At 71.0% G+C, this 54,223-nt stretch carries 57 protein-coding genes and 1 tRNA gene (2 of these 58 running past the window's edge); 34 read left to right on the top strand and 24 right to left on the bottom strand.

Translation table 11 applies throughout. The annotated features are described in order from the left end of the window. Positions 1–473, bottom strand: the start of a protein-coding gene (locus tag ACIPXC_RS12980) for a DHA2 family efflux MFS transporter permease subunit (protein WP_401616324.1). Its footprint begins 1,597 nt before the window's first position; 473 of the gene's 2,070 nt are visible here — the first part of the coding sequence; its start codon is at positions 471–473; its stop codon lies off the left edge, out of view. Between the two features lie 191 nt (positions 474–664). Between ACIPXC_RS12980 and ACIPXC_RS12975 the strand changes: the two genes are divergently transcribed. Next, positions 665–1,585: a peptidoglycan-binding protein gene (locus ACIPXC_RS12975; protein WP_401616322.1), complete on the top strand. Its 921-nt coding sequence runs from the start codon at positions 665–667 to the stop codon at positions 1,583–1,585. Positions 1,586–1,871: 286 nt separating this feature from the next. Beyond that, positions 1,872–2,579 carry an HAD-IA family hydrolase gene (locus ACIPXC_RS12970; protein ID WP_401616321.1) on the top strand — a complete coding sequence of 236 codons (708 nt, stop codon included), beginning with the start codon at positions 1,872–1,874 and terminating at the stop codon, positions 2,577–2,579. 132 nt (positions 2,580–2,711) lie between these two features. On the opposite strand, the gene ACIPXC_RS12965 is transcribed toward ACIPXC_RS12970, so the two are convergent. Both ACIPXC_RS12965 and ACIPXC_RS12960 read right to left on the bottom strand, forming a co-directional pair. After that, complete coding sequence (locus tag ACIPXC_RS12965; RefSeq protein WP_401616448.1) at positions 2,712–3,233, bottom strand: DinB family protein; 522 nt, start codon at positions 3,231–3,233, stop codon at positions 2,712–2,714. 199 nt (positions 3,234–3,432) lie between these two features. Then, positions 3,433–4,014, bottom strand: coding sequence for a TMEM165/GDT1 family protein (locus ACIPXC_RS12960; protein ID WP_030027439.1), 582 nt, complete (start codon positions 4,012–4,014; stop codon positions 3,433–3,435). A gap of 549 nt (positions 4,015–4,563) precedes the next feature. Between ACIPXC_RS12960 and ACIPXC_RS12955 the strand changes: the two genes are divergently transcribed. The 4 genes from ACIPXC_RS12955 (at position 4,564) to ACIPXC_RS12940 (ending at position 8,717) form a co-directional block, all read left to right on the top strand. Beyond that, complete coding sequence (locus ACIPXC_RS12955; protein ID WP_401616446.1) at positions 4,564–5,208, top strand: HNH endonuclease family protein; 645 nt, start codon at positions 4,564–4,566, stop codon at positions 5,206–5,208. Between the two features lie 152 nt (positions 5,209–5,360). Next, on the top strand, positions 5,361–7,019 hold the full coding sequence (locus tag ACIPXC_RS12950) for an alkaline phosphatase D family protein (protein ID WP_401616319.1): 1,659 nt from the start codon (positions 5,361–5,363) through the stop codon (positions 7,017–7,019). 199 nt (positions 7,020–7,218) lie between these two features. Beyond that, complete coding sequence (locus ACIPXC_RS12945) at positions 7,219–7,878, top strand: DedA family protein (protein ID WP_401616317.1); 660 nt, start codon at positions 7,219–7,221, stop codon at positions 7,876–7,878. Between the two features lie 284 nt (positions 7,879–8,162). Next, entirely contained in the window at positions 8,163–8,717 is a 555-nt protein-coding gene (locus tag ACIPXC_RS12940; protein ID WP_401616315.1) for a hypothetical protein, read from the top strand. 16 nt (positions 8,718–8,733) lie between these two features. Here ACIPXC_RS12940 and ACIPXC_RS12935 read toward each other — a convergent pair whose 3' ends face one another. Next, positions 8,734–8,958 (bottom strand): DUF2277 domain-containing protein, encoded by a 225-nt coding sequence (locus tag ACIPXC_RS12935; RefSeq protein ID WP_046775049.1) that lies wholly within the window; start codon positions 8,956–8,958, stop codon positions 8,734–8,736. A gap of 16 nt (positions 8,959–8,974) precedes the next feature. Beyond that, entirely contained in the window at positions 8,975–9,649 is a 675-nt protein-coding gene (locus tag ACIPXC_RS12930; RefSeq protein WP_401616313.1) for a hypothetical protein, read from the bottom strand. Between the two features lie 129 nt (positions 9,650–9,778). Between ACIPXC_RS12930 and ACIPXC_RS12925 the strand changes: the two genes are divergently transcribed. Next, a complete protein-coding gene (locus ACIPXC_RS12925) occupies positions 9,779–9,853 on the top strand; it encodes a 50S ribosomal protein bL37 (protein WP_099895366.1) in 75 nt (24 codons plus the stop codon). Positions 9,854–9,968: 115 nt separating this feature from the next. On the opposite strand, the gene ACIPXC_RS12920 is transcribed toward ACIPXC_RS12925, so the two are convergent. Then, a complete protein-coding gene (locus ACIPXC_RS12920) occupies positions 9,969–10,334 on the bottom strand; it encodes a hypothetical protein (RefSeq protein WP_401616311.1) in 366 nt (121 codons plus the stop codon). A gap of 483 nt (positions 10,335–10,817) precedes the next feature. On the opposite strand from ACIPXC_RS12920, the gene ACIPXC_RS12915 reads away from it, so the two are divergent. Both ACIPXC_RS12915 and ACIPXC_RS12910 read left to right on the top strand, forming a co-directional pair. Then, positions 10,818–12,068, top strand: coding sequence for a glycosyltransferase family 2 protein (locus tag ACIPXC_RS12915; protein ID WP_401616309.1), 1,251 nt, complete (start codon positions 10,818–10,820; stop codon positions 12,066–12,068). Between the two features lie 76 nt (positions 12,069–12,144). Continuing rightward, positions 12,145–13,197, top strand: a complete 1,053-nt coding sequence (locus ACIPXC_RS12910) for a glycoside hydrolase family 26 protein (RefSeq protein WP_401616307.1) — start codon at positions 12,145–12,147, stop codon at positions 13,195–13,197. A 180-nt stretch (positions 13,198–13,377) separates the two neighbouring features. Here ACIPXC_RS12910 and ACIPXC_RS12905 read toward each other — a convergent pair whose 3' ends face one another. Next, entirely contained in the window at positions 13,378–14,262 is an 885-nt protein-coding gene (locus tag ACIPXC_RS12905) for a glycoside hydrolase family 26 protein (RefSeq protein WP_401616305.1), read from the bottom strand. Between the two features lie 1,466 nt (positions 14,263–15,728). On the opposite strand from ACIPXC_RS12905, the gene ACIPXC_RS12900 reads away from it, so the two are divergent. Continuing rightward, on the top strand, positions 15,729–16,334 hold the full coding sequence (locus ACIPXC_RS12900; RefSeq protein ID WP_401616303.1) for a hypothetical protein: 606 nt from the start codon (positions 15,729–15,731) through the stop codon (positions 16,332–16,334). Between the two features lie 201 nt (positions 16,335–16,535). Then, the gene (locus ACIPXC_RS12895; protein WP_401616302.1) at positions 16,536–17,267 is read left to right on the top strand and encodes a hypothetical protein; all 732 of its coding nucleotides are present in this window, start codon (positions 16,536–16,538) and stop codon (positions 17,265–17,267) included. Between the two features lie 445 nt (positions 17,268–17,712). Here ACIPXC_RS12895 and ACIPXC_RS12890 read toward each other — a convergent pair whose 3' ends face one another. Both ACIPXC_RS12890 and ACIPXC_RS12885 read right to left on the bottom strand, forming a co-directional pair. Further along, complete coding sequence (locus ACIPXC_RS12890) at positions 17,713–18,282, bottom strand: AAA family ATPase (protein ID WP_401616300.1); 570 nt, start codon at positions 18,280–18,282, stop codon at positions 17,713–17,715. Further along, positions 18,279–19,037, bottom strand: a complete 759-nt coding sequence (locus ACIPXC_RS12885; protein WP_401616298.1) for a GntR family transcriptional regulator — start codon at positions 19,035–19,037, stop codon at positions 18,279–18,281. Before ACIPXC_RS12885 ends, ACIPXC_RS12890 begins: the two co-directional genes overlap by 4 nt. 467 nt (positions 19,038–19,504) lie before the next feature. On the opposite strand from ACIPXC_RS12885, the gene ACIPXC_RS12880 reads away from it, so the two are divergent. The 12 genes from ACIPXC_RS12880 to xerC all read left to right on the top strand — a co-directional run bounded on the left by ACIPXC_RS12880 (position 19,505) and on the right by xerC (position 28,815). Beyond that, a complete protein-coding gene (locus ACIPXC_RS12880) occupies positions 19,505–19,774 on the top strand; it encodes a DUF6284 family protein (RefSeq protein ID WP_381818210.1) in 270 nt (89 codons plus the stop codon). Next, positions 19,771–20,094 carry a DUF6303 family protein gene (locus tag ACIPXC_RS12875; RefSeq protein WP_401616297.1) on the top strand — a complete coding sequence of 108 codons (324 nt, stop codon included), beginning with the start codon at positions 19,771–19,773 and terminating at the stop codon, positions 20,092–20,094. The genes ACIPXC_RS12880 and ACIPXC_RS12875 overlap by 4 nt, the downstream gene beginning before the upstream one ends. After that, positions 20,091–20,945, top strand: coding sequence for a DUF2637 domain-containing protein (locus ACIPXC_RS12870; RefSeq protein ID WP_401616295.1), 855 nt, complete (start codon positions 20,091–20,093; stop codon positions 20,943–20,945). The genes ACIPXC_RS12875 and ACIPXC_RS12870 overlap by 4 nt, the downstream gene beginning before the upstream one ends. Then, positions 20,945–21,286, top strand: coding sequence for an RRQRL motif-containing zinc-binding protein (locus ACIPXC_RS12865; RefSeq protein WP_401616293.1), 342 nt, complete (start codon positions 20,945–20,947; stop codon positions 21,284–21,286). Before ACIPXC_RS12870 ends, ACIPXC_RS12865 begins: the two co-directional genes overlap by 1 nt. Continuing rightward, on the top strand, positions 21,276–21,440 hold the full coding sequence (locus ACIPXC_RS12860; RefSeq protein ID WP_401616291.1) for a hypothetical protein: 165 nt from the start codon (positions 21,276–21,278) through the stop codon (positions 21,438–21,440). The genes ACIPXC_RS12865 and ACIPXC_RS12860 overlap by 11 nt, the downstream gene beginning before the upstream one ends. Before the next feature lie 21 nt (positions 21,441–21,461). Continuing rightward, positions 21,462–21,842, top strand: a complete 381-nt coding sequence (locus tag ACIPXC_RS12855; RefSeq protein ID WP_401616289.1) for a DUF6251 family protein — start codon at positions 21,462–21,464, stop codon at positions 21,840–21,842. 85 nt (positions 21,843–21,927) lie between these two features. Next, positions 21,928–22,158: a DUF6257 family protein gene (locus ACIPXC_RS12850; RefSeq protein ID WP_401616288.1), complete on the top strand. Its 231-nt coding sequence runs from the start codon at positions 21,928–21,930 to the stop codon at positions 22,156–22,158. Between the two features lie 93 nt (positions 22,159–22,251). Beyond that, positions 22,252–24,378, top strand: a complete 2,127-nt coding sequence (locus ACIPXC_RS12845) for an ATP-binding protein (protein WP_401616286.1) — start codon at positions 22,252–22,254, stop codon at positions 24,376–24,378. A 295-nt stretch (positions 24,379–24,673) separates the two neighbouring features. Beyond that, a complete protein-coding gene (locus tag ACIPXC_RS12840) occupies positions 24,674–25,549 on the top strand; it encodes a bifunctional DNA primase/polymerase (protein ID WP_401616284.1) in 876 nt (291 codons plus the stop codon). 1 nt (position 25,550) lies between these two features. Next, positions 25,551–27,023 carry an ATP-binding protein gene (locus ACIPXC_RS12835; RefSeq protein WP_401616282.1) on the top strand — a complete coding sequence of 491 codons (1,473 nt, stop codon included), beginning with the start codon at positions 25,551–25,553 and terminating at the stop codon, positions 27,021–27,023. Between the two features lie 446 nt (positions 27,024–27,469). Next, a complete protein-coding gene (locus ACIPXC_RS12830; RefSeq protein ID WP_046775035.1) occupies positions 27,470–27,667 on the top strand; it encodes a helix-turn-helix domain-containing protein in 198 nt (65 codons plus the stop codon). After that, entirely contained in the window at positions 27,667–28,815 is a 1,149-nt protein-coding gene (gene xerC, locus ACIPXC_RS12825; RefSeq protein ID WP_401616280.1) for a tyrosine recombinase XerC, read from the top strand. The genes ACIPXC_RS12830 and xerC overlap by 1 nt, the downstream gene beginning before the upstream one ends. Positions 28,816–28,877: 62 nt before the next feature. Here the strand turns inward: xerC and ACIPXC_RS12820 are convergent. Continuing rightward, positions 28,878–28,952: transfer RNA gene (locus ACIPXC_RS12820), tRNA-Val, on the bottom strand. A 65-nt stretch (positions 28,953–29,017) separates the two neighbouring features. Here ACIPXC_RS12820 and ACIPXC_RS12815 point away from each other — a divergent pair. The 3 genes from ACIPXC_RS12815 to ACIPXC_RS12805 all read left to right on the top strand — a co-directional run bounded on the left by ACIPXC_RS12815 (position 29,018) and on the right by ACIPXC_RS12805 (position 31,579). Then, positions 29,018–30,301, top strand: coding sequence for a hypothetical protein (locus ACIPXC_RS12815; protein WP_401616278.1), 1,284 nt, complete (start codon positions 29,018–29,020; stop codon positions 30,299–30,301). Between the two features lie 283 nt (positions 30,302–30,584). Continuing rightward, positions 30,585–31,316 carry a DUF4383 domain-containing protein gene (locus ACIPXC_RS12810; protein ID WP_401616276.1) on the top strand — a complete coding sequence of 244 codons (732 nt, stop codon included), beginning with the start codon at positions 30,585–30,587 and terminating at the stop codon, positions 31,314–31,316. A 41-nt stretch (positions 31,317–31,357) separates the two neighbouring features. After that, complete coding sequence (locus tag ACIPXC_RS12805) at positions 31,358–31,579, top strand: zinc ribbon domain-containing protein (protein ID WP_183065208.1); 222 nt, start codon at positions 31,358–31,360, stop codon at positions 31,577–31,579. 108 nt (positions 31,580–31,687) lie between these two features. On the opposite strand, the gene ACIPXC_RS12800 is transcribed toward ACIPXC_RS12805, so the two are convergent. From ACIPXC_RS12800 to ACIPXC_RS12785, 4 genes are read right to left on the bottom strand one after another with little or no spacing between them, the layout of a single operon-like run. Then, entirely contained in the window at positions 31,688–32,347 is a 660-nt protein-coding gene (locus ACIPXC_RS12800) for an O-methyltransferase (protein ID WP_401616274.1), read from the bottom strand. Beyond that, positions 32,344–33,174 (bottom strand): HAD family hydrolase, encoded by an 831-nt coding sequence (locus ACIPXC_RS12795; RefSeq protein ID WP_401616272.1) that lies wholly within the window; start codon positions 33,172–33,174, stop codon positions 32,344–32,346. Before ACIPXC_RS12795 ends, ACIPXC_RS12800 begins: the two co-directional genes overlap by 4 nt. Continuing rightward, on the bottom strand, positions 33,171–35,768 hold the full coding sequence (locus ACIPXC_RS12790; protein ID WP_401616270.1) for a phosphoribosyltransferase: 2,598 nt from the start codon (positions 35,766–35,768) through the stop codon (positions 33,171–33,173). The genes ACIPXC_RS12795 and ACIPXC_RS12790 overlap by 4 nt, the downstream gene beginning before the upstream one ends. After that, a complete protein-coding gene (locus ACIPXC_RS12785) occupies positions 35,765–36,931 on the bottom strand; it encodes an HpcH/HpaI aldolase/citrate lyase family protein (RefSeq protein WP_401616268.1) in 1,167 nt (388 codons plus the stop codon). The genes ACIPXC_RS12790 and ACIPXC_RS12785 overlap by 4 nt, the downstream gene beginning before the upstream one ends. A 205-nt stretch (positions 36,932–37,136) precedes the next feature. Between ACIPXC_RS12785 and ACIPXC_RS12780 the strand changes: the two genes are divergently transcribed. Then, complete coding sequence (locus ACIPXC_RS12780; protein WP_401616267.1) at positions 37,137–37,904, top strand: TerD family protein; 768 nt, start codon at positions 37,137–37,139, stop codon at positions 37,902–37,904. A gap of 36 nt (positions 37,905–37,940) precedes the next feature. Here ACIPXC_RS12780 and ACIPXC_RS12775 read toward each other — a convergent pair whose 3' ends face one another. The 6 genes from ACIPXC_RS12775 to ACIPXC_RS12750 form a co-directional block, all read right to left on the bottom strand. After that, entirely contained in the window at positions 37,941–38,681 is a 741-nt protein-coding gene (locus ACIPXC_RS12775; protein WP_401616266.1) for a Tellurium resistance, read from the bottom strand. A 124-nt stretch (positions 38,682–38,805) separates the two neighbouring features. Continuing rightward, a complete protein-coding gene (locus tag ACIPXC_RS12770) occupies positions 38,806–39,918 on the bottom strand; it encodes a DUF475 domain-containing protein (RefSeq protein ID WP_401616264.1) in 1,113 nt (370 codons plus the stop codon). Between the two features lie 34 nt (positions 39,919–39,952). After that, a complete protein-coding gene (locus tag ACIPXC_RS12765; protein ID WP_401616262.1) occupies positions 39,953–40,528 on the bottom strand; it encodes a TerD family protein in 576 nt (191 codons plus the stop codon). A 145-nt stretch (positions 40,529–40,673) separates the two neighbouring features. Next, on the bottom strand, positions 40,674–41,249 hold the full coding sequence (locus ACIPXC_RS12760; RefSeq protein ID WP_030657021.1) for a TerD family protein: 576 nt from the start codon (positions 41,247–41,249) through the stop codon (positions 40,674–40,676). 140 nt (positions 41,250–41,389) lie between these two features. Continuing rightward, positions 41,390–41,848 carry a peroxiredoxin gene (locus ACIPXC_RS12755; RefSeq protein WP_401616260.1) on the bottom strand — a complete coding sequence of 153 codons (459 nt, stop codon included), beginning with the start codon at positions 41,846–41,848 and terminating at the stop codon, positions 41,390–41,392. A gap of 184 nt (positions 41,849–42,032) precedes the next feature. Next, positions 42,033–42,461, bottom strand: a complete 429-nt coding sequence (locus tag ACIPXC_RS12750; RefSeq protein ID WP_030841248.1) for a DUF3052 domain-containing protein — start codon at positions 42,459–42,461, stop codon at positions 42,033–42,035. 499 nt (positions 42,462–42,960) lie between these two features. Here ACIPXC_RS12750 and aceE point away from each other — a divergent pair, with 499 nt between their 5' ends. Both aceE and ACIPXC_RS12740 read left to right on the top strand, forming a co-directional pair. Then, on the top strand, positions 42,961–45,693 hold the full coding sequence (aceE, locus tag ACIPXC_RS12745) for a pyruvate dehydrogenase (acetyl-transferring), homodimeric type (RefSeq protein WP_401616258.1): 2,733 nt from the start codon (positions 42,961–42,963) through the stop codon (positions 45,691–45,693). Positions 45,694–45,857: 164 nt separating this feature from the next. Next, entirely contained in the window at positions 45,858–46,649 is a 792-nt protein-coding gene (locus ACIPXC_RS12740; RefSeq protein WP_401616256.1) for a potassium channel family protein, read from the top strand. On the opposite strand, the gene ACIPXC_RS12735 is transcribed toward ACIPXC_RS12740, so the two are convergent. Beyond that, positions 46,646–47,071 carry a peptidase inhibitor family I36 protein gene (locus ACIPXC_RS12735; protein WP_401616254.1) on the bottom strand — a complete coding sequence of 142 codons (426 nt, stop codon included), beginning with the start codon at positions 47,069–47,071 and terminating at the stop codon, positions 46,646–46,648. The two genes, ACIPXC_RS12740 and ACIPXC_RS12735, sit on opposite strands and share 4 nt — an antisense overlap. 381 nt (positions 47,072–47,452) lie before the next feature. On the opposite strand from ACIPXC_RS12735, the gene ACIPXC_RS12730 reads away from it, so the two are divergent. From ACIPXC_RS12730 to ACIPXC_RS12720, 3 genes are all read left to right on the top strand, one after another. Then, positions 47,453–48,127 (top strand): TetR/AcrR family transcriptional regulator, encoded by a 675-nt coding sequence (locus ACIPXC_RS12730; RefSeq protein WP_401616253.1) that lies wholly within the window; start codon positions 47,453–47,455, stop codon positions 48,125–48,127. A gap of 148 nt (positions 48,128–48,275) precedes the next feature. Further along, a complete protein-coding gene (locus ACIPXC_RS12725) occupies positions 48,276–49,505 on the top strand; it encodes an alpha/beta hydrolase (RefSeq protein ID WP_401616444.1) in 1,230 nt (409 codons plus the stop codon). A gap of 75 nt (positions 49,506–49,580) precedes the next feature. Further along, the gene (locus ACIPXC_RS12720) at positions 49,581–50,423 is read left to right on the top strand and encodes a DUF4429 domain-containing protein (RefSeq protein WP_401616251.1); all 843 of its coding nucleotides are present in this window, start codon (positions 49,581–49,583) and stop codon (positions 50,421–50,423) included. 101 nt (positions 50,424–50,524) lie between these two features. On the opposite strand, the gene ACIPXC_RS12715 is transcribed toward ACIPXC_RS12720, so the two are convergent. Beyond that, positions 50,525–51,547: an aldo/keto reductase gene (locus ACIPXC_RS12715; protein ID WP_401616250.1), complete on the bottom strand. Its 1,023-nt coding sequence runs from the start codon at positions 51,545–51,547 to the stop codon at positions 50,525–50,527. Beyond that, a complete protein-coding gene (locus ACIPXC_RS12710; protein ID WP_401616249.1) occupies positions 51,544–51,948 on the bottom strand; it encodes a MerR family transcriptional regulator in 405 nt (134 codons plus the stop codon). The genes ACIPXC_RS12715 and ACIPXC_RS12710 overlap by 4 nt, the downstream gene beginning before the upstream one ends. 78 nt (positions 51,949–52,026) lie before the next feature. Here ACIPXC_RS12710 and ACIPXC_RS12705 point away from each other — a divergent pair, with 78 nt between their 5' ends. Further along, positions 52,027–52,845: a serine hydrolase domain-containing protein gene (locus tag ACIPXC_RS12705; RefSeq protein WP_401616442.1), complete on the top strand. Its 819-nt coding sequence runs from the start codon at positions 52,027–52,029 to the stop codon at positions 52,843–52,845. On the opposite strand, the gene ACIPXC_RS12700 is transcribed toward ACIPXC_RS12705, so the two are convergent. Beyond that, positions 52,842–53,498, bottom strand: coding sequence for a pirin family protein (locus tag ACIPXC_RS12700; RefSeq protein ID WP_401616247.1), 657 nt, complete (start codon positions 53,496–53,498; stop codon positions 52,842–52,844). The genes ACIPXC_RS12705 and ACIPXC_RS12700 overlap by 4 nt on opposite strands. Before the next feature lie 92 nt (positions 53,499–53,590). Here ACIPXC_RS12700 and ACIPXC_RS12695 point away from each other — a divergent pair, with 92 nt between their 5' ends. Further along, positions 53,591–54,223 carry the 5' portion of a PucR family transcriptional regulator gene (locus ACIPXC_RS12695; protein WP_401616245.1) on the top strand. 585 nt of this gene lie beyond the right edge of the window, so only the first 633 of its 1,218 coding nucleotides appear in the window; the start codon lies at positions 53,591–53,593; its stop codon lies beyond the right edge, outside the window.

The following is a 54,223-nucleotide window of genomic DNA, read 5'->3' as shown; positions in this document are numbered from 1 at the left end:
CCCTGGTACCGGCCTCGTTCACGGGGCGGGACGATGTCGCCGACGATCGCCATCGACAGCACGATCAGCCCGCCGCCGCCCAGGCCCTGCAGGGCGCGGAAGCCGATGAGCTGGGGCATGTCCTGGGCCAGTCCGCACAGTGCCGACCCGATCAGGAAGAGGACGATGGCGTATTGGAAGAGCTTCTTGCGGCCGTACTGGTCTCCGAGCTTGCCCCACAGCGGGGTGGCGGCGGTGGCGGCGAGCATGTAGGCGGTGACGACCCAGGAGAGGTGGGCCATGCCGCCGAGGTCGCTGACGATGGTCGGCAGGGCGGTGGAGACGATGGTCTGGTCGAGTGCCGCGATCAGCAGACCCAGGAGCAGTGCGCCGATGGGGACGAGCACCTCGCGGGAGCGGTGCTCACCTGCGGGGCCGGGCTTCTGCGGGCCGGGAAGGGGGTCCACAGCACCTCTGGTCGCATCCTGAGCCATCGATTCCTCCTCCGGCCGGATCAACATTTCCATCCTGAGCGGTGTGTCCGGTTATGGCCTCTCGGGCGGTTGGGAGGGCTGCGACGGGTCTGCATAATCGCAGGCAATGGCCAGGGGAGGGAGTCCCAGTGAACGGTGAGCACTGTCCGAATTGCGACGCTGCCGGCGCCGCCTGCGGGTGCGCGCCGGGTGTGGGTTTCAACCCTCTGCGCATCCGTCCGTACGTGACGTTGTCCGATCCGGGCGAGCTTCCCGCGGAGGCCGTCCCGCCGTCGCCGCAGCCCGTGGCCGGCGCGGTCGCCCCGCCGCACGCGGCTGCCGCGGGCCCGCACGCGGCGGCGGAGGACGACACTCCGGCGTACGGGACACCCGTGGCGCCTGCGGCCGGGCCGTGGCAGGCCGGCCCGTGGCGGCCAGGTGCTCCTGCGGCCTCGTCGGACCCGACGGAGACGGTCCAGCTCCGTGCGGTCCCCTCGGCCGGCCCGGCACCGGACGGAGGAGAGGGTGGGGGTGGGGGCGGGGGCGGGGGCCCGGAGGAGTGGTCGAACCGGCCTTCCCGACGACGGCCGCTGGCCCTGCTGGTCGGCGCCGCGGCGGCCGTGGCCGTCAGTGGCACGGCCGTGGCGGTGTGGGTGCTTCCCGCTTCCTCGGACGGCGATACGGCCCTGGTGGAGGCGAAGGCCTCGGCGCCCGCGGTGAGCGCGGCTCCGGCCGCGCCGTCCGGCAGCCCGAGCCGGATCTCCGCCTCCCCCTCGGCCTCCGCGTCGCCGAGCGCTTCGAAGTCCTCGTCCCCGTCGCCGTCGCCGTCGCCGAGCGCGTCCCGGTCGGCTTCCTCCACACCGCCGTCGCCGAGCGCGTCGCCCAGCGCGAGCCGTTCCTCCAGCCCGCCGCCGCCCGCCCCGGCCCCGGTCCTGCGCTACGGGGATTCGGGTCCGGAGGTGGAGAAGCTCCAGCGGCTGCTGGCGGGGCAGGGGCTGTACGGGGGCAGGTTCCACGGAAAGTTCGACTGGCGGGTCGAGAGGGCGCTGTCGGAGTTCCAGTACGACCACGGGATCGACGACGAGGAGTGGGGCGTCTACGGGCCGGTGACCCGCAAGGCGCTGGAGGGGTAGGCCCAGGGGCAGGTCGGTGCAGCGCGGTGCGGCGCGGCGCGGCGCGGTGAAGCGGATCGGGGCGGGGCGCGACACCGCGAGGAGTCAGGTCGGACGCTGGGCGGAAACACAACTGGAGAGGCGGCGCGGCGCCCCGGGACCGGGCGCGACAGGGGTCACAGGCCCTTGAGTGGCGCAGACCGTCCCGCGTTTTGTATCGTGGAGGAACAAAGTGGTTCCGTCCGCACTCCCTGACCGGTGGACGGAACCACTTGTTCTCTTTTCTCGCCCGTCTGGAGCCCCGTCGATGCCGGCCAGCACCACCACGACCACCGCACCCGCAGTCCTCTCCGCCAAGGCCCTGCTTCTGGACATGGACGGCACGATCGTCAATTCCGACGCGGTGGTCGAGCGCTGCTGGCGCGACTGGGCGCTCTCCCACGGGCTGGATCCGGAGGAGGCCCTGAAGGTGGTCCACGGCCGCCAGGGCTACGCCACCATGGCGGTGCTGCTGCCGGACCGCCCCATGGAGATCAACCTCACCGAGAACGCCGAGATGCTGGCGCGCGAGACGGCCGACACCGACGGTGTGGTCCCGGTCGCGGGCGCCCCGGCCTTCATGGCCGCGATCGACGGTCTGCCGCACGCCCTGGTCACGTCCGCCGATGCCGCTCTGGCCACCGCCCGGATGACGGCCGCCGCGCTGCCGATGCCCGAGGTGCGGGTCACGGCCGAGTCCGTCGGTGCCAGCAAGCCTGACCCCGAGGGCTTCCTCAAGGGTGCCGCCGCACTGGGAGTGGACCCGGCCGACTGCATCGTCTTCGAGGACTCGGCTGCGGGTATCGCCGCGGGCCGGGCGGCCGGCATGCGCGTGATCGGCGTGGGCCCCCGCGCCGCCGCGCACGGCCCGACGGCGCACGTCCCGGACCTGACGTTTCTCGATGTCACGGTCGGCCCCGACGGCTCGATCCGCCTCGCGCTGCTGACGGAGCGCGGGGACACGCCCGCGCTGTAGCGCGAGGAGCGAAGACCGGGGCCCCGGCCCCGCCTAGCGCCCGCGCCCGCCTGCCCGCCCGTGCCCGCCGTGCGTGCGTGCCCGCCGTGCGTGCGTGCCCGCCGGCCGTGCGTGCCGCCTGCTCCCGGCCGCCTACTGCCCCACGCGCCCGTCGATGCGCTCCCGCAGGAAGTCCGCGTGGCCGTTGTGGCGGGCGTACTCCTCGATCATGTGGACGAGCACCTCACGGAGTTCCATCGGCTCACCGCCGCAGTCGCCCGTGACGTCCATCCCGGGAGCCTGCGCGACGAGCCGTTCCGCGAAGGCGACCTCGGCCCGCCAGGTCGTCCATGCGTCGGCGACCAGTTCCGGGTCGGCCACCGCGCCGGTGAACTCCCCGGCGGGCTCCTCCTCCGTCCGGTAGTGACGGCGTACGTCCTGTCCCGCCATGACCTGCCGGAACCAGTACTGCTCCACCCCCGCGAGGTGGCGTACGAGCCCCAGCAGGGAGAGGTCGGACGGCGCCACCGAGCGCCGCGCCAGAGCCTCCGCGCCGAGGCCCGCGCACTTGAGCTCCAGGGTGAGCCGCTGATCGCGGAGGTAGCCGGCGAGTACGTCCCGCTCGCCCCGGAAGCCGCCGTCGGTACGGGTGTCCTCATCGGGGTGGACGAACATGTTGGACCAGCCGAAACGGCGGTCCGGGGCAGGCGCGGCACCAGGGCCGGGACCGGTGCCGGCGCCGGGTCCGGGTCCGGTGGCCGTGGCGGAGGTCGAGTCGATCACGCGCAGAGCGTGCCACCGGGGCGCGCCGTGCGCAAAGGAGTTTCCGCCGGGCCACCCGACCGGGCCGGGACCGCGCAGGGCGTCCGGGCGGTCAGCCCGCGATCGCCTCGTACAGCGAGAAGACGGCCAGCGCCGCCATCACGGCCGCCGCGATCTTGGTGATCAGTCGCAGCGGTACGTACTTCATCAGGGTGCGACCGCCCAGGATGCCGATGCCCGCGACCGCCCACAGGGCCAGCACGGCGCCGATCCCGACGGAGACGGGGTCGTCGTACCGCGCTGCCAGGTTGGCGGTCATGATCTGGGTCAGGTCACCGAACTCCGCCACCAGGATCAGCATGAAGCCGGCCCCGGAGACCTTCCAGAAGGACTGGTCGGCGGGCGGCTTGATCTCCTCGTCCCCGTCGTCCTTCTTCAGCAGCAGCATGGCCGCGCCCAGGAGGAAGAGGACGCCGACCACGGCCTGGACGAGGCGGTGCGGGAGCAGGGTGAGCACACTGCCGGCCGCAATGGCGAGGGCGACGTGCACGGCGAAGGCGGCGGCGACGCCCGCGAAGACGTAGGAGGCGCGGTAGCGGGTGCCGAGCATCAGGCCGGCGAGGGCCGTCTTGTCGGGGAGTTCGGCGAGGAAGACGACGCCGAAGGCGATCGCCGTGATGCTGAAGCTGAACACGGAGGTGGACCTCAATCGGTCGGGCAGGACGCCGTCGGTACCGAGAGACCTGGGGTGTGTCAGGGGTCGCTTCGGCTCGGCGGCGCCCTGGCTTGCGCGTGCACGTACGGAACGCGCCCACGCCGGGACAGGACACTGCGGCCGAAGGTCTCGCTGGCCGGCCGCTGCTCGCTGCCTGCCTCCGGGCGCCGGCTGGGTGACCCAGCAGTATGTCGACGGTCCGGCGAAGAGCTACTCCCCTTCTGCTCCGAACAGGGTACGTGACGCCGACGGCCGGCCGGAATGGGTCTTCGGTCCCGGCCTGCCCGGCCTCACCCCTGGCCGTTCTTCCACCACGCCCGCCCGTCAGCCTGCCCGCCCGCCAACCAGCCGCGGAACGTCAAATTCCATTTAAATCAGGGGCCTTGAATGGCTTGATGTGACGTGCTCATGTCGCCACGCTGTCATCTGGCGCCCATCCCCTCGCAACCCGGCGGCGCCAGCATGGCCGAGCCCCGCCGGGGCGACACGGCCGAACCCCCCGCACCCAGGGAGCCCCTCATGGCACTCATACCCAACGTCTACGCGCGTCGAGTTGGCGTGCTCGCGTCAGCCGCTGCGCTGGCCGCGCTCACCTCCCTCCTCAACGCACCGGCCGCCCAGGCAGCCCCTCCCACCCCCATGAGCGCCTCGGCCGCCCGCGCCTACCTGGCGACGGTCACGCCGAAGACGGAAGGATCCACCAGCGGCTACAGCCGCGACCTCTTCCCGCACTGGAGCACCGTCTCCGGCAGTTGCAACACCCGCGAGACCGTGCTGAAGCGCGACGGCGTGAACGTCGTCCAGAACTCCTCCTGCGCCGCGGTGAGCGGCAGCTGGTACTCCGAGTACGACGGCGCCACCTGGACGGCCGCCTCCGACGTCGACATCGACCATGTCGTCCCGCTCGCCGAGGCCTGGCGGTCCGGTGCTTCCTCCTGGACCACGTCCAAGCGCCAGCAGTTCGCCAACGACCTCACCCGCCCCCAGCTCATCGCGGTCACCGACAACGTCAACCAGGCCAAGGGCGACCTCGACCCCGGCAAGTGGCTGCCGCCGCGGACGGCCTACCGCTGTACGTACGCCCGCATGTGGGTCAACGTGAAACAGTACTGGGGCCTGAGCATGGACTCGGGTGAGAAGACGGCCCTGGTCAACGTCCTGAACGGCTGCTGACCGACCGCTGACCGGCCGCTGACCGGCCGACCGCAGGCCGCCGGCCCGCCGCCGCCCGCGCCACCGGCCGGTCTTTCCCCCGTCAGGGGGAGGCGTCGCTCGCCCTCCCCGTCGTACCGTGATCGAAGGGGCTACGGAAGAGGGGGAGTTGCATGGCCGGATTGCGTCTGGGTCCGCTGCTGCGCCACGTCGACTGGGAGACGGGCGCCGCGGCCACCGTATGGGTCGAGGCGGACCGCCCGTGCACGGCCGAGGTGCGGTGCGCGGACGGGGCCGGCGGCAGCACGCGGACCTTCCAGATAGCCGGACACCACTACGCGCTGGTGACGGTGACCGGCCTGACCCCGGGCGCCACGACGGCGTATGAGGTGCTGCTCGACGGACGGCAGGTGTGGCCGCTGTTCGACAACGACTTCCCGCCGAGCACGATCACCACTCCCGCAGTGGCGGGCCCTGGCCGGCCCGGGCCCGGGCTGCGCGTCACGTTCGGCTCCTGTCGGCAGGCCGTGCCGCCCGCCGGCCGGCACGGGCCGCACGGCGCGGACGCGCTCGACACCCTCGCGGCGCGGCTCGCCGCCGACCCGGAGGCGGAGCGCCCGGACCTCCTGCTGCTGCTCGGCGACCAGGTGTACGCGGATGCCCTGTCGCAGGAGACCCGGCAGTGGCTGGCCGCCCGCCGGGATCTGCGGGAGCCGCCCGGCGCCCAGGTCGCGGACTACGAGGAGTACACCCGGCTCTACTACGAGTCGTGGCTCGACCCGGAGATCCGCTGGCTGCTGTCGACGGTGCCGAGCCTGCACATATTCGACGACCACGACGTCATCGACGACTGGAACACGAGCGCGGCGTGGCTCGCGGAGATGCGGGCGACCCCGTGGTGGCGGGAGCGCGTGCTCAGCGGCCTGATGTCGTACTGGGTGTACCAGCACCTGGGCAACCTCTCCCCCGCCGAGCTGGCGGCCGACGAGCTGCTCGCAGCGGTCCGCGGGGACAAGGACGGCACGGACGCGCTACGGGCCTTCGCCTCCGCGGCGGACGCCGATCCGGCCTCGGCGCGCTGGAGCTACCGGCGCGACTTCGGGCGGACGAGGCTGCTGATGGTGGACACGCGGGCAGCGCGGGTCCTGGCCGAGGACGGGCGGGCGATGCTCGATTCGGCGGAGCAGCAGTGGCTGCGGGAGAACGCGCTGGCCGGGCACGGGAACTACGACCACCTGCTGATCGGGTCCTCGCTGCCCTGGCTGATGCCGCCGCTGATCCACGACGCCGAGACGTGGAATGCGGCACTGTGCCGCGGTGAGCGCGGGCAGCGGTGGGCCCGGATCGGTGAGGATCTGCGGCGGCGCAGCGATCTGGAGCACTGGGCGGCGTTCCCGCCGTCGTTCGCGGCGCTGACGGATCTGATCGAGGAGGTGGGGACGGGCCCCCGGGCACCGTCCACGATCTGCGTGCTCTCCGGGGACGTACACCACGCATACGTGGCGGAGCCCCGAATACCGAGCACATCCCGCATATTCCAGCTGACGTGCTCACCGGTCCACAATTCCATCCATACCGTGGTGAAGTGGGGCTTCCGGCTGGGCTGGTCGCGGACGGGCCGGTGGCTGGGGCGTGGCTTCTCGCTGCACGGGCGGACGGGGCGGCCGCCGCTGAACTGGCGGCGTACGGGCGGTCCGTGGTTCGGGAACCAGTTGATGACGCTGGCGTTGTCCGGGCGGACGGCGCGGCTGCGGCTGGAGCAGTCGCGCAAGAAGCGTCAGGGGGCCCGGTTGGTGACGGTGTTGGACCGGGAGCTCACGGCGGCGCCATAGCTGCCTCCGGCAGGCTCGGTGAGTGCGGGCCGGGTGGGTGGCGGCGGGGTGGACACGGCGGTGGTGCACGATGCGCCCCGGGCACCCGGGGCGGGAGCACCGGGCGTACGCTGTATGGCTGTCAGCCGCCCCTGCCGCTCCCCCGCGACGTCGCGGCGCTTCATGCCGCAGCACGTCAACCGGACTGGGGAGTCCCGCTTTGTTTGAGACTCTGGGGTCGCTGACCGCGAGCCCATGGATCTACGCCCTGGTGGCGGTGTCCGTCGTGCTCGACGTCTTCCTCCCCGTGCTGCCGAGCGGGGTGCTGGTGATCACCGCCGCGGCGGCCGCGGCGGCCGCGGCCGCGGGTGCGGGTGCGGGTGCGGCGGGGCCGGTGCCGGTCCCTGGGCCGGAGCAGGTGCCGGACATCCTGCTGCTGCTCGTCATCGCGACGACCGCGTCGGTGCTGGGTGACATGGCCGCGTACCGGCTGGGTCGGCGCGGCGGGGCAAGGCTGGACCGGGCCATCGCCCGTTCGCGTCGGCTGACGCGCGCCCAGGAGCGCCTGGGCGCGGCCCTCGCGCGCGGTGGCGGGGCTCTGGTGGTGATCGCGCGCTTCGCCCCGGCGGGGCGCAGTGTGGTGTCCCTGGGTGCGGGCAAGACCCAGCGCAAGGTGGCGGAATTTCTGCCGTGGTCGGTCCTGGCGGGCATGGCGTGGGCCGGCTACAGCGTGGCCCTCGGGTACTTCGGCACCCAGTGGCTGGGTACCCAGTGGCTGGGCACGGCGGTGTCGATCGTCGCCCTGTTCGCCGCGGGCGCGCTGGCGGCCTTCCTCGTACGCCGCCCTCCCTCGGCTCCGGCCGCGTCCCCGGCCGCGTAGCGGGCGCAGGGGACGTAGGGGAGCAGGGGGCGTAGGGGCGTAGGGGCGTAGGGGCGTAGGGGAGCGTACGAGGGCGACGTCCGGTCGATCGGCCGGACGTACCCCGTGGCGAGCGCCGGATCCGGGGCGGGCTCCCCCGGGCGGAGCAGTGGCTCACCCGTTCACCCGGCCCCGATCGCCGCTTCCGGCCCTGGCTCCTAGCGTCCGGAGCACGGTGCGCAACCGAATCCGCGTCACATCCCTGGCCCGGTCGCGCCGTTTCGAGGAGCCGAGGAGTTGTCTCCATGCCCGCCACGTCACTCGCCCAGCCGCCGGCCACCGCGCCCCGTCCGCGGTCCGCCGCTCCGCGCCGTCCGCGGTCCGCCGCTCCGCGCCGTCTGCTGACCGCCGCGGCTGCCGCCCTCATCGTCACCGCCGCCGCGCCCGCCACGCTCGCGTACGCGGCCCCGTCCGCCAGCGTCTCCCCCACCGCGGTCGCCCCGGGCGGCCGGGTCTCCCTGAACGTCACGGGGTGCGGCACCAAGGCCGCCCGGGTCACCTCGACCGCGTTCAGCGAGGTACGGCTGACTCCCGGCAACCTTGAGGCCACCAACCTCTTCGGCAACGCCACGGTGTTCTCGAACGCCAACCCCGGCACGCACCGGGTCACCTTCGAGTGCGGAGGCCCCGGCGGCCAGAGCGTCTCCGTCTCCCTCCAGGTCACCACGGGTGCCGCGCGCGGCGGGACGGGCGGCAGCGTCGGCTCGATGAGCCCGGCCCAGATCGCCGTCGGCGGCACCCTCGCCGTGGGCGCCCTGGTCGGCGGGGTGTGGGTGCTGCGCCGACGCGCCGACGCATAGTCGCCCGGTCGGCGGCTCACGCCGGGGCGGCCTGCCCCCGTACGTGGACGCCGTCGAGCAGGGCCGCGGTGGCTTCGGCGACGGCGTCCACCGCCGCGTCGAACACCTCGCGGTTGTGCGCGGCGGGCACCCGGAACCCGGACACCTTCCGGACGTACTGCAGGGCCGCGGCCCTGATCTCCTCCTCGGTGGCCTTCTCGGGGATGGCGGGCGGACGCAGGGTCTTGATCGATCGGCACATGTCTCCACCATCCCGCTCACCGGGGCAGCTCGGCCCCGGAAAGCTTCATGATCAGGCCGGCCTGGAGGCGGGCCCTCAGTTCCGGGTCGTCGACCGTCTCCAGCAGCCCGATGGCCTGCTGGGTCGTCTCGGCGGCCCGGCGGTCGTCGCGCAGCGCGGCGGTCTGGTCGGCCATGTGCCGCAGGGCGATGTCGGCCCGCCGGTGGAAGAGCTGCCCGATCAGGGTCGTGACCAGGCCCGTCGCGCTGGTGACGATGCCGAGGTACAGCTCCCCGCCGGCTTCGGCCTTCCGGACGGCGAGCCCGATGCCGAGGAGCAGGATCGCCGCTCCGGCGCCCGCGAACCGCTGGCTCGTCCCGAAGCTGCTGCGCGCCTGCGTGAGCCCGTAGGCGTAGTACTCGACGAGGATCGGGGTGAAGTCGTCCCGGCGGTCGCCGAGTTGCGCGTGCGTGTCCGGGGTCCGGATGCCGCCGACGTCCTCGAACTTCCGGGGACCCGGCACGGCGAGGGTGGGCCCTGCCGTTGCGTCATCGGGCCCGGAGGTTCCGGTCAGGTGCGCGAGCAGCCGTTCCCGTTCCTCGTTGCGTTTCCGCTCGAAGCCCGCGCCCAGGGAGCGCTCCGTGACCACCAGCACCAGCACGGCCGCGAGCACCGCCGCGGCCACCGCACCCCACGCGAGCCAGTCGCCCATCCTCCGACGATCCCACGGCCTGGCGCGGCGGCCAAGACCTCGGGACTTCGCGGTGCTGATGCGGACACGGCGGGCCGGGCCTAGACTGGCGGCGTCATGAAGGTCACCGAGAGTAGGGAGACTGTCACCATGGCCAAGCGAGGCAACAAGAAGCGGGCCCGCAAGAAGAAGAAGGCCAACCACGGCAAGCGCCCCAACGCCTGAGCCGACCGAAAGACCCCCGCCCCACCGGGCCGGGGGTCTTCGCATGTCAGGGGAAAAGGCGACCGTCCCGTCACGCGATTCCCTGTCGCGTGACGTCACGCGACGTCACGCGATGTCATGCGGTGTCACGTGATCCAGTGGCATGACCCGCATCCGCGCTCCGGGGCCCGATGGCGGAAGAGCAATCCGCCCGTACGACCCTGCCCGCACGGCCCTGCCGGTGCGGCCCCCACGCGAAAAGACGTGACGGCCATGCCGCTCGCATACCGTCCCGGCCGGCCGGGGGCCGCACTGGCCGGGCCGGCGGACCCGCTGACCTCTGCCCGCCGGCAGCTCGGCGGTGCCCCGCTGATCGTGGTGCGGGACCGCAGGCGACCGCCGGCCAACCGGGCTCACAGAAGGGCGCCCGGCCGGCCTGCGGTGCGGGGACCTTCTCGGGGTCGGCATCGACCCCGAGCACCTCGTGTGCGATCTCGGCCATGCAGGCCGCGCGTGTGGCCCCGAGGTAGCAGGTGCCTATTACTGTGACGCGGAAAGGCATGCGGCCCCTCGGTCAGCCGCCCTGTCTGCGATTGTTTCGCCGTTCGGATCAAACACCCTGAACCCACAGAACATTCACGAATTCACCAGACGACCCGTAGCGCACCCGAGAAGGGTTGTAACGGATCGGGCATCTTTTCGACATCAGTCCCAGAACGATTGGGACTCGCAACCGAGGCCATTGGGCCGTATTGACCGGATTGAGGCAGTTCGGAGACTCGCCAACTCCCATAGTTTGACCGAGTCCTGAAAGCCCGTGCGACAGAGCCGTCGCAATCTCTTCACTCTTTCTACACAAACGGGACATATGCCGTCAGGTGCCCTGCGCCTGGCGGCCCGGTTCCGGGGATGGCACATGCTCGCGTTTCTGCTTGAGATCAGAGAATGGTGGAATCACGGGAGCGTCTACCCGTTCGCCGTTTTCATGACGATGATCTGGGCGCTCTGGGTGCTTCGCATCCTGCTGGCCCGCCGCTACAAGCCCTGGACCCGGACCCACCACGCCACCACTTCCGTCATCATCCCGGTGGTCGACGAGCCGGAGGACCTGTTCAGGTCCGTTCTCCGGCGCATCATCGACCAGCAGCCGACGGAGATCATCGTCGTGATCAACGGTCGACGGAATCCCGAGCTCGAACGGATCTGCGACGACGTCGGTGTGATGTGGCTCTGGACCGAGATCCCCGGCAAGCGCAATGCCCTGCGCGTCGGTCTGGAACACGCCACGGGTGAGATCGCGGTGCTCGTCGACTCGGACACCATCTGGACCAAGGACACCCTGACCGAGCTGATCAAGCCGTTCCGCCAGCGCAACGTCGGCGGCGTCACCACCCGCCAGCGCATCCTGGACCCCGGCCGTTCCGTCCTGACCCGCTGGGCGGACTGGCTGGAGAGCGTCCGGTGCCAGTACTCGCTGCCCGCCATGAGCGTCGTGGGCACCGTCGGCTGCCTGCCCGGCCGCACCATCGCGTTCCGCAAGCACATACTCGACACATGCATGGAAGACTTCCTGAGCGAGAAGTTCCTGGGAGTCTTCCTCGAAGTGAGCGACGACCGGACCCTGACGAACTACACGCTCAAGGCCGGCTACAAGTGCGTCTACCAGTCCACGTCTCTCGTGTACACGGACGCCCCCCTGGAACTGAAGAAGCTCGCGAAGCAGCAGTACCGCTGGGCGCGCGGCTCGCAGTACAACACGATGCGCATGTTCTGGTGGATGCTCCGGCACGCCAAGATCCTGTGGCTCTTCTACATGGCGGACATCCTCGTCCCGTTCGTCCTGCTCGGCACGTTCGCGTCGTGGGGCGTCTCGGCCTTCCAGCGGGACAAGCCCGGTATCTACAACGAGCTTCCGCTGCCCGAGGTTCCCTGGCACGCACTGCTCTTCATCCTGGCCCTCGCGGCCGTCATGTCCCTCCTCTCCATGGCGGTCAGGTTCGGCAGGCACTTCGCCTACCGCCCTCAGGACATGCTCTTCCTCCCGGTCTTCATGCTGATCAACACATTCCTCCTGCTGCCCGTACGACTGCTGGGGTTCTTCCGTATGGCACACAACGCGAGCTGGGGCACGCGCGCGGACAGCTTCGCCGGTGAGAGCGCCCGCAGCCCCCTGGTCGTCATCCCCTACCTCCTCGGCGGAGCCCTGCTGTTCGGATCGGTGATGATGAGTGTCTAGGGCCAGGGTCAACAGTCGGCGCCGCAGGCCCCTGCACTGGTGGAACCGCGGTACAGGCATCCGGCTTCGCCTGTGGATGGCCTTCAACCTGGTGCTGCTCTGCGCTCTCAGCTACGGCGTCTACCTGCTGGTGCAGTCCAACGCGGCCCCCGCCTTCGCGGGTTTCGGACAGCAGGAGAACAAGCCGGGCATCACCGAACGGCTCAAGCCGGGCTCAACCGACAAGCCGATACCGAACCGCGCGGACTTCCTCGCGCCGAAGGGAAAGCACTTCGGCGTCAGCACCTTCGAAGCGCCCTGGTCCACCTCGGAGATCGACAAGGTGGCCACCGCAGCCGGCACCCGCCCCACCATGGTCGAGTACTTCGTCAAGTGGACGGAGGACTTCAAGCCGGAGGCGGTCGACGCCTCCTACCGGCAGGGCATGCTGCCCGTACTCTCCTGGGAACCCTGGGCGGGCCCGAAGGCAGGGCTGGACCAGCCCGCGTACTCCCTCGCGTCCATCGCGGCGGGAGAGCACGATGCGTACATCAGCCGTTTCGCCAAGGCTGTCGGTGATCACAAGTGGCCCGTCGCCCTGCGCTTCGCCCATGAGATGAACGGCAACTGGTATCCCTGGTCCGAGCAGCGCAGCGGCAACAAGCCGGGCGAATACGTCAAGGCGTGGCAGCACATCCACGAACTCTTCAGGGCCGCCGGAGCGGACAACGTCATCTGGGTGTGGAGTCCGAACATCCTGCGCCCTGTACCGAAGGTGAGCCTTCAGGCCCTGTACCCCGGTAAGGAGTACGTCGACTGGGTCGGTCTGGTGGGCTACGCGGCAGAAGAGAAGAATGCCGCCCAGGTGTTCGACCCCACCCTGGAAGCCCTGCGGAAGTTCGCCGCCCACCCGGTGCTCATCACCGAAACCGGAGCCCGTCCGGGCCCCCTCAAGGCCCCCTGGACCGCGGACTTCTTCACCTGGCTCAACAAGGTGCCGGACGTCATCGGGTTCATCTGGTTCGAGCGCAGTGAAAACGAAGGCGGCGGCGCCGACTGGCGGTTCTCCACCGACCCGGCGACGACCCAGTCCTTCAGGACGGGACTCGGCGGAGTCGACCTCGTGTCGACCGCCGGACAGTCCGGCTGACTCCTTCTCCACCAGCCCGAGGACACCGGCTGCCACGCGGTGAGGGCGGCGCTACGGTACCGGCGACGGCGGGAGGCGTCTTCGGGCCGTCGTTTCCCCCGCCCGCGAGAGAGACGGCCTCGGACCCGATGTCCCGTCCGGCCGAGCGGCTCCGTACGCTCCGGCGAACCGACCTGCCGCTCAGCCCGACAGAATCGGCTCGCCACCCGGAGCGTCCGCGAGCTCCAGGTCGGCGAGCCCCCCGCGGAAGGCCTTCTGCGTCTCGGCGGTCTCCGCGAACCGCCAGTCCTGCTTGCCCCCCTGCTCGACACTCCGTTCGAACCACACGAAGCCGATCACATCGGGGCGCCCCCGCAGCCAGGTGAAGAAGTCCGCGATCCACAGGGCCTTGTCGTCGCCGGGCCGGGCGCCGGTCTCCGCGATCAGGACAGGCCTGCGGGTGAACGCCCGCATCTCCTTGAGAGCCGGTTCGAAGACGTCCGCGGCCCGCATCTCGTGCTTGCGGTAGCCGCTGAGGCCGATGATGTCGACGTACTCGTCGCCGGGGTACAACGGCTGCAGACGGACCTTCTCCACCGTGCGCAGAATGTTCGGGCTCCACTGCCAGACCACGTTGCGCACGCCGACCTCGGTGAAGAGGTCGTGGACGTGGCGCCACGCCTCCACGTACTCGCCGGCGCTGTTCCCGTTGCGCCGCTCCGCCCACGGGAACCACGTGCCGTTCATCTCGTGCGCGAACCGCAGGATCACCGGCCGGCCGTGCGCCTTCATGTCTTGGGCGAAGCGCCTGATGTAGGCGTCGTGCCGGCCGCTGGAAATCTCCGCCAGCGCGTACTGCGGCTGCTCGGTCCCGGCCTCAACCGAGCTCCAGGGCTCCCACGTCAGCAGCGGAACAGCGCCCTGCTGGTACGTCGCGTCGACGGCGTCCCGGCGGTAGTCCTCGGTCCACTTCGCGAAGTACTCCAGCAGGTTCGGTCGCCCACCCGCCCGCTGCGCCACCAGGTCCGTCTCCTGGGGCGACCACGGCGTCTCGAGCGCGCTGACGCCGAAGTACTTGCCCCGCACCGGGATCAGCCGCTGGGCAACCGGAGAGACGGCCGGCGCCGCCGGGCCGGGAGAGGCCGTGCTCCGCTCCGAAGGACTTCCGGACGACGCAGCTGAGCTCCCTGCCGACCGATCGGGAGTTCCCTCGCTGGAACAGCCCGTCAGTACCGCCGACATGGCCAGCAGCACCGCCGGAAACACCCGGCGGCTCGATCGGACGGCCTCGGGGCCGACGAGGGCGGCTTTGACACAGGTGGACACACGGGAAACCTACCTGGTGGGCGCGGAGCTTCGACCGGCGAGGCCGCCGGCCGCCCTGGCAGCACCGGATGTCGGGTTCCCCCGCGGAGTCGTGCCATCGTTCTGCGCAGTGCGTTCCCCGTGGCCGCCCCCTCGCTCCGGCAGCGCAGTGAGGACCTCGGCCGTACGGGTTCCGTCCCCGATGAAGACACAACGGGCTCCCGGGGAGTCCCCGGGAGCCCGTCATCAAAAATGCCTGGTCAGACACGGTGGGCGCGGACGGTTTCGAACCGCCGACATCTGCTTTGTAAGCTCGCCAGGCTAGGAAGTTGACGTCGGACGGCCTGCCTGCCCGCTCTCCAACCATCGCGTCAAGAGCAGCCGCGACCCATCGGCGTGCGCAGCCGTTGCCGTCAGCGGTTGCCGTCAGAACGCAACTGCTGGCAGATGACTCCGGAGGCCCCGTACACCAAGGGCGTCCCAACAGGCCAAGCCCTCAAAGTATGGTCGGCCACAGTTCACCGTCCGCGAATAGGCCGCAGTCCAGGAAACCTGCCCTCAGCCCGGGTCGACGTGCGGGCACAGCTCATGCTTCCGATACCCACCTGGCACGCCGCGGCCGACAGCGATCCAGAACGCCTCCGCGTCTCTCAGGTGGCCGCCAAGGGTGTGCCAGGACACGTCGCCAGACTCGTCCCGCAGCGCGGTGAGACCCGCTGATGCCAAGCCGCAACCCTGGTATTCCGGCACGGTATAGGGCTCCTCTACCCAAGCCAGCCGGCACTGGGAGCAGACCCGGTAGTCGACGCTGAACACGCATTCGCCATCCCAGTTCGCTGCCCGCTCCCGCCACCCGCTCCGCAGGGGCGAGGGGACGTCCTGCCACGGGGTGTCCAGCTCTACTCGGTGCGGCTCCTCCCATCGTCCCAGTAGCCTACGGCCCACCCTTTGAAGCAGCCCACGCGGCGGTTCCTGCTCGAAAGTAGGACCCACTTCGTGTGCCTGCCCAGCCAAGAGCCGCGCCGCATCCTTGTTCGCCTCGGTCGTCATAGATCGAGCGTTCCCCACCCTGTCGGCAAGGACTCTGACCAATTGGAGGGCTCCGCGACCACCAGAGAATGGGGCGCCGCTCATCGTGCTCATGCGCGGTCTGTGCCCCCATGCCCCCTTGCAGTTCTCGCCCGGTGCTCGCACCGTGGTCAGGACGTGGCTCGGCGTTCTGACGACGCAGGGGGAGGGCGACACGGGTGAGCTCAGCGACACCTTGGGCGAAGGAAACGTTCGGAGCCTCGGCAGAAAAGCTGGCCGTGGCGATCCCGGCCAGCCTCGTCGAGGCTCACAATCGAGCCCGACACGGACATGAAGGTGTCCACACTCAGACCCTAGAGGCGTACGGCCACGGCCTGCACGCAGCACAGTACGAAGCACTGGAAGCCAGACTGACTCCCTTCGACGGAGCGGTAGCTCGACGACTTCAAGGCCGAACGGTGGTGATCGTTGGCAACAACGTCATCTACCCGATCCGGTACGCGAAGAAGGACGTGCCTGTCACGGCGGCACGGCTTCGAAAGGCCGGCGGCTTCAGGGCCGACCTCATACGGCGCCATGGCCCGGAGCCGATGCAACAGGCCCTCGACCTCGGCCTCGAAGAGCTGGAAGAGGAGCACGTGCACCCGGATTTGGCTCTACTCGAGCCAGAGCTGCGGCTGATCATCGTGGCGTACGCCTGCTCGATGGAACGGGGCGTCATGCGGGTGGAGTGGGGCTCAGCAGAGCTCCGCCGCGAGGACCGCTACCTCATCTGGCACCACCACGAGCCCCTCCTCCCGCCGGACATCACGCGAGCGGCTTAGTCACCGTGATCAGTTCAACCACAACTGACACTCCGCCGACCTGACCTGCGGCTGAGCCGCCGTGAGTTGTCAACGTTGGTCACGAGTGAGCGCCCTCCCACGGCCCCAAGACAGCCCGGGAGGGTGGCGACGCTCCAGCCATAGTGACTCCTTCCCAAACTCTTTGAGTCATGGTGATGCCGAGAGCTTTAGGGTGTCGCCATGACGAACGAGCCGGTGGGCCAGAGAGCTGCCAATATATCTGCGCGGACGGCTTCCGCAAGTGCAGGGGCAATTGTCGGAGCGGTCGTAGGAGGTCCTGTAGGAGCAGCGCTAGGGGCTGGGATCCAGGAGGCGCTCAACGAGGTGGCTCCCAGGCTCATCAAGACGTTGATTCGGCGTCGGGAAGAGCGTGCTGCACAGGTCATAGCTGTGGGCGCCATATCCGCAGGACAGGGGATCGATCGTTTCTCCGAGACGATCGAGGGCAGCCCCGAACTGCTGGCTCTTCTCTCCGAAACCGTCCAAGCCGCAATGGAGACTCCTCTGGAGGCCAAAATTCACGCTCTGGGCCTTTGTTTGGCTCGCGGAGTCGAGGACGACACGAGGGTCGACGCGGAACGTCTTCGAGTTCGCGGCCTTGCGAGGGTTGAGACTCAGGAAGCCAAGCTCATGGCGTTGATCAATCAACCGCAGCCTGATGCACGGGCAACTTGGCTTGGCTGGAGCAGAGGCGAGATCCTGGAGCGCCTTCCCGGATATGCCGATGTGCTGGATGCTTCGATGGCGCTCCTGGTCGCTGAGGGAATCGCTGCCGACGCTGGTGTTGGAGGATACGGAGGAGGCGGGACTGGGCAGGAACAATGGATCCTCACCAGCTTTGGTCGGGACTGCCTGCGGTTGCTTGAAGCGCTTGCAGTTGGTGATACGCGCCCCGGCACCGAACAGCCTTAGACCGTCACTCTCTGATCCTACGGATCGGCTGCACAGCTTTTGCCGGGCCAACTGGGTCGGGTATCGGATCGAGCGAACATTCGCGGAGCCACCCGATCCCAGGCTCAGCTTGCCCAGCCCACCCTCTTGGCGGCCTTACGCCCCGGATTAGCAGTACGGCCCGGTCAGAACGATGCCTCCGGCGGGTGCGCTCCGGCTCCGGGATTGCCTGGGGCCGTCGAGTGGGTGCGGGTTGATGGGGGGTGAGTGGCTACCGTCCCGCCTCTGGTGTGCTCGATCAGCCGCGCGCCGGCGGAGCCGGGCCAGAGCGGGCGCCGAAGGCGTGGAGCGTCAGGCCCAGCACTGGAGCCGATAGCGCGCACGGTGAGCGGAGCGAGCCGCCTTGACGGAGTAGACCACACCACCCTCCGCGGATGGTTGGGTCGCACTTGAGGCCCCACCCGCCTCAGCGGCAGCTCTTTAGAGCACCGATCACGGTTGCGGGATCCCCGTCGTACCGCACATGCGGCTCGTCGGTCTCGGGAGGGAAGAACCGGGTGCGATAGCGCTGGAGGTCGCTCTCCGAGAAGTAGATCGAGTTCGGGTCGTTCTCGTGGAACTGGTTCCGCCTGCTGATCCGGTCCCACAGCTCGTCATGGTCTACCGCGAGGTAGACGATGAGAGGGGTGGCCCCCGCGTTGGTGGCGATCGAACGCCACTTCGCTCGCTCCTCCGGCGTCCAGAAGCCGTGATCGACCACCACGTCGTGACCGGCTTTCAGGTGCTCTGTCAGCTCGACGGCCACGTCTTCGAGGACGGGGCGCTCAAGAGTCGGAAAGACGCCTCGCGGAAAGTCCACCCCGTAGACGCCGTGCCGGCGGAACATTTCCTCGTCTGGGCACAGGCGCACAAAGCCGCGGTCGGTGAGGGCGCGGGACAGGGTGGTCTTGCCAGAGCCGGGAAGCCCCACCATGAGGACGCAGATCGGCCGGCAGGGCAGCGTGGGGGTCGCCTGTGTCTCGTCCGCGCCGCTCATGCAACGACCTCAGATTCCGTCCGCCATGTCCGGCCGGGGCCGCCGAGGTCTACCCCGTACTCCACGACGTTGCCCTCGCTGTCCACGAACTTCGCGGTCATGACGACCACCGGGTCCGCAGGTGTGTCATCGGGATCCAGCTCCAGGAGCTCCACGTACGCAGGGGTCAGGCGGGAAGCAGAGGCCGTGTCGATGCGGTGGCTGATCGGGTGTCCGGTCGCCTCCGCGATGAGCTGCAGCGAGGTCCCCCCTGTCAGCCGCTCGCTCACCGCCAGCTGCGGGATCAGCTTGGCGTAGCGAGCGGGAATCCACGACGTGCTGTGCGCGACGATGCCGTGCCGGTCCCGGTAGACGCGGCTACGGCGGACCACCTCAGAGCCGGGCTGAACATCCAGAGCCTGCGCCACATCCGCGGGCGCCGGCACCACGGCGGCCTGGTGCGAGTCGGAGCGCTCGCCGTCTCCCCAGCTGGAACCCGTACGGCGTCCGCGATCCTGTCGCTGAGAACCGGAGGACATGGGGGAAGGCGGGTCCAAGACCTCTGTGCCGATGCCGTGGATGCCCCGAATGAGTCCGTCATTGCGGAGCTTGCGCAGCGCCTTCTCGACTGTGGCTGTGCTGACCTGCCACTCCTCCGAGAGGTTCTTGATGCTCGGCATGAGGGTTCCCGGTTGCAGCTCACCGGACGCGATCAGCTCGGCGTAGTGGGCAGCAATCCTCGCGTAAGGCGCCCGATTGTCGGCCTGGCCTGCCATGTCGTTCGCTCCTCGTCGTGACATCCCTGAGGTTCCCTAGCCTACTGCTTGACACCGCAGGGAACCCTAGGGAACCTTAGGGACGTGCTCGCCGGACGGTCAACCCGGCCGGGGAGTGCGGGACCTCGACGTGCCTTGCTTCAGGGCTAGCCGAGGTCAAGGGGCCCGGGACAGAGCGGGCCGAGGGTCCCGGGTCCCTGGTCAACCGGAGGGCAAGACCGAAAGGTCACCGTCTCGCACGCCTGCAACGGGAGCGCGCTCCCGAAGGCGAGACACGTGAATCGCCAACTTCCGCAGTCACACGACTGCGGCCGGTTGCCTCCTCCGCCCGTCCGGCGCCCCTGGCGCTGGACGGGCGGGGTTGAGGGGAACCGGAGCTCTTCCTGTTCCACAACGAAGCGCAGCCCCGGTGCTGGAACACCGGGGCTGCTGTTCGGTCCCGTTCCTGTGTAGAAGGAGCAAGACCCATGAAGTCCATCGCTGCACTTCACGACGTTGTTACCCCGTGGTCCGACGGTCTGGAGCCGTCGGATGCGGAGCTTGAGGCGATCGAGGTTGAGTTGCCGCTGATCCTGGCGGAGCGCGACCTGCTCGACGCGGAGATCATGACGCTGGACCGCACGCCGACCGAGGTGGACGAGCAGCGGCTGCGCCGGGCCTGCCGGCGCGTGCTCGCCGCCCGGACCGCGCTGGAGAACCGGGCCGCCCACCTCCCGTCTTCCGGTGGCGCGGCATGAGCAAGCAGATCTTCGGCGCGCAGATGTCCCTGCGCTGCTGCAACACCACCAGCCCGGCAGCGGCGGACGGTCCGCGCTGGCAGCTGTACGTGGCCATGACCGGTCTGGTCAGCGAGTGGCCGACCTTCACCTGGCCGCCCACCGCTGAAATCCCGACCTTGGACGAGCGGGCTCGGGCCCTGGCGGACCTCGGGTTCGCGCTGGCCGAGGATGTCGAGTGGGAGTGGACGGAGCACGAGGGGCCGGGCTACCACCCGCATCCGGCGCGTGTGCTCTTGCTCTGCTCGGCCAAGGTCCGACCGCTGGGCGGTGGGTCATGAACCGCACCGGGAGGGTTCTGCTGGTGCTGGCCCTGGTGGCCGTGGTCGGCATGGCGTTCCGGGTGTCCTGGAACGCGCTGCGGGACGTGGCCCGGGCCATCGGCGCGGACACCACGGCCGCCTGGCTCTACCCCTTCGTGGTCGACGGGCTGATGGCCCTGGCCCTCGTCGCCGCCCTCGTCCTGACCGGGGACTCGCGGAAGTTCGCGCTGCGGGTGCTGGCCTCCTACACGCTCGCCTCGCTGGTCCTGAACTACGTGCACGGCCTTGTGCCGGACCTGCACGCGGAGTCGATCGGCTGGAGTCGACTGGCCGAGGGCGACTGGACGAACTGGGCGCTCGTGCTGCTGGCGACGTCGCTTCCGGTCGGGTCGATCTACTTCGGTTCCGACCTCGTCGCCAAAGTCCTCCACCACCGCCCGCCGGTCGACCCGACCGAGCCCAAATTAGCTCAGACCGATGCAAATCAGTCGACGGCTGAGCTGGGCGAATCGGTGGTGGAAGAGACCACCGCCCTGCCCGTCCCGGCGTCGGCGCTGGAGCGCGTGCCGGTCGCTTCGGTCGACGTGGCGGCCGTGCCGGTCGAGGTGCGGGTGCCGGTTGCCGCGGCGGAGGTGTCGCGTCCTCGTCGGGCGACCGGTCGGGTGCCGGTGGCGGCTCGGTCGAGCCGACCGGTCCGGTCGGAGGCTGAGCTTCTGGCGGAGGCCCGGAGCCTGACGGAGTCGTGGCCGGTCGAGAAGCTGACCGGCGAAGGGATCCGCAAGGCCCTGCACACCTCCGCGGCCAAGGCACGGGGTGTGCGGGAGACGCTGAAGGCGGAGCGCGAACGTGACGCCGCGGCGGTGAGCTGATGGCCACCCTGCCCGTCTACCCGTGGCGGCTCGCTCCGGACGGGTTGGCCACCCGCCGTCAGCTCCGCGCGGCAGGGCTCCGCCCCGGCGGTCAGGACGTCGTCGCGCAGGTGGAGCGTCCGCGACGGCGGCGCGGTCCGCTGACCGCGTTCCTGTACCGGATCGACCGCGCCCGCCCCGTCCGGCCGATGACCGCGGCCAAGACGGCCGCTCTCGACAGGGCGAACGCCGCCCGCCGTACCTGCCCCGCCTGCCGCACCGATGCCGGATACGTCATCCCGGTCTCGCTCGGCATGTGCGTCCCCTGCGCCTACCCCGAAGGAGCGCCCGATGGAGCGTGACGAGCAGTTCATCGCCTACATGAAGGCATTCGCGGCCTCCTCCAAGCACTTGGGCGACTGCGCCGCCTGCCAGGCCGACGAGCCGTGCGAGACCGGCAAGCCCCTGCACACGGACTTCATCGCCCAGCAGGACGCCTGGCACGCCCGCACCTGACCCTTGCGAAGGGAGACGACCGTGAACCACCTGCCCGAACCCCACCGACCGCCCAACGTCGTGCAACTCCCCGACGGCCGCCACGTCTACGCCGACACCCTTCCCGTCCCCTACACCGGCCCGCAGGTCGTGCACCAGCACATCCACCAGGCCGCCCCGGACAAGACCGTGCAGCGCGTCGCGCTGGGCTCCGGAGTCGGCGCCGGCGCGGTCGCCGCCGGGGTGTACTTCGGCCCGCTGCTGGTCGGCGCGCTCACGGCGATCGCCGCCAATCTGGCGATGCTCGCCTTCCTCGCCCTCGTCCTGGGCTGGGGTGTCCACACCGTGGTGAAGTCGATCGGGAGCCCTGAGGCCGGAGCGGCCGTGAAGAACGTCCGTAGGGCCCGCCGCCGTCGGGGCTGACGGCTGCCTGAGCCACCCGCCCCCGCATCGGGGCGGGTGGTGAAGGGGAGCCGGACAGCCCGGTCTCCAGAGATGGAGTCCAGTGATGGCGCAGGACCCGAAGTTCACCGCTCGTGAGATCACGCAGATCGGCTGGTATACGGCCCGGATGGCCAAGCGCGGGATCGCCGGGGAGAACGTCCACCTCGGCGACCTGCAGAAGAAGGTCGACCGGATCATCGACGGCGCCCGCGACCGCGAAGCCCAGCAGGCCGCAGACCAGGCCGAGGCCGAGAAGGCCGCCCGCAAGACCCGCGCCAAGAACACCAAGAAGTAGCTGTGCCCCGGGGCGGCCGCCCTCTCGCCAAAGAACGCCGGCCGCCCCGGGCCCTACCCACCCGCCTTGTCAGCGAGAGCAGGAGTTCTCAGCATGACCGACAACGTCGTCCCTCTCTTCAAAGACCCCACCACCGGCACCTACACGCTCCCCGGCGACACCCCCACCGCCCCGACGGCCGCCCCGACGGCAGATGCGGTACGGCGGGTGCGGGTGTGGCGCCGCTCCGTCCGTGGCCTGCGGGCCGTGGTCACGCACGAGCGGACCCGCACCACGGCCCGGCTGGTGGCCCGGCACGGCATGTACGTCATCGGTGGCACCCGCGTCACCGCCCGCCGCACCTGGGAAGGCCGGACCGCCTCCCGGTACGAGCGCATGATCCGCGCCGCCGAGGCGGCGGGAAGCTTCGACGAGGCAAAGGAGTGGGAGGACCGCCTCACCCGCTACCGCGCCGCACGCCACCAACGCCGCATGGACCTCCTCAAGGCACCGCAGGACGCGGTGAAGAGCGCCGGATACGCCATCGGCCTCACCACCGGTGGCCTGCTTCTGCTGGGGATCGTGCTGGCCATAGGCACGAAAGACCCCTCGTGGATCCTCGCTCCGCTCACCACGGTGATCGCTGCGGTCCACTGGATCGTCACGGTTGGCACGATCGTGTGGGGCCCGGCCGTCACCGTCGGCCCGTGGCTCGCGCTCCTCGCCCTGTGGGCCGTCGGGCGCAGGCAGCAGACGGCCCCGCAGTGGACGCTTCCCGCCAAGGAACGCGACACCGCCGGGGCGCCCATCACGCCGTCGGTCGTCGTCACCGCCCTGCGCGACCTCGGCATCGCCCCGCTCCGGTCCGCCATCAAGGAGATGGGCGACGCCGGCGCGGCGATGCTCGGCCCGATCCGGATCGCCGGATGCGGTGTCGAAGTCGACGTCACCCTCCCCTCCGGCGTCTCCACTGCCGAAGTCCAGGGGCGCCGGCGGAAGCTCGCCGAGAACCTGGCCCGGCACGAACACGAAGTGTTCATCACCCTCCCCACCGCCGCCCGCACCGTCCGGCTGTGGATCGCCGACTCCGGCGCCCTCGACGAACCGATCGGCCCCTCCCCCCTCACCACCGACGGCACCCTCAAGGCCGACTACAAGTCCGGCCGCGCACCCTGGGGCCAGGACCTGCGCGGCGACGCCGCCCTGATCAGCCTCTATCAGCGCATGCTGCTGATCACCGGACTCTCGAACCAGGGCAAGACCGCCGCCCTGCGCGCCCTCGCCCTGTGGCTGGCGCTCGATCGCACGGTGGAGTTCCGGATCGCCGACCTCAAGGGCGTCGGGGACTGGGACATGTTCGACGGACTCGCCACCACCCTCATCCAGGGGCCGACGGACGAGCACGTCATCCAGGCGACCGAGATGCTGGAAGCCGGTGTTGCGGAGATGGAACGCCGCATCCAGGCCCCGCCCGGCAGCACCTTCCCCCCGCTCGTGCTGGTCGTGGATGAGGCGCAGGTGGCGTTCATGTGCCCGGCCGTCGGCGACGACAAGCGCCCCTACGGCGGCTCCAAGGCCACGTCCCGGTACTTCATGGCCGCGCGGAAGATCCACAACCAGGGGCGGGCTGTGGACGTGCTGCTGTGGGAGGGCACGCAGGACCCCACCGACCAGAACCTCCCCAAGCTCGTCCGCGAAGGCGCCCACACCCGCATCAGCCTCGCCCTCGGCACCGAATCCCAAGCCCGCATGGCCCTCGGCGACAAAGCCGTTGACGGCGGCGCGGCGCCACACCTGCTCCGCCAGGGCCTCGACAAGGGGACCGTGGTCGTCGCCTCCGACGGCATCACCATCCCCGCCGGCCAGGCATCCATCACGGTCCGGACCCACTACATCGACACCGACACCGCCGCCATCATCGCCGACCGCGCCAAGACCCTGCGCTCCGGGATCACCACCGCCCACACCGTCCCGGACGCGGACGAGCACGACCCGCTCGCGGACATCCTCACCGTCCTCGGAACCGACACCCGCGTCCTCACCCAGGAGGTCCTCAAGCGGCTCGCCGCGCTGAACGGCAAGGCGTACGGGCGGTGGTCGTTCATCGACCTCAAGCGCGTCCTCGACGGCACCGGCGCGGAGCCGTACAAGTCCGACGGCCGCATGGTCATCGGCCGCGACCGCATCACCCGCGCCCTCACCAACCGCCCCAACGAGGGTTCCGCTTCCGCCGCCGAGTAGAGGGAGCCGACCCCCGCACGGTCAGGGAGGCAGGGAGAACTCCCTGACCGCCTCCCTGACCCGTCTCCCTGCCTGTGACCTGCGCAAATGATCTGCCAGGGAGGCAGGGAGGCACCGCAGGCCAGACCCCCGAAACCCCCTCCACGCGCACCCCGGCAGGGGGTGCCCCGGCCTCCCTGCCGACCGCATGGCAGGGGTTCCGCTTCATCCGTCCGGACATGCCGAGAGCGGCCCCCACATCCGCCAAGATCCGGGGCCGCTCTCGTCCAGAACACCAAGAACTGGAGAGACCAGCATGACCCACCCCACCGCCATCCGGCGAGACCACACCGGCGACCGGCCGCTACTCACCGCGCTCCAGCTCGCCGAACGGGGCCTGCCCGTGCTGCCACTGCGGGAGGGCAAGGGCCCCATGGGCAACTGCCGAGCCTGCCGGAAGAACACCTGTGGCGGCCGGCCGAACATGAAGACCCCCGGCCCCTGCGCCTGCCCGGCGCCGTGCCACGCCTGGGCCGCCGCCACCACCGACCCGACCGTCCTGACCTCCGCCGCATGGGCCCCGGCCTGGCGGCAGGCCGCGGTCGTCGCGTACCACCCCGGGGGTACCGGCCTCACCGTGGTCGACCTCGACAACGCCGACGCGGTCGCTTGGGCCCGCCAGAATCTCCCGGCGACCAGGACCGTGGCGAGCACCCGCGGGGAGCACTGGATCTATCTGGGCGCCATGCCCTCCCGCAATGACGTACGTCCGGGCGTGGACATCAAGTCGCTGATGTCCTATGCCCGGTGGCTCGGCGCTGGCACCGGCGCCGTGGCGCCGCTCCCGGACGTCGTGCGCGCTCTCGCCGTGAAGGAGCCCACCGCGGCCCGGCGGGTATCTCGCCCCGTGACTGCGGCGGCGCCGGTCGGGGGCGGGAAGTGCCCTCACCTTTCGCCCGCCTACCTGGAACGCGGTATCGCCATGGCCGCGCAGCGGATCGAGGACGCCCCGGACGGCATCCACCGGACCGTGTACCGGATGTTCCTCGCGGTGCTGTCCGCGCACGGCCGGTGCGGCTGCCTCACCGACGCCCACATCAAGCGCCTGTTCACCGCCGCGCAGGGCAGGGGCGAGTCCTTGCGGCACTGCGAGGACGCGTGGTCCAACGCCGTTGCTGCTCTGGGGATGTGACATGCCTGAGGAAGAGAAGAACCCCGCCCGCGAAGTCATCACCGACTACGCGCAGGCCCACTTCCGGTACTTCCGCACCGTCGATGGCACCGTCTACGCCCAGCGCAACGGCCACCCCGTGGCCCGTCCGATCCGCTCGCAGGGAACGACCGGGAGCCACCGGCAGGAACTCATGGTCGGCCTGTTCCGCGACGGGGTCGGCGTCTTCAACGGAACCGCCCTGAAGGAGGCACTTGACTTGATCGAAGCACTCGCGCTCACTGAGGACGTCCAGCCCGTCCACATCCGCGTAGCTCCCGGATTCGACGGGGCGACGTGGCTGGACCTGGGCCGCGACGACGGCCAGTCCGTCCGTATCCACCCGAACGGCTGGGACATCTGCACCCCCAACCCGCGGGAAGTGTGCTGGCGGCGCACCCAGCTCACCGGCGAACTCCCCCTCCCGGTCAAGGACACCGACGGCAAGGGCATCGACCTGCTGATGCGCCTGGTCAACTTCGCCAGCGCCCAGAGCGAGGGCCTGGCTCTGGCCTGGCTCGTCGGCTGCCTCGGCCCCGACGTCCCCGTCCCCGCCCCGTTCCTCACCGGCCCCCAGGGCGCGGGCAAGTCCACCGCCGGCAAGATGCTCGTCCGCATCATCGAGGGCATGAGCGGCGACCTGCGCCGCCCGCCCAAGGACGAAGAGAACCTCATCACCGCCGTTGCCGCCGGGTGGATCACCGGGCTGGACAACCTCTCCCACCTCGGCCCGGACCTCTCCGATCTCATGTGCTGCATCGTCACCGGCGCCGAGAACATCAAGCGGGCCCTGTTCACCGACGGCGACGTCGTCCGCTCCCGCTACCGCCGCCCGCTGCTGCTGACCGGTATCGACGTGGGCGTGATCCGCCCCGACCTTGCCGAACGCCTCCTGCCTCTCCGTCTGGAACGCCCCCGTGTACGGCGTACTGAGGCGGAGCTGTGGACGGAGTTCGCGCGGGACCTGCCCGTGATCCTCGGCTCCGTCCTCGACCTCGCCGTAAGCGTCCGCGCCGCCCAAGCGGACATCCCGACCGACCTGCGCATGGCCGACTTCGCCCACCTGTGCGCCCAGCTCGACGCCGCCCGCAGCTTCGGCGCGCTGGACGCCTACCGGTCCAGCCTCGACGACCTCAACGACGACGTCATCGAGGGCGACCTCCTCGCCCAGACCGTCCTCAAGCACGCCGCCGACACCGAACCGGCCACCGAGGTCCGGATGACGTCGGCAGAGTGGCTGCACGCGCTGACCCAGCTCTACACCGGCGAGGACTTCCGCGCGCTGCCCAAGGGGTGGCCCACCACCGGCAAAGTCCTCTCCGACCGCCTCAAGCGCCTCCAGCCCGTCCTCGCAGCCCGCGGCGTCCTCATCGACTGGGGCCGCACCCGCGCCGCCCGCTACATCGCCATGGCCCGGCCCCAGGCCCCGCAGGACGAGCAGAAGGACCTCTTCTAAACCCCGCCCCGGTGGTCCCGGCCGCACAAGCAAGAGGAGCACCCCGGCCAGGCGGGCGGTGCTCTTCTTGCTCTTCGGCGGCCGCGCCGCCGCCCAAAGGGCGTGCCGCTCTGCGGCTCCGCATTTCGCCCGAAGGCGCACATAACAACAGAGACAAGTCCCTCTCTTTTCCTAAGTAGGAAGACGCTGCGTCACCTGCGTCACGGCGGCCCCGAAAACCGGCCCTGGCCTGCACCAACGGCGGTGACGCAGAGCCCATTTTCCTGCGTCACCGTTCGTCACCTGCGTCACCCCGTGACGGACGGCTGTGTCACGGGTGACACAGCCCCACGCCCCCTGCGTCACGCGAACCCGCAGGTCAGGGCCCTGAATGACGCTGATGACGCCGTGACGCAGAAATCCCAACCTCGGACACACACGCACTGACCACCACCTCGGAGGCCGCTGTGAGTTCCCCCCTGCCCACTACCCACCAGGCCCTGACCGTCCCCGAGGTCATGGCCGCGCTGCGGCTCAGCCGCTTCACCGTCTACAACCTGATCCGCTCCCGCGCCCTGGCGAGCTTCACCGAGGGCCGCTCGCGCCGGATCCCCGCAGACAGCGTTCGCGCCTACCTGGAAGCCAAGTTGGAGGAAGCCGCCTGATGGCACGCAAGAGGAATCCGAACGGCGCCGGCAGCATCTGGCAGCGCAGCGACGGGCGTTACGAGGCGCGTGTCTACGTCCCGCAGCCCGACGGCACCCGCGCCCGCAAAACCGTGTACGGCAAGACGTGGGCGGAGTGCGACGCGAAGCGGCAAGAGCTCGTGCTGCGCGATCGCCAGGGCGTCCCGACGCCGACTCGCTCGGCCAAGCTCTCCGAGTGGCTGCCCTACTGGCTGGACACGTTCGTCAAGCAGGACCGTAAGAAGACGACGTACGCCAAGTACGAGACCCACGTCCGCCTGTACCTCATCCCGCAACTGGGCTCCAAGCGTCTGGAGACCCTCGGCGTGCGGGACGTGCGGCGGATGCTGGCTGCCGTCACCGCGCAGACTTCCGCCGCGACCGCGAAGGAGTCGCACCGCGTGCTGCGCAGCGCGCTCACCGCGGCGAACCGCGAGGAGCTGATCAGCCGCAACGTGGTGATGCTCGTGCCGGCGCCGCGGGTGGTGCAGCGCGAGTTGAAGCCGTGGGACCTCGACGAGACCCTGACGTTCCTGGAGGCCAGTCGGCGCGACCCGCTGTACGCGGCCTTCGTGCTCGCAGTGGCACTGGGGCTGCGCCGGGGCGAGATCCTCGGGTTGCGCTGGTCCGACATCGACCTCGACCGCCGGACCCTGACCGTGCGGAACCAGATCCAGCGGGTGCAGAAGGAGCTGTACGCGGACTCCACCAAGAACCGGCGGAGCCGGGTTATCCCCCTCCCCCGGATGTGCGTGGCGCCCCTGCGCTGGCAGCGCATGCGGCAGGCCGCGCTGCAGGCCGCGGCCAAGGACAAGGAGTGGGAGGAGAGCGACTACGTGTTCACGACCCGCACCGGCCGGCCGATCGAGCCGCGCAACATCAGTCGGTCCTTCGAGCGGATCGGGCAGGACGCCGGCCTGCCGCGGATCCGGCTGCACGACGCGCGGCACGGGTGCGCCACGCTGCTGTTCGCGGCCGGGGTGGCACCTCGGGTGGTGATGGAGATCCTGGGTCACTCGCAGATCGCCGTCACGATGAACATCTACACCCACGTGGCCGACAGCGGCAGGCGGGAGGCCATGGGGCACATGGACCGGCTGCTGCGCCGGCGGCGGCCGACCGAGTAGGCATTGCCGTCACTTTTAGCCGTCAAAGGCCCCCAACCAAGATCGGTTGGGGGCCTTTTGACTGGTGGGCGCGGACGGTTTCGAACCGCCGACATCTGCTTTGTAAGAGCAGCGCTCTACCCCTGAGCTACGCACCCGTGGATGAGTGGACAGCCTACATGGCGGGCAGGCCCCCCACGCAAACCGGTTCCCGTGGGAGAGAATGGACCGGGGCATGGCGGACACGTACGGGAGAGGGACTGTGACGACGGCATCCCGGCGGTGGTTCGGTGGGCGGGACGAGAGTCGGCGGGCGGATGCGCAGGCGGCCAAGGACGCCGCCGCGGCCGCGTTCTACGAGCTGGACACGGCGCAGCGGGATCTGCGGATCTCGATCGAGACCATCGCCGCGGCGGACGGCTCGCCCGCGGCGCGGCAGGCGACCGAGGGGTTCGCCGCGCTCGGGCAGCGCATCGACCAGGTCAGCCACGTCTACATCGAGGCGGTCGACGCGCACGACCTGGACCGGGCGGAGCTGGATGCCTCGGTGGCCACGCGTGCGCGGGACCAGCTGACCCGCGCCCGTGATGAACTGCTGCGGGTCAAGGGGGAACTGGAGCGGTTCGCGCAGGGACTGCAGCCGCTGCTGGACAGGGCCGAGACGCAGCTCGCTCGGGTCGCGCCGGCCCGGGAGCGGGCCAGGGCCGCGCTGATCGGGGCCAGTGACGCGCTGGATGCCGTACGGGCCAAGGGGATGCGGGCGGACGACCTGGCGGCGCGGCTGGCGGCGCTGGGGCCGGAGCTGACCAAGCTGAACCAGGGCGCGGCGCAGCACGGGGTGCAGGAGACGGTGCAGCGGGCGGACCGGATCCTGCGCGACGCGGAGGCCATACGGGCCGAGGCGGCGCGGCTGCCCGAGCGGGCGGCGGAGATCGACCGGCGGCTGGTGAGCCTGCGGACGCGGGCGCAGGCGTTGCGCAACCGTGCGGACCGGGTGGATCCGGTGCTCAGCGAGCTGCGGCGGCGGTTCAGTGCGGCGTGCTGGCAGGACCTGCAGCACGCGCCGGAGCAGGCGGTACGGGAGGTGGCGCGGGCCGAGGAGCAGTTGCGGGAGGCCGGCCGGGCCCGTGACGAGCAGCGCTGGGCGGACGTGGCGGCGCTGATCGAGGCGGTCCGCGGGGCGCTGGACGCGACGGACGAGGCGGTGTCGGCGGCGCAGGACCGGCTGACGCGGCTGGAGGCGGTGGCGCGGGACCCGCAGGCGGAGGTGGACCGGACCCGCTTCGCGATCCGGGACGCGCAGCGGCTGGCGATGGCGGGCCGCAGTGTGCCGGATCCGCGGCATGCGCGGCCGCTGGACGACGCGGTGGCCCGGGTGGGCCGGGCGTTGGAGGGGCTGGAGGGGCGGCACCCGGACTACTGGGCGTTCCTGCAGGAGATGGAGGCGGTGCGGGCCTCGGTGAACCGGGTGGTGACCGGGATCCGGGAGGAGCGCGGGCAGTCCTAGGCCTTGGCCTTGACCTTGGTTTCGCCCTCGCGCGGGGCGCCTGGGGTGCGCGGCGACGCGCGCGGGGCGCAGGGCGCACGCCTCCCTCGGCTGTCGCGGCGTCCCCGGCTGTTCGGCCGCTGTCCCGCTCCAGGGCTCCCCTCCACTTCCCATGGATGCCCCCGTGTCCTCCCGCCGCGCCGCCTCCCCGGCCGCGGCACCCGCCCCGCCGCCCCCGTAGTGGTTGTCGTGGGGCGGTGGGCGGCGGATGCTGGGGGTACGGGACGGAGCAGAGGAGGCCTCCATGGCTGCCCACACCTTCCACAAGCCGCGTGCGTCCCAGGTACCCCCGGTGTCCCACGCGCCGTACGCGCCCCACGCGGCGTACGGGTGCACCGAGCCCCACGAGCACTACGCGCCCTACGTGGCCCACGAGCCGTACGGGCCCGTCGTGCCGCAGGACCCGCACCCGGTGGCGCGGCGCGTGCAGCGGGCCCTGCATCCCGTGAACGCCCGACTGGACGAGCACCTGCCCATCGATCACAAGCTCAGCCAGGTGTACCGGGTCGGGGCGGGGTTGACCGGGCTGCTGCTGGTGGTCTTCGGGATCCTGGGCCTGGTCGACCGGATCGGGTTCTTCGACACGGGCGGCGACACGGTGCTCGCGCTGAACACCAACGGCGCGCTGAGCGTCCTGTCGATCTGCATCGGCGGCCTGCTCATCGTCGGAATGCTGGTGGGCGGGACCTTCGCCTCGACACTGAACATCGTGCTGGGCGTGCTGTTCATCGCGAGCGGCTTCGTGAACCTCGCGCTGCTGGACACCGGGCTGAACTTCCTGGCCTTCAAGATCCAGAACGTGCTGTTCAGCTTCGTCGTCGGCGTGATGCTGATGTGGTTCGGGATGTACGGGCGGGTGGGCAGTGCGCTGCCGCACGACAATCCGTACTGGCGTGCCCGCCACCCCGAGCAGGCGGCCCGGGAGGACCGGGCACGCCTGGCGCAGGGGCGGCTCGCGCAGCCCGACACCCTCTGAGGCCGTAGCGCGGGGGCGGCGGACGCGCTTAGCCTGTGCGCATGCCTCGTTACGAATACCGCTGCCGGACCTGCGACGACACCTTCGAGGTGAGCCGCCCCATGGCCGAGTCCTCCGCCCCCGCCGACTGCCCGGCCGGGCACGCCGACACCGTCAAGCTGCTGTCCGCGGTCGCCGTGGGCGGGTCGAGCAGCGCCCCCGCGCCCGCCCGTCCCATGGGTGGCGGGGGCGGAGGCTGCTGCGGGGGCGGCGGCTGCGGCTGACCCCCGGCTCCGCTGTCCGCTGTCAGTCCGCCGGCTGCCGGCTGCCGCGTTTACGCCCGCCGCCGCCCGCCTTCCGCCACCGCGCCGCCGCGCTACCGCGCCGCCGCGCTACCGCTTGCGCGAGAGCGTCAGGCCGTCCGAGATCGCCAGCAGGACGGAGTCCATGCGCGGGTCCGCCGTGACGTGGTCGTTGAAGGCGCGCACGCCCGCCGCCGAGCCGGTGGCCGATGCGTCGAGGACCGTGCCGTGGAACAGCGTGTTGTCCGTGACGATCAGTCCGCCGGGGCGGAGCCTCGGGACGAGTTCCTCCCAGTAGGAGATCTGGCTCTCCTTGTCGGCGTCCACGTAGGCCATGTCGATGTGGGGCTCGGCGGGCATCGCGCGCAGGGTCTCCAGGGCCGGCGCGATGCGCAGCTCGATGCGGTCCGCGACGCCGGCCTCCTCCCAGGCCTGCCTGCCGTACGCCGTCCACTCCTCGGAGACGTCGCAGGCGATGAGGCGGCCGTCGGGCGGCAGTGCCTGGGCCATCGACAGGGCCGAGAAGCCGGTGAAGGTGCCGACCTCGACGATGTGGCGGGCGCCGGTCAGGCGGACGAGGAAGGCCAGCAGCGGTCCCTGCTCCTCCGCCGACTGCATCCCGGCGACGTCCGGGAACGTGGCGTAGGTCCTCGCCACGAGCCCCCGCTGGACGGCGTCCAGCGGGGGGTTGTGGTCGAGCATGTACTGGTACAGCTCGTCCGTGATCTTCGTGCTGTTGCCTTTGCTCATGCGTCCAGTCTGCCGAGCCGCCCGGCCTCGCGGGAGAATGCCCGCACTATTTCCTCGCCGGCCAGGACGCCCGCCTCGGTGAGGGCCGTCACCGTGGGCGCGGTCCACTGCGCGTCGGCCAGTTCGCCGTGGCCGGGGCGCCAGGCGGCATCGGCGGCCAGCAGCAGGTCGGCGTCGAGCAGCGAGTCCCCGGCGGCCAGGGTCGTGGTCGCTCCGGTCCGACGGGCGACCTCGTGCATCGCCGCGCTCTTGGTGAGCGGGCGCGGCACGGCGTAGATCTTCCGGCCCTGGAGGGAGACGGTCCAGCCGCGGGCCCCGGCCCACTCCGTCAGGGACTTGAGCCATTCGTCGGGGACCAGGGCGCGTTCGACGACGAGGTACGCGAAGAGGTCCTCCGCGACCCGGGCCTTGCGCAGCCACGCCGGGTCGGCGGTGGCCAGCAGGTGCCCGTGGACCTCCTCCAGCGGGGCGCACTCCTCGGCGAGGCGCGCCGCGACCTGCCGCCGCCAGTCGCGGTCCGGTACGCCGTCGACGAGGAGCTGTCCGCCGTTGGCGCAGATCGCGTACCGCGCGGGGCGGCCGGGGAAGCGGATGCGCTGGTACTGCTTGCGCGTGCGGGTGGTGGTGGGGACGAAGACGACGGACGGGTCCTCTGTGAGCTCCGCCAGCAGGGCCGCGGCCGTCTCGGTCATGTAGGACAGCGGCTTGCTCTCGTGGACCTCGACGCACAGCAGCCGGGGGGCGACCGGGTCGGGCATGGTCAGACCGAGGGCGGCCGTCGAGTAGATGAGCGTACGGTCGAGGTCACTGGCTACGAGGACAGTCACTTGGAGGCCACAGCCTTTCCGTCGGCGCCGGTGGCGCCGCGCGTGAATCGGGGGTGGATGAGCCCGACGCAGGTGTAGGGCAGTCCGTCGACCTCCTCCACCGGGACGCCGCGCTGCTCGGCGAGCAGCCGTACGTGGTCCAGATCGGCCCCGGCGCCGCGCTGCGCCAGGATCTTCCACGGCACCCGGCGCAGCAGGACGCGGGTGGTCTCGCCGACGCCGGGCTTGACGAGGTTCACGTCGTGGATGCCGTACTCCTCGCTGATCCGCTCGACCGCCGCCCAGCCCTCCCAGGTGGGAGTGCGGTCGGCCGCGAGGAGTTCCTTGACCTCCTCGTCGACGGCGTCCGCCACCGTGTCGAAGTGGGTGGCGACGGCGTCGACGAATTCGACGGAGACGTCGGCTCCGGCGAGCTCGCGGTAGAACTTCGCGCCGTGGAAGTCGGCGGGTCCGACCAGGTCGGACCTGAGAACCGTACGCGAGATGAGTCCGGAGACGGTGGAATTGAGACAGGCGGAGGGGATCAGGAAGTCCTCGCGGGTGCCGTAGGTGGGCACGCAGGAGCCGGGGTCGGCGAGGACGACGATCTCCGGGTCGAAGCCGGGGAACTCGCTCAGGGCGGCCTTCAGCTCGCGGGTGATGGCGCCCTTGCCGGTCCAGCCGTCGACGAAGACGACGTCGGCGGGGTCGTGGTGGGCGGCCAGCCAGCGCAGGGCGTTGGCGTCGATGCCGCGGCCACGCACGATGGAGACGGCGTAGTGCGGGAGGTCCAGGCCGTGCCGGGCGCGGGCCCAGCGGCGCATCAGGACGCCCACGGGGGTGCCGGCGCGGGCCAGGGAGACCAGGACCGGGGAGGGGGAGCGTTCGGCGAGGACGGTCTCGGTGACCGTGCCGACGGCGCGGGCGACGCGGGCGGCCGAGGCCGTCAGCGCGCTGCGGTAGAGCTCCTGGTACTGGGGCGAGGGCTGGTACTCGACGGGCAGGGACTCGGCGTAGTGCGCGCCGCCGGCCTGGATGGCCTCCTCGCGCTCCTCGGTCGGGGCTTCGAGCCGGACACCGGAGAGGTCCTGGAGCAGCCAGCCGACGTCCTCGGGGGCGTAGGAGGAGAAGGCGGGGCCGCGCAGGGGCTCGGGCATGGTCGGCTCCTGCCGGTGGTGGGACGTGCGGGACGCCGCGGGGGATATGGACGGTACGGACGCCCGGGGCGGTGTGTAGGAAGGAACGACGGCCAGGACGAGGCGGCCGGTGTGCGGGGCGAGGGCCGCGAGGAGTCCGGTGTGCAGTTCGGGGGTGTCGCCGGCGGAGTCCACGACGGCGACGACGGTGTCGAAGCCGTCGCCCTGCGAGGGGCGTGCGACGTTGTAGGCGTAGCGGTCGCCGGGGCCGTCGGCGGGGGTGTCGTGGGCGGGGAAGACGAGCCGGGTGCGGATGGCGTAGCCGGGGTCGTCCACGGCGAGGACCGGGGAGCGGGTGGTGGTGGAGAAGCGGACCTCGCGGGCCGCGCCGGTCTCCTCCAGTGCCTTGGCGAGGCGCAGCGGCGCGTACATCAGCTCCTCGTTGCCGAGGACGAGGACCCGTCCGGGGTCGGTGCCGAGTGCGGCCGTGAGCCGGGTGGCGAGGTCCGGCAGGGCGGCTTCCAGGCGCTGCCGGTGCGCGGGGGTGAAGCCGTGGCGGCCGCCGTCGGGAAGTCCCCGCGGCCAGCCCAGGTCCACCCGGACGACCGCAGGGGCCTGCGGCGGGGAGGCGGCGGGCGGGCGGGCGGCGGGCGGGCGGCCCGCGGCCTCGTACTGCTCCACCGGCGCCCGGTCCGCGGCCTCGTGCTGCTCCACCAGGGCCTGGCCCGTGGCCAGGACCCCGTCCGGGAGGGACACCGTGCCCGAGGCGAGGGCGATCAGGTCCACGCGGGCGCCCAGCTCGGCGGCGAAGGCCGTGAGCCGGTCGCGGTCGGCCGGGGAGCGCATGTCGACGAGGGCGACGACGACGTAGCGCGAGCGGGGGTGGCGGGCGTGGAGGTCACGGATGGTGTTCAGGACCGTGTTGCCGGTGGAGAACTCGTCGTCGACGAGGACCAGCGGCCCGTCGCCGGCGAGCAGTGCGGGGTCCTCGGGCAGCAGCAGGTGGGAGGTGGCGTGCGAGTGCGCCTCCTCGAAGCCGCCGGCGGTCGCGACGCCCGGCACGGGCCGGCGGGTGGAGTGCAGGTACGGGGCGGGGCCCAGGCCGTCGGCGACGCAGTGGCCGAGCCCGGTGGCGGTCTCGGCGTAGCCGAGGACCACGGCCGCCTCGGCGGCCTCCTCGCCGAGCAGTGCCCGTACGCGTGTCCCGAGCCCGTACCCGGCCGCGTACACCGCGTGCGGGGACTGCGGGACGTGCTTGCCCAGGACCTGCGAGACCAGCAGGTGCGCGCGCTTGGGGTTGCGCCGCAGGGCCAGTCCGAGCAGGTCCGTGAGCCGCGGGCTCAGCCGCGGTCCGGGCCGCGGGCCTCCTTCGCAGTCGTGCAGGGCCACTCCCAGCCGGTCCGCGACCCAGGTACCCGACCACACCTCGTCGATCGTCTTGCCCTTCCTCGTCGTCCGCTTCCGCACGGGCCCTCTCATACCTGGAGTCCGGCCGTGAGCAGGTCGACGAAGCCGACCTGCTCCTTCGCCACACCGAAGACCTCGGCGCGCAGCATGGTGCGCTCGGCCCAGGCCCGGTGGGGCTTCACCTCGTTCATTTTGTTCGTATAAGCAGAGCGCATCACCCCGCCGCCGCCGCGCTCGGGTCTCAGGATGTCCTGGGCGTCGCAGAACTCCTCGTGGGAGACGACCGACAGGGCGTGCACGGGCGTGACGTGGGCGGGGTGGATGCAGGTCTTGCCGAGCAGGCCGTTGGCCCGGTCGAGCTCGATCTCGCGGAGCAGTCCGTCCAGGTCGTGTTCGATGAGCGCGGTGCGCAGTTCCTCGACGCCCTCCTCCAGGAAGGGGCTGCGGCGCAGCTGGGGCTTGAAGAGGCGCTGCTGGCTGCGGAAGTACTCCCAGACGGGGCCGGTCACGGTGAAGCCGGTGCCGTCGGCCCTGCTGAGGACGTTGACGACGTCCGCGATGACGCCGGCGACGATCTGGACGTCGTAGGCGGTCATGTCGGGGGTGCGGCGCAGCCCGTAGGCGGAGCAGAAGTCGGTGACGCCGAGGCGGAGCGCGAGGACCCGCTCGCGGTGGCCGTTGACCGTGCGGGAGATGCCGGCGAGGGCCTCGACGCGGGTTTCGAGGTGGAGGAGCTCCGGGGTCTCCAGCACGGGCATGGCATACAGCCGGGCCTTCCCGGTCGCGGCCTCCGCGTCGGCGACGGCTTCGAGGAAGGGGATGCCGCGCCGCTCGTCGAACTTGGGGAGTACGAATCCGGTCAGGTGCCGTACGGAGCGGCCGAGGCGGCGCGCCAGGTCCGGTATCTGCTCGGGCGTACGGACGCGGATGAAGAGGAGGGGGAGCTCGGCGGCGTCGCCGTCGAGGTCGGCGAACTGGCGGACGAGGTTCTCCTCGGCTCCGGTCACCTCGGCGTCGCTGATGGAATCCTCCAGGCAGAGGACCATGGAGACGACGCCGCGGCCGGCCTGCTTGCGGACGTCGGCGGCCAGCGCGGGGCGGGTGGCGGGGCTGTAGAGGGTCGCTCCGAGGGCCGCCGCGAGGACGTGGGCGGGTGAGGCTCCGGTGAATTCCGCCGGTTCCTGGTGGAAGAGGCCCTTACGGACCGTGGGCGATACGTGCCCAAAGTGACGCATGTGCTCTCCCCGTACTGCCTTGGCGGCCCAACTGGCATGGCCGGTAATAGTACGTACGAACGCGAGTCAAGAGTTCCTCAAGCACATGAAGTTCAGGTAACCCTCTTGCACAATGCCCAGCTCACGCAATCGGTACAAGGCCCTATGGGGGGCATACGGGGGGCCGCATTGTCCCGCTCCACCCTGGGAGGGCAGGATGACGTGCATGACGCACGCGATGCAGAAGGGCTCGAACATCCCGGTGGCCCCCGTGACGGTCCGGGCGGTGCTGCGCTGGACCGGCGGCCCCGAGGTGCCGGATGTGGACGCCTCGGCACTGCTGGTGGGCCCGGACGGCCGGGTGCGTTCGGACGAGGACTTCGTCTTCTACAACCAGCCCCGGCACCCCTCGGGGGCCGTCTGGCGCCTCGGCAAGAAGCAGGTCGGCGACGCGATCACCGACGCCGTCCAGGCGGACCTGCGCGCGGTGACGCCGAGCGTGGACCGGATCCTGGTGGTCGCCTCGGCCGAGGACGTCCCCTTCGAGCGGGTCCGTGACCTGCGGATCCTGCTGTACGACGCCACCGCAAGCGGCGGCTCCGAGCCGCTGGCCCACTTCGACGTGCGGCCCGAGACCGGCGCGGAGACCGCGCTGATCTGCGGCGAGCTGTACCGCCGCGGCGACGGGTGGAAGTTCCGGGCGCTCGGCGAGGGCTACTCCGACGGGCTGGTGGGGCTGGCCACCGACCACGGGATCTCGGTCGACGAGAACGCCGCCGAGGCCGACGCGGGCGTGACCGCCGGCACCGCGCCGGCCACGGCGGGCCCCGCCGCCGAGCAGACGGCGGTGATGGCCCCGCCGACGCAGGCCCCTCCGGCCGCCCAGCCCGCCTACGGGTACCCGCAGCCGGTGTCCCCGGCTCCGGTGCCGGGTCCGGGCGGCGACCCGTCCTTCCGGCTGCCGGCGCAGGGCCCGCAGTTCATCCGCCACTGAGCGGGACGCGCCCCCGGGGCCGCGAGGGCTCCGGGGTCACCTCTTGGTGCTCTTGTAGCCCCGCCCCCACTGGAGCCCCCAGCCGTACAGGCGGTCCAGCTCGGACTGGAACCCGTACACGAACTTCACCTCGCGCTTCACGACCAGCTCGCCCTTGACCTTCTCCAGGGAGACCACCGCGCAGGACCGGGCCTGCGGGTGCCGCTCGTCCAGCGGGATCTCGATCCGCGGGCCCGTCACGGGGTAGAGGGTCACCATGGCGTGCGTCCGGTCGAAGGCCGGGGTCTGGTCGTAGATGTAGACGAAGACCAGCAGCCGCTTGATGTCGTCGGCGTGGTCGAGGTTGATGTAGAGGGTCTCGCCGGACCCCGATCCGAACCGGTCGTCGCCGCTGAGCTTGACGAACGGCGGGTCGTTGAGGTCGCCCAGCAGGTTTCCCAGCGGCTGGACGGCGCCGCGGGTGCCGTCGGTCAGTTCGTACAGGCAGCCCATGTCGAGGTCGACGTTGACCATGCCCTGGGTGTGCGCCTGCACGATGTCCGGTTTGAACAGCTTGAACGGGTGGCGGAAGAGCTGGCCGCTCTGGCCGGAGCGACCGCCGATGTCCGAGGTGCGCATGCGCCAGGACAGATTGACGCGCAGGTTGCCGTGGACGGCGCCCTGCCTGGTCAGCGACACCGTCGAATGCCGCTTGGTCAGCTCGATCGCGTTCGACGAGGCACTGCCCGACTGGAACTGCACGGCCCGGCTGCCCATGATGCCGTCGAAGAATCCCATCCCCTACCCCCCTGGTCCCCTGATCCCCTGATCCCCGCGAAGCCTACGGAAAACGGGGCGGCCCGCCGGGTCCGTGAACCCGGCGGACCGCCCCGAAAAGGAGCGTTCCGCATTAACGCCGCGGTCATGCGTCGACGGTGGAACCCTCCGGTTCCAGGCGCTTGTTGCGGCGCACCGAGGACCAGAAGGAGGCCGCGATCAGCACCACGCCGATGAGGCCGGTGATGATCTCGCTGATCTCGTGCTGGATGGTGACCAGCAGGATGACCGCGAGCGCGCCGATCGCGTAGTGCGCGCCGTGCTCCAGGTAGACGTAGTCGTCCAGGGTGCCCTGGCGGACCAGGTAGACCGTGAGCGAACGGACGTACATGGCTCCGATACCGAGGCCGAGCGCCATCCAGAAGATGTGGTTGGTGATGGCGAAGGCGCCGATGACGCCGTCGAAGGAGAACGAGGCGTCGAGGACCTCCAGGTAGAGGAAGAGGAAGAACGCGGCCTTGCCGGCCAGGCCGACGGCGGAGACGGGCTTGCCCGCGGCCTTGGCCTTCTCCTCCTCCTCGTGCTCGCGCTCCTCTTCCTCCTCCAGCTTGTCCTCGAAGTAGGAGGACAGACCGCCGACGATCAGGTAAGTGATCAGGCCCGCGACGCCGGCGAGCAGCACGGTGGCGGACTTGTCCTGGTGGCCGGTGCTGGTGTGGGCGTTGACGGCGAAGGTCATCGCCGTGACGAGCAGCGCGATCAGGGCGATGCAGACCGACAGCATGTCGACCTTGCCGAGCTTGGCCAGCGGGCGCTCCAGCCACGCGAGCCACTTGTGGTCGCGCTCCTCGAAGATGAAGTCGAGGAAGATCATCAGCAGGAACATTCCGCCGAATGCGGCGATGGCCGGGTGGGCGTCGGTGACCAGGGCCTCGTACTGCTCCGGGTGGTCCAGGGCCAGTTCGATCGCCTCGATGGGGCCGACCTTCGCACTGATGGCGACGATGGCCACCGGGAAGACCAGCCGCATTCCGAACACGGCGATCAGGATGCCGATGGTGAGGAAGATCTTCTGCCAGAAGGCATTCATCTTCTTCAGGATTCCGGCATTGACGACCGCGTTGTCGAACGACAGGGAGATTTCGAGGATCGACAGGATCAGTACTACCCCGAAGGCCTCCCACCCCCACTGCCACGCGGCAAAGGCAAGGCCGAGCGCCGTGATGGCGAACGACCAGCCGAAGGTTTTCAGAACCACTGGCACCTGGCACCCCATGCGTCTGTGTACGGCTTTACGAAACGTTGACCCCGAAGTCTAGAGCGATGCCCCGGAGCCCCGACGCGTACCCCTGCCCCACTGCACGGAACTTCCATTCGCCCCCGTACCGGTAGACCTCACCGAAGATCATCGCGGTCTCGCTGGAGGCGTCCTCGGAGAGGTCGTAGCGGGCCAGTTCCTGGCCGTCGGCCTGGTTGACCACGCGGATGAAGGCATTGCTGACCTGGCCGAAGCTCTGCCGACGGGCATCCGCCTCGTGGATGGAGACCGGAAAGACGATCTTGTCCACGTTCGCCGGGACCTTGGTGAGGTCGATGATGATCGACTCGTCGTCGCCGTCGCCCTCGCCCGTGAGGTTGTCCCCCGTGTGTTCGACGGAGCCGTCGGGGCTCTTGAGGTTGTTGTAGAAGACGAAGTACTCGTCCCCGAGCACCCGGCCGCCGTTGCAGAGCAGCGCGCTGGCGTCGAGGTCGAAGTCGGCTCCCGTGGTCGAGCGCGCGTCCCATCCGAGACCGATCAGCACCCTGGTGAGGTTCGGTGCGGCCTTGGACAGGGAGACATTGCCCCCCTTGGCGAGTGTGACGCCCATGTTGTGGTCCTCCCCGGACGACGGTGTGGCGATGTGACGGTGCTGCAGTGCTGTTCAGTGCTGCGGCGTCGCGGTGCCGCGGACGAAGCGCGTCCGGCGCCGTACACGCAGTGCACGGCGCCGGACGGACGAGCTGCTCTCGGACTCAGACGTTGACGCCGAAGTCCTGGGCGATGCCGCGCAGGCCCGAGGCGTAGCCCTGGCCGATGGCGCGGAACTTCCACTCGGCGCCGTTGCGGTAGAGCTCGCCGAAGACCATGGCGGTCTCGGTCGAGGCGTCCTCGGAGAGGTCGTAGCGGGCGAGCTCGGTGTTGTCGGCCTGGTTCACCACGCGGATGTAGGCGTTGCGGACCTGTCCGAAGCTCTGCTGGCGGGTCTCGGCCTCGTAGATCGAGACCGGGAAGACGATCTTGGCGACGTCGCCCGGGACGCCGGCGAGGTTGACCTTGATCGCCTCGTCGTCACCCTCACCCTCACCGGTGGTGTTGTCACCGGTGTGCTCGACCGAACCGTCGGGGCTCTTCAGGTTGTTGAAGAAGACGAAGTTCGCGTCGCTGGCGACCTTCCCCTGGTCGTTGGTCAGGATCGCGCTGGCGTCGAGGTCGAAGTCGACACCGGTGGTGGTGCGAGCGTCCCAGCCCAGACCGACGATGACCGCCGTCAGGTTAGGCGCGGCCTTGGTCAGCGAGACGTTGCCGCCCTTGCTGAGGCTGACTCCCACGGGTCCTCCATTGGGTTCTGTGTGGGGCGGTGCCCCGTCGTGCGGTTGCTACCGGATCAACGTTTTGATCCTAGTGACGGGTTCCCGCCTGCTAGCGGTTTTCGCGGGGGAACTGCGCGTAACGGCCCGCGCAGTCGCGCTCAGAGGCTGTCGAGCGCCTTGATGTACTCGTTCAGGTCACGCGCGTCGGGCAGTCCGTTGACGACAGTCCAGCGCACCACGCCGTCCTTGTCGATGATGAAGGTGCCGCGGACCGCGCAGCCCTTGTCCTCGTCGAAGACGCCGTACGTGCGGGAGGTCTCACCGTGCGGCCAGAAGTCCGACAGCAGCGGGTACTCCAGGCCCTCCTGCTCGCCGAAGACCCGCAGGGTCGGCACGGAGTCGTTGGAGACGGCGAGGAGCTGGACGTCGTCGTTCTGGAAGCGCGGGAGCTGGTCGCGCAGCTCGCACAGCTCACCGGTGCAGACACCGGTGAAGGCGAACGGGTAGAAGAGCAGCACCACGGCCTTCTCCCCCCGGAAGTCGGAGAGCCGCACGGTGGCGCCGTGGTTGTCCTTGAGCTCGAAGTCCGGGGCCTTGTCGCCGACCTCGATCGCCATCTCTCGCATCCCTTCGTTCCCGCATCCCCGCGTTGGGCTGTTCGGGTGAGTCACAGCCTAGATCCTGACCCGGCGCACCGGGATCCGCGAAACACGCGAATCACGGGAAACGCACACACCCCGCCGACCGGGATCACCTGGTCGGCGGGGTGTGGAAGCGTGTCCGCTCGGCAGCGGGCGCGGCTCAGCGCTTGGACTTGGCGGCGGTCTTGGGGGTCACCAGCTTGGTGGCGGCCCACTCCTTGCCGACGCTGACGCTCCTGGTCTGCGAGAGACCGGCGGTCTCGGCGGCCTCGCTGATGTCGCTGGCCTCGACGTAGCCGTCACGGCCCGTCTTGGGGGTCAGCAGCAGGATCAGTGCGCCGTCCTCGACCAGCTCGGTGGCATCGACCAGCGCGTCCGTCAGATCGCCGTCGTCCTCGCGGAACCACAGCAGCACCGCGTCGGCGACGTCGTCGTACTCCTCGTCGACGAGTTCGCCGACGAGCTCCTCGACGAGGTCACGGAATTCCTGATCGACGTCGTCGTCGTAGCCGATCTCCTGGACCACCTGTTCGGACTGGAAACCCAGCCGGGCGGCCAGGCTCTCCGCGTGGTCCGCGGTCGCGCTCACGGGGTGCCTCCTGCTCATGTTCGGTGAATGTCTTCGGCGGCGCGCGTACGCGCAGCATTGGGCGTAGTCCACACGGGCGCGGCGGATCGCGCAAGTACCCGGCCGCCGAGACCGTCGAAACGGTGACGATTACGGCCGTCTCGCCGCAACTTTCAGCGTGCCCGTGTGCACCTCTGGTGATTCATCCCACACCATTCCAGCTCATTCGCGCCGCATGAGGACTTTCCTACCTGTTCGAGGGACGAAGGGCCTCCCGGAGCCGGCGACCGCCTTGGGCGTAAGGTTGCGATTTGGTCGCACCCGCCACCCGCCACCCCGCACCACGGAACCGGACCCGTCCGTCACCTCGCCGGGTCTCCCGCCACCGGGTCGGGCATCCCCGTCGATCGCAGGGATTACCCAGTGGTACGGATGACGATTACGGCCGAGCGTAAGACCATGGGAGGCGGCGCCCCCCAGTTGGGCCTCGGCACGACTCCCCCGACAGCGAAGGAACAGCGTGGCTTCCGCATCCGATCGCAATCCGATCATCATTGGCGGCCTCCCGAGTCAGGTCCCGGACTTCGATCCGGAGGAGACCCAGGAGTGGCTCGACTCCCTGGACGCAGCGGTCGACGAGCGGGGCCGTGAACGCGCCCGCTACCTCATGCTGCGGCTGATCGAGCGGGCGCGCGAGAAGCGCGTGGCCGTGCCCGAGATGCGCAGCACGGACTACGTGAACACGATCGCCACCAAGGACGAGCCGTTCTTCCCCGGGAACGAGGAGATCGAGCGCAAGGTCCTGAACGCCACCCGGTGGAACGCGGCCGTCATGGTCTCGCGCGCCCAGCGTCCCGGGATCGGCGTCGGCGGCCACATCGCGACCTTCGCCTCCTCCGCCTCCCTCTACGACGTGGGCTTCAACCACTTCTTCCGGGGCAAGGACGAGGGCGACGGCGGCGACCAGATCTTCTTCCAGGGCCACGCCTCCCCCGGCATCTACGCCCGCGCCTACCTCCTGGACCGGCTCACCGAGCAGCAGCTCGACGCGTTCCGCCAGGAGAAGTCGAAGGCCCCGTACGGCCTCTCCAGCTACCCGCACCCGCGGCTGATGCCGGACTTCTGGGAGTTCCCGACCGTCTCGATGGGCCTCGGCCCGCTCGGGGCGATCTACCAGGCCCGGATGAACCGGTACATGGAGGCGCGCGGGATCGCGGACACCTCCAGGTCCCACGTCTGGGCGTATCTCGGCGACGGCGAGATGGACGAGCCCGAGTCGCTCGGCCAGCTGTCGATCGCCGCCCGCGAGGGCCTGGACAACCTGACCTTCGTGGTGAACTGCAACCTGCAGCGCCTCGACGGCCCGGTGCGCGGCAACGGCAAGATCATCCAGGAGCTGGAGTCGCAGTTCCGGGGCGCCGGCTGGAACGTCATCAAGCTGATCTGGGACCGCTCCTGGGACCCGCTGCTGGCCCAGGACCGCGACGGCATCCTGGTCAACAAGATGAACTCCACGCCTGACGGGCAGTTCCAGACGTACGCCACCGAGTCGGGCGCGTACATCCGCGAGCACTTCTTCGGCGGTGACCAGCGGCTGCGGGCCATGGTCGAGAACATGACCGACTACCAGATCCAGCACCTGGGCCGCGGCGGTCACGACCACAAGAAGGTCTACGCGGCGTACGCGGCGGCCAAGGCGCACAAGGGCCAGCCGACGGTGATCCTGGCCCAGACGGTCAAGGGCTGGACGCTCGGTCCGAACTTCGAGGGCCGCAACGCCACGCACCAGATGAAGAAACTGACGGTCGACGACCTCAAGCGCTTCCGCGACCGCCTGCACATCCCGATCACGGACGCGCAGCTGGAGAGCGGCGCCCCGCCGTACTACCACCCGGGCCGCAATTCGCCCGAGATCCAGTACATGCACGACCAGCGCAGCGCGCACGGCGGCTACGTACCGACCCGCGTGGTGCGTGCCAAGCCGCTCCCGCTGCCGGACGAGAAGACCTACGCGGCCGCCAAGAAGGGCTCGGGCCAGCAGTCGATCGCCACCACGATGGCGTTCGTCCGCATCCTGAAGGACCTGATGCGGGACAAGGAGATCGGCAAGCGCTTCGTGCTGATCGCGCCCGACGAGTACCGGACCTTCGGTATGGACGCCTTCTTCCCGAGCGCCAAGATCTACAACCCGCTGGGCCAGCAGTACGAGGCGGTCGACCGCGACCTGCTGCTCGCGTACAAGGAGTCCCCGACGGGCCAGATGCTGCACGACGGCATCTCGGAGGCGGGCTGCACGGCCTCGCTGATCGCCGCGGGTTCGGCGTACGCGACGCACGGCGAGCCGCTGATCCCGGTCTACGTCTTCTACTCGATGTTCGGTTTCCAGCGCACGGGTGACCAGTTCTGGCAGATGGCCGACCAGCTGGCGCGCGGTTTCGTCCTGGGTGCGACCGCCGGACGGACCACCCTCACGGGTGAGGGTCTGCAGCACGCGGACGGTCACTCCCAGCTGCTGGCCTCGACGAATCCGGGCTGTGTGGCCTACGACCCGGCCTACGGGTACGAGATCGCGCACATCGTCCAGGACGGTCTGCGCCGGATGTACGGCCCGGAGGCGGAGGACGTCTTCTACTACCTGACCGTCTACAACGAGCCGATCCAGCACCCGGCGGAGCCGGCGGGCGTGGACGTGGACGGCATCCTCAAGGGCATCCACCGCGTCTCGCAGGGCACCGCGGGCACGATCGGGGCGCAGATCATGGCGTCCGGAGTGGCGGTGCCGTGGGCGCTGGAGGCGCAGCGGATCCTCGCCGAGGAGTGGAACGTGCGGGCGGACGTCTGGTCGGCGACCTCCTGGAACGAGCTGCGGCGCGAGGCCGTCGAGGTGGAGGAGTACAACCTGCTCCACCCGGAGGAGGAGCAGCGCGTCCCGTACGTGACGCGGAAGCTGTCGGGTGCCGAGGGGCCGTTCGTGGCGGTCTCGGACTGGATGCGGTCCGTTCCGGACCAGATCTCGCGGTGGGTGCCCGGCGCGTACACCTCGCTGGGCGCGGACGGCTTCGGCTTCGCGGACACGCGCGGTGCGGCGCGGCGCTTCTTCCACATCGACGCCCAGTCGGTGGTGCTGGCGACGCTGACCGAGCTGGCCAAGGCGGGGAAGGTGGACCGCTCGGTGCTGAAGCAGGCCGTCGACAAGTACCAGCTGCTCGACGTGGCGGCGGCGGACCCGGGCGCGGCCGGCGGCGACGCGTAGTCGCCGCGCGGCGGTGCGCAGTCGCCGCACGGCGGTGCGCAGTCGCCGCACGGCGGTGCGCAGTCGCCGCACGGCGGTGCGCAGTCGCCGCACGGCGGTGCGGGTGCGGGTCCCGGTTTCGGCCGGGGCCCGCGCCGCTTCGTGCGTTGCCTACGATGCTCCGCATGAAGGAACCATCCCGTCGGCTGCTCTGGGAGCGTCGGAGCCAGACCCCGCTGCTCGTCCTCGCCGTGGCCTTCGCCGTGGCGTACGCCGTGCCCATCGTCGCTCCGGACGCGAACGCGCGGGTGCACGGCGCCTGCACCTGGGTGGAGTGGGTGGTGTGGGGCGCCTTCGCCGTCGACTACCTGGTGCGGCTGGCCCTCTCCGAGGAGCGCGGCCGGTTCGTGCGCACGCACTGGCTGGACCTGGCGGCCGTGGTGCTGCCGCTCGTGCAGCCGCTGCGGCTGCTGCGGCTCGTGGCCACGTTGTTGCTGGTGGGCCGGCGGGCCCGGATGGCCCAGCAGATCCAGCTGACGACGTACGTGGCCGGATCGGTCGTCGGGCTGCTGATGTTCGGCTCGCTGGCCGTGCTGAGCGTGGAACGGGACGCGCCCGGCGGGAACATCAAGAACCTGGGCGACGCCGTGTGGTGGTCCTTCACCACGATGACGACGGTCGGGTACGGCGACCACTCGCCCACCACCGGCCTCGGCCGCGTCCTGGCGGTCGGGCTGATGCTGTCCGGTATCGCCCTGCTCGGTGTGGTGACCGCCAACATCGCGGCCTGGTTCATCGCCCGTTTCGAGCGCGACGACCAGGCGGAGCGGCTCCATCTGGCGGCGGTCCTGGAGCTCCGGGCGGAGGTACGGGCGCTGCGCGACGAGGTCGCCCGGCTGGGCGGGACGGCGGACCCGGCCGCCGACCCGCCGGCCACCGCCGCGCCGGGCGCCCCGGCACAGCGCGGGGCCAGCTAGCGCTCCCACACCTTGAAGGCGCGCACCTGGTACGGGGACTGGGGCAGCCAGACCCCGTCGCCCGGATAGGTCTGGAACTCGCCGGTCTCCGCGCACTCCGCCGACTGGTACGTGGTGACCGGCCGCCCGGTCCGGTTGACCAGCGACTGGGCGCTGGTGCCGGCGGGCAGGGCGGTGCAGCTGTTGATGTCCAGGGTGCTCAGCTCGTGGGTCTGCCGGGTGCCCTTGAAGTCCGGTTTCGCCCACAGGCACAGCTGTCCGCTCGCGCAGGCTCCGAGGCCCGGCGGGCCCGCGGCGTGCGCCGTGCCGGCCGCGGTCGGGATGAGGGCGGTGAGGGCCAGGACCGCCGCAGCGAGGGCGGTGGTGAAGCGGCTGGTGGTGAAGCGGGCGGCGGTGAAGCGGGTGATTTCACACGTACGCATGACGGGTCGGCTCCTTGTGGACGGCGGGCGCCCGGACCGTTTCCGGGTGCTCCGCCAACACCACGCTGACCTGCGGTGACGGTCGTGCGGAAGAGGGGCCGGCCGGGTCCACCCTGATAGGCGACAGCCCCGGCGGAACCGTCCGGCGGGCCGTCCGCGGGTACGGAGTTGACCCCTCCGGGAGCCCTCGCGGCGGGCCCGCGCCCGCCCCGGCACGGCTGCGGAGGCCGTTCACGGCCGACCCGAACGTGTCATCCGCGATCCGCCGATCGCGCGACCGGACGGGTCGCCGCGCCTTCGCGAAACGGCTCGGCGGATCGGCCGCCGCGCCGTCGGTCACGGGTACTCTGACCGCCCTCGGCGTCAGAAAGGAGCCCGGCGGTGACGATCGAGGAGCGGACGGCGCCGGCGGCCGCGGTGACCGGAAAGACCGGGGTGACCGGACTGCGCGAACGCAAGAAACTGCGCACCCGGAGCGCGCTGCTGCGCGCCGCACTCGTGCTCTTCGTCTCCCAGGGGTACGAGCGCACCACCGTCGACGAGATCACCGCCGCGGTGGCCGTGTCCCAGCGCACCTTCTTCCGCTACTTCGCCAACAAGGAAGAGGTCGTCTTCGCGGTCCAGGAGCTGGTGGAGTCGCACTTCGTCGCCGAGCTGCACGCCCGGCCGCCGTCCGAGGGGCCGCTGGAGGCGCTGCGGGGCGCCGTGCTCGCCGCGTGGGACACGGTCGACGGCGCTCTCGGCGGGATCGTCCCGGTCGACCTCTACATGCGCGGCTACCGGCTGATCGAGTCCACGCCGGCCCTGCTCGCCGTGCACCTGCGGCGCTCCACGGAGCTGGAGGAGCGGATCTCCCGGCTGATCGCCGCCCGCGAGGGCCTGGACGTGGACGCCGACCCTCGGCCACGGGTGGCCGTCGCCGCGTTCTTCGGAGTGATGAGGGTCACGGGGCGGCTCTGGGGGCAGGGCGACGACAGCAGCGTGGAGGCGATCCGCAGGCTGACGGACGCTTACCTCGACGGCATCACCCCAGCTCTGGCGGGGCGCTGGCACTGAGTCACCACCAAAAAGCGGCATTACGGATCTTTCGCCAGAAGTTCGGCGGGGCGCGCTCCGGCCCGTACGGGGTCCCACGGTCGGGCGTGACCCCCGTCACCCGGCGCGCCACGGCCGGAATCGGTCTCCTACGCTGGTCCCAGTGAACCTGCCCGGCTCCGCCCACCCCACCGTGCCCGGCGCCGACCCGCGCCCGGCCGCCCTGCGCACCCTGCTCGCGCTGGCGGTCGTCTTCGTCCTGCTGGCGACCACCGGCTGGACGGCCGTGCACCGGCCGGAGGGGGGCACCCCGCTGCGGGCGGCCGCCCTCGACGCCTGGTCCACGGCCCGGTTGGACGGCCGTCCGGTGCCGCCGGCGGACGCCCCTGTGCGGACGGTGGCCCGCTTCTTCGCAGGCCTCGACGGTGCGCAGCGGGCCCGTCTGGCCGACGGCCACCCGCTCGTCGTGGGCAACCTGGAGGGGGCGCCGGTCACCACGCGCTACCGGGCCAACCGACGCGGCCTGGAGCAGGCCCGCCTGGTGGAGGAGGCCCGCAGCCACGATGTCGCGCTGACCCCGGCCGACCGGGCCGAGGCCACCCGGCGTTCCCACCGTTTCGCCTCGCTCGCCGAGCCCGGCCGGCAGATCCTCGCCTTCGACCCCACCGGCGGCGGCCGGGTGGCCGAGGTCTTCGGCGACCTCGACGACGCCGAGCGGGTCTCGGTGATCGTGCCGGGCGTGGACACCGACCTCCTCACCTTCGAGCGCACCCAGCGCCGGCTGACCTCCCCGGTCGGCATGGCCGAGGCCCTGTACGGGGCCGAGCGCGCGGCCTCGCCGAAAAGCCGGACCGCGGTCGTCGCCTGGGCCGACTACACCGCTCCCACCGGGGTCGGCGTGGACGCCGCCACGGGCCGGATGGCCTTCGACGGCGCCGTCCGGCTGAAGGACCTGACGGTGTCCCTGCCGGGGAATTCCAGCGTGGCGCTGTTCTGCCACAGCTACGGGTCGGTGGTGTGCGGGGTCGCCGCGCGCGAGCTGCCCAAGCGGGTGACGGACGTGGTGGTGGCGGGCAGTCCCGGTATGCGGGCGGAGAACGTCGCGGATCTGCGCACCTCGGCCCGGGTCTGGGCGACCCGCGACGAGGGCGACTGGATCGCGGACGTGCCGCACCTGGAGTTCGGCGGTGTGGGCCACGGCGCCGATCCGGTGTCCCCCGAGTTCGGTGCGCGGCTGCTGTCCTCGGCCCGGGCCAAGAGCCACACCGGCTATTTCGCGCCAGGTACGGACTCGGTCGCCAACTTCGCCAAGATCGGAACCGGCACCTTCGCTTCCGTTGTGTGCGCTACCGGCGACGACGTGTGCCGACGCGGAATTTCCGGGACGGAGCAGGACTGACGCGCGTAGAGGCGTGGAAACCGGCCATCGCGCCGAGGGGGACGCACGGGGGTGGCTCCCTTTACCATGTGGCGCATGGGTGACGTACTGGCCGGAAACCATGCCGTCTGGGAGTTCGACTCGGACTCGGTGCTCATCCGCTTCGCACGGGGGATGCGAGCGCCGAGGCTGTGGCAAGCACTGGGTTCGCGCCGGATCCCCCTGGAAGCGGTGTCCACCGTGACCGTGACCGCCGGAAGGCGGGACACGGTGGTTCTGCGTGCCGTCCCGCGCCCGGGCGCCGATCCGCTGATGGAGGCCGCCGCGGGTCAGCTCAAGGAGGCGAGCGACCCGTACCGGATGGTAGTGCCGGGAGAGCGCGCGACATCGGCCGCCGCGTTCGCCGCCGCCCTGCGCTCCCGGCTCGGGCCGGACGCCGCCGAGCCCGCCCCGCGCTTCCTGGTCGACGTACCGGAGCCGCCGCTCCAGCTGAAGGCATACGACGCACGGGTGGGCTTCGACGGCTCCTCGGTCACCTTCCACTGGTCGCGCACCGGCGCCACCGGCACGAAGTGGAAGGCCGGCGACCAGCAGTACCCGCTGTCCGAACTCGCCGGCGTCGAATGGCGCTCCCCGGGCGGCACCGGCGGTCACCTGCGGCTGCAGCTGCGCGAGCCCCGGCAGACCCCGGCCGACCCCCGACCCGACCACGACCTCTCGACGGCCGTCTTCGGCGTGGGCTACGGGACGGTGCACGAGTCGCTGCCCTTCGCCGCGGCCGTCCTGGCCGCCACGCGCAGCCGCACCCCGGTCGCCGCCGCCCGCGGCCGCTCCGGCGACGAGCGGCTGCGGCACCTGAGCGAGCTCTACTCCGCCGGACTCCTGACCGACGTCGAGTACGCCACCCTCCGGGACCGCTTCACCGCCACCTCGCCCTGACCCAGTCGGCCACTCCGGGCCTGGCGTGCCTCGAAGGTCATGGTGGCCGCCGCCGTCGCCTCGCCGTGCTGCGTACCCGGCACCCCTGAGGCCGACCGCGGCTACCCCTCGCGGGCGGCCGAGGTGAAGGTCATGTCAAGGTAGCGGTCCCCGGCGACCTGCGCCGCGATCGGCTCCAGCAGCGCCAGCTGCGCCGGCGTGAGCGCGATCCGGGCCGCCGCGACGTTCTCGCGCAGTCGCTCCGTCCGGCGGGTGCCGGGGATCGGGACCACGGTCAGGCCGTGCACCGCCGCCCGCCGGTGCACCCAGGCGAGGGCGATCTGCGCGGGGCTCGCGCCCAGCTCCGCCGCGATCTCCCGGAGCGGGGCCAGCAGCGCCGCGTTGGCCTTCGCGTTCTCACCGGTGAACCGCGGCTGGTGGCGCCGGAAGTCCTCCCGCGACAGCTCGGCCGACGCGTCCGCGAAGGCCCCGGTCAGGAAGCCCCGGCCGAGCGGGGAGTACGGCACGAAGGCCACGCCCAGCTCCGCCGCCGTGGGCACCGCGCTGCGCTCCACGTCCCGGCTGAACAGCGACCACTCCGACTGCAGCGCCGCGATCGGGTGCACGGAGTGCGCCTCGCGCAGCTCCGCACCGGTGACCTCGCTCAGCCCCAGGTGACGCACCTTGCCCTCCTGCACCAGCTCCGCCATGGCGCCCACCGACTCGGCGAGCGGCACTGCCGGGTCGCGCCGGTGCATGTAGTAGAGGTCGATGACGTCCACACCGAGCCGGCGCAGGCTGCCCTCGACGGCGGCGCGGACGTACGCGCGGTCGTTGCGGACGCCCCGGAAGGCGGGGTCGTCGGTGCGCTCTATGGCGAACTTCGTCGCCAGGGTGATGTCGTCGCGGTGCGCGGCCACGAACGGGGCCAGGAACTCCTCGTTGCGGCCCCGGCCGTAGACGTCCGCCGTGTCGAAGAGGGTGACCCCCGCGTCCAGCGCCGCCTCCAGGGTCTCCCGCGCGGCCGCCTCGTCGGTGTCCCCGTAGAACTCGCTGATGCCCATGCAGCCCAGGCCCTGGATGCCGACCACCGGGCCGCCCTTGCCGAGTTCGGCCCGCTCCAGGGTGTGTGCGTACTCCGTCATTGCCGTTCCTTCCCCGAGACCGTCTTCATCGCGTACATGTCGATCTTGTAATCCAGCACGGCCAGCGCGTCCGTCAGCTCCGCCATCCGCGCCCGCACCTCGCCACGCGTCCGTTCCAGCAGGTCACGGCGTTCCTCGACGGTGTGCTCGCCCTCGCGGACCAGTTCGGCGTAGCGGACCATGTCCGCCACCGACATCCCCGTGGCACGCAGCTTGCCCACGAAGCGCAGCCAGTCGAGGTCCTTGTCGGTGAAACGGCGCCGGCCCGAGTGCGAGCGGTCCACGTGCGGCATCAGGCCGATCCGCTCGTACCAGCGCAGGGTGTGCTGGCTCAGACCGGTCCGGGCCTCCACCTCGCTGATCGTGTACCACGTCTGCGTCAGGCTCTCGCTCTGGCTCATGGCCCCACGCTAGAACCCTTGAGTGCACTCCAAGCAAGTAGGCTCGGCCGCATGGACAGCAAGGAGGCCGTGAGCGGCATGGACAGCCTGCGGATCATCGAGACCTGGCCCGTGGACACCGCCGCGGCGGCCGTCGTACGCGCCGACGGGAGCCTCGCCGGGTCGCACGGGCCCGTCGACCACCGCTTCGCACTGGCGTCGGTCACCAAGCCGCTCGCCTCGTACGCCGCCCTCGTGGCGTACGAGGAAGGGGCGATCGAGCTGGACGAACCGGCCGGGCCCGAGGGGTCGACGGTCCGTCACCTGCTCGCGCACACCAGCGGCCTGGCCTTCGACGAGCACCGCGCGATGGCCGCACCCGGCACCCGCCGGCTGTACTCGAACGCCGGCTTCGAGGAGCTCGGCGACCACATCGCCAAGGCCACCGGCATCCCCTTCGCGGAGTACGTGCACCAGGCCGTCTTCGAGCCGCTGGGCATGGCGTCGACCACCCTGGACGGGTCGCCCGCCAAGGACGGCGTCTCCACCGTCTCCGACCTGCTGCGCTTCGCCGCCGAACTGCAGGCGCCCCGGCTGCTCGACGTCCGGACGGTCGCCGAGGCCACCTCCGTCGTGCACCCCGGACTCAAGGGCGTCCTGCCGGGGTACGGGAGCCAGTCCCCCAACGACTGGGGCCTCGGCATGGAGATCCGCGACGGCAAGTCCCCGCACTGGACGGGCCTGACCTCCTCCCCGCGCGCCTTCGGCCACTTCGGCCAGGCCGGCACCTTCCTGTGGGTGGACCCTGACGCGCGCGCCGCGTGCGTGGCGCTGACGGACCGGCCCTTCGGCCCGTGGGCGGTCGAGGCCTGGACCCCGTTCACCGACGCGGTCCTGACCGAACTGCGCTCCGCTTAGGCGGGCAGTTCCCAGATCAGCAGTTCCCCCGGGGACCCGGCGACGATCTCCAGTCCCTTCTCGGCGGTGATCCGCGCCGAGTCCCCGGGACCCAGCTCCGCCCCGTCCAGGCGCAGGTCCCCGCGTACGACGTGCAGGTACACCCGCTCGGCGGCCGGTACGGCGACCCGCTCACCGGCGCCCGGGCGCCGCACGTGCAGGGCGGCCCCGGCCGCGCCGAGCTCGTAGGGCGTGCCGTCGGGGAGGCCGCGCAGCACCTCGTAGGAGGGGTCGCCGCCCGCGGCGAGCGGCGAGAGCCACATCTGCACGAAGCGCAGCGGCCGGTCGCCGTCGTTGCGCTCGACGTGGCGTGCCCCGGATCCGGCGCTGAGCCGCTGTACGTCCCCCGGCCGGACGAGGCTCTTCGCCCCGGTGCTGTCCTGGTGGGTGAGCTCGCCGTCGATCACCCAGGTGACGATCTCGGTGTGGCTGTGCGGGTGCTCGTCGAAGCCCGCGCCGGCCGCGAGGGTCTCCTCGTTGCAGGCCAGGACGGGACCGAAGCGCAGGTTGTCCGGGTCGTAGAAGGACCCGAAGGAGAAGGCGTGCCGGGTGGTGATCCCGGCGGCCGGGTCCCCTCCCTCGTACCGGTCGGCGCCGCGGCGTACATCAATCATGAGGGCCACGGTAGCCCCAGCCGCGGGACGGGGCCGGGCCCGGACACGGGACCGGACTCGGCGCAGCCCTCCCGATAAGGCAGTCTTGTCCCGTGCCTCAACCCGAACGTGAGCATTCCCCCGCCACACACTCCGCGCATCCCGCTCCCGCGCACCCGCACTCCGCGACGCTGCGCCGTCTGGAGAAGTCCTCCGGCCGGCTCGCCGCCAACGCGATCGCGCGCATGGACGAGACCCTGCCGTGGTACCGGGCGATGCCACCCGAGAACCGCTCGTGGATCGGCCTGGTCGCGCAGGCCGGTATCGCCGCGTTCACCGAGTGGTTCCGGCATCCGGAGACCCCTCAGGCGATCTCCACCGATGTCTTCGGTACGGCTCCGCGCGAGCTGACCCGGGCGATCACCCTGCGCCAGACCGTCGAGATGGTGCGCACCACGATCGAGGTCATGGAGACCGCGATCGAGGAGGTCGCGGCCCCCGGTGACGAGTCGATCCTGCGTGAGGCGCTCCTGGTGTACGCGCGGGAGATCGCCTTCGCGACCGCCCAGGTGTACGCGCAGGCCGCCGAGGCGCGCGGGGCGTGGGACGCCCGGCTGGAGTCCCTGGTCGTCAACGCGGTGCTGTCGGGCGAGGCCGACGAGGGCGCGCTGTCGCGGGCGGCGGCGCTGGGCTGGAACTCCCCGGAGCACGTGTGCGTGGTGCTGGGCACCGCGCCCGAGGGCGAC

The organism is Streptomyces sp. NPDC090021, assembly GCF_044748225.1.
Classification (GTDB): Bacteria; Actinomycetota; Actinomycetes; order Streptomycetales; family Streptomycetaceae; genus Streptomyces.
This window is presented reverse-complemented; position numbering and strand designations above follow the sequence as displayed.

What these genes read in the sequence shown, in the direction of transcription:
- ACIPXC_RS12780 (WP_401616267.1), top strand. Translation starts at nt 37,137, where the DNA reads ATGACGCACGCGATGCAGAAGGGCTCGAACATCCCGGTGGCCCCCGTG.
- ACIPXC_RS12810 (WP_401616276.1), top strand. Translation starts at nt 30,585, where the DNA reads ATGGCTGCCCACACCTTCCACAAGCCGCGTGCGTCCCAGGTACCCCCG.
- ACIPXC_RS12865 (WP_401616293.1), top strand. Translation starts at nt 20,945, where the DNA reads ATGGCCACCCTGCCCGTCTACCCGTGGCGGCTCGCTCCGGACGGGTTG.
- ACIPXC_RS12895 (WP_401616302.1), top strand. Translation starts at nt 16,536, where the DNA reads ATGACGAACGAGCCGGTGGGCCAGAGAGCTGCCAATATATCTGCGCGG.
- ACIPXC_RS12875 (WP_401616297.1), top strand. Translation starts at nt 19,771, where the DNA reads ATGAGCAAGCAGATCTTCGGCGCGCAGATGTCCCTGCGCTGCTGCAAC.
- ACIPXC_RS12765 (WP_401616262.1), bottom strand. Translation starts at nt 40,528, where the DNA reads ATGGGCGTCACACTCGCCAAGGGGGGCAATGTCTCCCTGTCCAAGGCC.
- xerC (WP_401616280.1), top strand. Translation starts at nt 27,667, where the DNA reads ATGGCACGCAAGAGGAATCCGAACGGCGCCGGCAGCATCTGGCAGCGC.
- ACIPXC_RS12940 (WP_401616315.1), top strand. Translation starts at nt 8,163, where the DNA reads ATGCCCGCCACGTCACTCGCCCAGCCGCCGGCCACCGCGCCCCGTCCG.
- ACIPXC_RS12970 (WP_401616321.1), top strand. Translation starts at nt 1,872, where the DNA reads ATGCCGGCCAGCACCACCACGACCACCGCACCCGCAGTCCTCTCCGCC.
- ACIPXC_RS12740 (WP_401616256.1), top strand. Translation starts at nt 45,858, where the DNA reads ATGAAGGAACCATCCCGTCGGCTGCTCTGGGAGCGTCGGAGCCAGACC.
- ACIPXC_RS12910 (WP_401616307.1), top strand. Translation starts at nt 12,145, where the DNA reads ATGGCCTTCAACCTGGTGCTGCTCTGCGCTCTCAGCTACGGCGTCTAC.
- ACIPXC_RS12920 (WP_401616311.1), bottom strand. Translation starts at nt 10,334, where the DNA reads ATGGCCGAGATCGCACACGAGGTGCTCGGGGTCGATGCCGACCCCGAG.
- ACIPXC_RS12790 (WP_401616270.1), bottom strand. Translation starts at nt 35,768, where the DNA reads ATGAGAGGGCCCGTGCGGAAGCGGACGACGAGGAAGGGCAAGACGATC.
- ACIPXC_RS12840 (WP_401616284.1), top strand. Translation starts at nt 24,674, where the DNA reads ATGACCCACCCCACCGCCATCCGGCGAGACCACACCGGCGACCGGCCG.
- ACIPXC_RS12845 (WP_401616286.1), top strand. Translation starts at nt 22,252, where the DNA reads ATGACCGACAACGTCGTCCCTCTCTTCAAAGACCCCACCACCGGCACC.
- ACIPXC_RS12880 (WP_381818210.1), top strand. Translation starts at nt 19,505, where the DNA reads ATGAAGTCCATCGCTGCACTTCACGACGTTGTTACCCCGTGGTCCGAC.
- ACIPXC_RS12805 (WP_183065208.1), top strand. Translation starts at nt 31,358, where the DNA reads ATGCCTCGTTACGAATACCGCTGCCGGACCTGCGACGACACCTTCGAG.
- ACIPXC_RS12710 (WP_401616249.1), bottom strand. Translation starts at nt 51,948, where the DNA reads ATGAGCCAGAGCGAGAGCCTGACGCAGACGTGGTACACGATCAGCGAG.
- ACIPXC_RS12705 (WP_401616442.1), top strand. Translation starts at nt 52,027, where the DNA reads ATGGACAGCCTGCGGATCATCGAGACCTGGCCCGTGGACACCGCCGCG.
- ACIPXC_RS12720 (WP_401616251.1), top strand. Translation starts at nt 49,581, where the DNA reads ATGGGTGACGTACTGGCCGGAAACCATGCCGTCTGGGAGTTCGACTCG.
- ACIPXC_RS12715 (WP_401616250.1), bottom strand. Translation starts at nt 51,547, where the DNA reads ATGACGGAGTACGCACACACCCTGGAGCGGGCCGAACTCGGCAAGGGC.
- ACIPXC_RS12890 (WP_401616300.1), bottom strand. Translation starts at nt 18,282, where the DNA reads ATGAGCGGCGCGGACGAGACACAGGCGACCCCCACGCTGCCCTGCCGG.
- ACIPXC_RS12950 (WP_401616319.1), top strand. Translation starts at nt 5,361, where the DNA reads ATGGCCGGATTGCGTCTGGGTCCGCTGCTGCGCCACGTCGACTGGGAG.
- ACIPXC_RS12935 (WP_046775049.1), bottom strand. Translation starts at nt 8,958, where the DNA reads ATGTGCCGATCGATCAAGACCCTGCGTCCGCCCGCCATCCCCGAGAAG.
- ACIPXC_RS12915 (WP_401616309.1), top strand. Translation starts at nt 10,818, where the DNA reads ATGACGATGATCTGGGCGCTCTGGGTGCTTCGCATCCTGCTGGCCCGC.
- ACIPXC_RS12965 (WP_401616448.1), bottom strand. Translation starts at nt 3,233, where the DNA reads ATGTTCGTCCACCCCGATGAGGACACCCGTACCGACGGCGGCTTCCGG.
- ACIPXC_RS12850 (WP_401616288.1), top strand. Translation starts at nt 21,928, where the DNA reads ATGGCGCAGGACCCGAAGTTCACCGCTCGTGAGATCACGCAGATCGGC.
- ACIPXC_RS12700 (WP_401616247.1), bottom strand. Translation starts at nt 53,498, where the DNA reads ATGATTGATGTACGCCGCGGCGCCGACCGGTACGAGGGAGGGGACCCG.
- ACIPXC_RS12800 (WP_401616274.1), bottom strand. Translation starts at nt 32,347, where the DNA reads ATGAGCAAAGGCAACAGCACGAAGATCACGGACGAGCTGTACCAGTAC.
- ACIPXC_RS12815 (WP_401616278.1), top strand. Translation starts at nt 29,018, where the DNA reads ATGGACCGGGGCATGGCGGACACGTACGGGAGAGGGACTGTGACGACG.
- ACIPXC_RS12870 (WP_401616295.1), top strand. Translation starts at nt 20,091, where the DNA reads ATGAACCGCACCGGGAGGGTTCTGCTGGTGCTGGCCCTGGTGGCCGTG.
- ACIPXC_RS12885 (WP_401616298.1), bottom strand. Translation starts at nt 19,037, where the DNA reads ATGGCAGGCCAGGCCGACAATCGGGCGCCTTACGCGAGGATTGCTGCC.
- ACIPXC_RS12930 (WP_401616313.1), bottom strand. Translation starts at nt 9,649, where the DNA reads ATGGGCGACTGGCTCGCGTGGGGTGCGGTGGCCGCGGCGGTGCTCGCG.
- ACIPXC_RS12835 (WP_401616282.1), top strand. Translation starts at nt 25,551, where the DNA reads ATGCCTGAGGAAGAGAAGAACCCCGCCCGCGAAGTCATCACCGACTAC.
- ACIPXC_RS12735 (WP_401616254.1), bottom strand. Translation starts at nt 47,071, where the DNA reads ATGCGTACGTGTGAAATCACCCGCTTCACCGCCGCCCGCTTCACCACC.
- ACIPXC_RS12785 (WP_401616268.1), bottom strand. Translation starts at nt 36,931, where the DNA reads ATGCGTCACTTTGGGCACGTATCGCCCACGGTCCGTAAGGGCCTCTTC.
- ACIPXC_RS12755 (WP_401616260.1), bottom strand. Translation starts at nt 41,848, where the DNA reads ATGGCGATCGAGGTCGGCGACAAGGCCCCGGACTTCGAGCTCAAGGAC.
- ACIPXC_RS12860 (WP_401616291.1), top strand. Translation starts at nt 21,276, where the DNA reads ATGGAGCGTGACGAGCAGTTCATCGCCTACATGAAGGCATTCGCGGCC.
- ACIPXC_RS12775 (WP_401616266.1), bottom strand. Translation starts at nt 38,681, where the DNA reads ATGGGATTCTTCGACGGCATCATGGGCAGCCGGGCCGTGCAGTTCCAG.